The sequence below is a fragment of the Alterinioella sp. genome (genome assembly GCF_058343375.1).
Genome location: NZ_JBTUJH010000069.1, coordinates 1 through 54,944, shown reverse-complemented (window position 1 = coordinate 54,944; position 54,944 = coordinate 1). Strand labels below are relative to the sequence as shown.

Genomic DNA, 54,944 nt, shown 5'->3' with positions numbered 1-54,944 from the left:
GCCCGTGCAAGGTGAAGCCATAGCCCTGACCGGCATCGCATTGCGGCGATCCGCGCCCGTCGCCCTCGATCGCGCACCAGGTCGGTGTCCAGCTCAGCGACAACACGTAGTAATCAAACTCTCCGGCGCGTTCGCCTTCGGCCCAGGCGGGGCCCACGCTCAGCATCAATGCCAAAACGGCTCTTATCATTTGCCCTTTCCTCCCGGCTTTATCCTGCTTATATACGCCGCAACCTCCCTTACAATGAGGACGCGTCGCGGCCAGACCCGACGAGCCGTTTTCCGGCCCAAGGGGGATATGGGAATTTGAAGGAGCCTTCGAGATGAACAAACCGATCATGGCCAAAGCCACCGCTGTCTGGCTGGTGGATAACACCACCCTCAGCTTTCGCCAGATCGGCGATTTCTGCGGCTTGCACGAATTGGAGGTGCAGGGCATCGCCGACGGTGATGTTGCCACCGGCGTCAAGGGCTTTGACCCGATCACCAACAACCAGCTGACCCAGGAAGAAATCAGCGCCGCCGAGAAGGATCCGGGCCACAAGCTGAAACTGAAGTTCAACCCCGCCGCCGTGGGCGAAGAAAAACGCCGCGGCCCGCGCTACACGCCGTTGTCCAAGCGTCAGGATCGCCCCGCATCCATCCTGTGGCTGGTCAAATTCCACCCGGAACTGACCGATGGCCAGATCTCCAAGCTGGTCGGCACCACCAAGCCGACCATTCAGGCGATCCGCGAACGCACGCATTGGAACATCTCCAATATCCAGCCCATCGACCCGGTGGCACTTGGTCTGTGCAAACAAACCGAACTGGATGCCGTGGTGCAAAAGGCCGCCGCCAAGATCGCCACCGAAGGCGGTGGCATGACCGATGATGAACGGCGCAAGCTGGTTTCGACCGAGCAATCGCTTGGCATGGAAGCCGAGCCGCGCATTCCTTCGTCCATATCCGGGCTGGAGACTTTCTCGCTGTCCGAGACGGCCGATGACGAAGACCGCAAACCGGAGAAAGTGCTGGATGCAGAGAGCCTCTTCAACCTGCCCAAAGCAGATGAGGATGAGGACGAGGACGAACAACCCTGACCCAACCGCCACGGATCAGCCTGCATATCAGGCACCCCTTGCCGGCCCCCGTGCCGCGGGGGGGCTTTACGGCAGATTGCGTTTCATCCGGGCCGCATATGTCGAAACGCTTCAATGCGCCGCCGAGGTCACATTATCCAGCAACGTCCGCCCGCCATCGACGGTAATCAGCTCACCGGTTACAAACCCGGCCCCGTCCGAGCACAAAAACTGCACGGCGGCCGCAACTTCACGCGCTGATCCGATGCGACCCAGGGGCGTGCATTCCTTGATCTCGCTGCGCAATTCACGATTGTCTTTCAGGGTTTCTTTCAGGCTGTGGGACATCAGCGATCCGAACGCCACGCCATTGACGCGAATATGGTGCGGGGCCAGGGCCACCGCCAGGCTGCGGGTCACCTGATCCAGCGCCGCGGCGCTGACCGAATAGGCCAGCAGATCGGGGTGCGTGCGCCGCGCCGCGATGGAGGACAGGTTGACGATGGCCCCGATCGTGCCGTCCTCGACGCCATCTTCCTCGGCCTGGGCGATCATCCGCTTGGCGACGGCCTGGCTCAGCCGCAACGCCGTATACATATTCTGCTGCAACATCGTCTCGACCGTGTCATCGCTGGCATCCAGCGGGTCCGATACCATCAACTGACGCGACGCATTGATCAGGATATCGACCCGGTCAAAGGCGTCGATAGTGGCTGAAAGCAGGTTGGCAATCGTCAGCTTTTCGCGCAGGTCACCGGCAAAATACCGGGCGTGACCGCGTTCATCTTCGGCCTGCCCGACCTCATCGGCCAATCGCGCCTCATCGCGGTCGGCCAGCATCACATTGGCCCCCTGTTCGATGAAATGGCGGGCAATGGCCAGGCCCACACCATTGGCGGCCCCAGTGATGATGGCGGTTTTTCCAGCGACCGAAAGGGACATCCGAGATCTCCTGTTGTCAGGTGTAGCGGGCCGATTTCGGCTTGCCTGCCTGATAGAGTTTGTAGCCGCCATGCGCTGCCAGCAGCGTGCCGGTAGCGAAGTGCTCTTTCAGCGTGGCTTCATAGGGAAGATGGCGGTTGGACACCATGAAAAACTGGCCCGAGGGTTTCAGCATCCGCGCAGCCGACGCGATAAAGGCCTGGCCAAGGGCGGGTTGCGCGGCGCGGCCGGTGTGAAAGGGCGGGTTGGAAATGACGGCAGAATAGCGCCGCTCAGACTTGATCCGGGTCGCGTCCTGCCACAGAAACCGCGCGCGGGGGTCGGTGACGTTGATCTTTGCCGCCTCCAGCGCGCTCCATTCCGCCTCGATCAGGTCAAGCGTTTCAATCCTGGCCTGTTCCCTCAGCAGGGTTGCCGCCAGATATCCCCACCCGGCCCCCAGATCGGCCACATCCCCCTTGAGCTGCGGCACCAGCGCGGCCAGCAATTCCGACCCGGCATCGGGACCGGCGGGCGAAAACATGCCGGGGGCCGTCAGCCAGCCGCCATCGACCCGCGCAGGCATTGCGGCCCAGTCAGAGATATCTGCGGGAACCAGGTCGGGGCGGGTCAGCCAGAACAGTTTGCCATGTGCCTTCGACATCGTGCCCAGAAGCGGCAGCTGGTTTTTCACCGCCTTCAGCACTGATTCGATGCCTTCGGTCTTTTGCCCATCCACCGCGATCACGCCGCCGGGTTCGACATGCGCCATGGCAGCCGCGATCAGCGACAGCGTCTCGGCCTTGGATTTCACGATCTGCACCAGCGCGGCGGCGTATTGGCCCTCAGGTTCCACAACGGCATCAATCCCGCGCGCCTGCAATCTTGCGTGATCGGGCAGAAATCCCTGCACCGCCTGAACCCGGGTCACCCCCAAGGCATCCAGACCGGCATCGCCGCGCGCACGCATCACCAGAACGCGGCCCGTCTCGGGCCACGCCAGTTCACCGCTTTCCAGCGCAAGGGTCCAACGATCTGGAATCATTCGGGCGGTTGAGGCGGCGCAGGGGCGCTATTCCTCTTTCTCCATGGTGCATTGCAGGGGGTGTTGGTTACGACGGGCGAAATCCATCACCTGTGCAACCTTGGTTTCGGCAATTTCATAGGAAAACACGCCCACAACGGCCAGGCCCTTTTTATGCACGGTCAGCATGATCTCGACCGCCTGGCCATGGGTGATGCCAAAGAACCGCTCCAACACGTGAACGACAAATTCCATCGGCGTGTAATCGTCGTTCAGCAGCAGCACCTTGTAAAGCGGCGGGCGCTCTGTTTTCGGCTTGGTCTGAGTCAGCAGATCGGAATCAACCCCGGTGCGGGGTTTTATGGCCATGGCTGTCAACGGATACAGAATCATTACGCCTTCCAGGGGATCGCCGTTATGGTTTGGTGACGGCAAGTATATAGGCCCCAATGGGGTGCAGAAAAGGGGGCGATTGCGGGCACGACCCCGGAGGAACGGGATAAATGCGATCTGAAATCGAAACAATCGGCTTCGATGCGGATGATACGCTGTGGCAGAATGAGAGTTTTTTCCGCCTGACTCAGGACCGGTTTGCCGATCTGTTGGCCGATTTCACCGACCGCGCAACCCTGATGGACCGCCTGCTGGAGGCCGAGAAACGCAATATCGGTCAATATGGGTTCGGCATCAAAGGCTTCATGCTGTCGATGATCGAAACCGCCATAGACATTACCGATCAAACCGTCCCTGCATCGGTCATCGCCGAAATTCTTGCCGCCGGGCAGGAGATGCTCAGCCATCCCATCCACCTTCTGCCACATGCGCAACAGGCCATCGAGGCGCTGGCCGACAGGCATCGTATCGTGCTGATCACCAAGGGCGATCTGCTGGATCAGGAACGCAAACTGGCGCAATCGGGCCTGGGCGATCTGTTTGACGGGGTCGAGATCGTCTCGCACAAGACCCCGGCAACCTATGCCCGCGCCTTTGCCCATCACGGCACCGGGCCGGACCGGGCAATGATGATCGGAAATTCGCTGAAATCCGATGTGGTGCCCGCGCTTCAGGCCGGGGCCTGGGGGATCCATGTGCCACACGGGCTGACCTGGGAGCTGGAACATGCCGCCCGGCCCGACACCCATCCGCGGTTCCGCGAGATCGCGGATCTGGGGGCGGTGGTCGATCTGGTGGCCGAGATCGATGGCTGAAGCACGTCTCGCAATAGCCGGGACGGGGTGCATCGCCGGGCGCATTGAAATCTGCGCTTTCAGGCCGCGTCAGGTGATGCATGTTTTTTGAGAAATTCCCTAGCTGGCACAGAGCCACGCGAACGTGTCTTGCGCCCGCATCCATTGCCCCGCAGGTTGCGCACAGGATAGTTCCCGACCTTCGGACAAGCCCGCCCCATGATCGACGCCCGCCTTCTGCCGCTGCAACGCCGTCTGACCCATCCGCCAGCCGCGCTTCTGTATCGTCTTGGCGTGCCGCCTGATTTTATCACGCTGACAGGGTTTGCCCTGGGCGTTCTGGCCTTCATTGCCATTGCGCTGCAAGCCTACCTGCTGGGGCTTGCGCTGCTTGCACTCAACCGCATCGCCGACGGGCTGGACGGGGCCGTGGCCCGTCTGGGCACGCCCACCGACCGGGGGGCTTTTCTCGATATCGCGCTCGATTTCGTGTTCTACGCATTGGTGCCACTTGGCTTTGCGCTGGCCGATCCCGGTGCAAATTCGCTGCCGGCGGCGATCCTGATCTTCAGCTTCGTCGGCACCGGCTCGTCCTTTCTTGCCTTTTCGGTTCTGGCCGAAAAGCGCGGGCTGGATGCGCGGGATTTCCCGACCAAGGGCATCCATTACCTCGGTGGCCTGACCGAAGGCTTCGAGACCATCGTGTTTTTCATAGCCTTCTGCCTCTGGCCACAGGCCTTTCCGATCCTGGCCTATATCTTCGCCGGTGCTGCAATGATCACGACCGTCACCCGCTGGATGATTGGCTGGCAGGTGTTTGCGCCGAAGGCCAGACCCTGACCGCCACGGCCACCGCCGCTGCCGCGACCACCGCCAGCACCAGCAACGTCCCCGGCAACCCGATCGCCGGCCCCAGCCAACCCGCCATGGGATAGGCCAGCAGCCAACAGGCATGGCTCAGCGCGAAATGCGCGGTGAAAATGGCGGGCCGGTCCTCGGCGCTGGCCGATCGCTTCAACAACCGCCCCGATGGCGTCAGAACCGCGGCGTTCAGCGCGCCAAACCCGGCCCAGACAGCCAGCAGCACGGGCCACGGGCCGGTGCCCGACGCCATCACCAGCCCATAGGCCAGCCCGAGCACCGCCAGCCCCGCTCCGCCCGCCAGCATCACCACCCGGTCGGAAACGCGCCGCAAGACCCGTGGCAGAACCAGCGCCACCAGCATCGAGCCTGCCCCAAACGCGGCCAACGCAGCCGCCACATCGCTTTCATTGCCGCCAAACCCGGCGCGCACCAGCACCACGGTATCGACCAGAACAAAGGAAATCACCGCCGACACCGCCATGCTCAGCGCCAGAAGGCCCCGCAAACGCGGCACCGCCAGATAAAGCCGCACCCCGCGTGTCAACCGATCTGGAAACGACCGTGATCGGGCCACCCCCGGCTGCGGGATCCGGGTGCATAAAATCAACAGGGTCGACACCAGAAACCCCGCTACAGTTCCCAGAAACAGCGTGTTGTAGCCCATCACCAGCAACAGCAACCCGGCCAATGCCGGGCTCACCAATGTCTCGATATCCAAGGCCAGGCGGCTCAACGACAGCGCGCGGGTATAGTCTTCTTCATCGTGCAGAACATCCGGGATCACCGCCTGAAACGCCGGTGTAAACGTGGCCGAGGCGGTTTGCAGCGCAAATATCAGCACGTAGATCTGCCAGATCTCACTGATGAATGGCAGCATCAACGCCACGCCCGCCCGCACCAGATCAGCCCCGATCAACACCGCCTTGCGCGGCAACGCGGCAAACAGGGCCGCGGCCAGCGGTGCCACCCCGACATAGGCCAGCATCTTGATCATCAGCGCCGTGCCCAGCACCGCCCCCGCCCGGTCGCCGGCCAGATCATAAGCCAGCAGCGCCAGCGCCACGGTCAGCAATCCGGTGCCCGTCAACGCAACGATCTGCGCCGCGAATAGCCGCGCAAAAACACGGTTGCGCAACACCGTCAGCATTCATCGCACCCCATCTTCTTCTTTGTGAAAATACTCCCGCCGGAGGCGCCACCATCAACACCAGGCGCGAAAACCCGAAAAGGCAAGCTACCTCTCACCGAACCTTCAGCACGATCTTGCCGATATGTTCGCTGCTTTCCATCCGCGCATGTGCCTGGGCCGCATCCGCCAGCGCAAATTCCGAATCCATCACCGGCCCGATCTTGCCCGCCGACAGCAAGGGCCAGACCTGCGCCCTCAATTGATCCGCGATCGCCGCCTTGGCCTGGTCGCTTTGCGGGCGCAGGGTCGATCCCGTCATCGTCAATCGCTTGGTCATCAGCACGGCGAAATTGACCTCGGCCACCGGGGCCTGCAAAAACGCGATCTGCACCAGCCGCCCGTCCAGCGCCAGGGTTTTGAAATTGCGCGCAATATAGTCGCCGCCGACCATGTCGAGGATCAAATCCGCGCCGCCTTCGGCCCGCAGCACCTCAACAAAATCCTCCTCGCGGTAATTGATCGCACGCTCCGCGCCCAACTCCTCACAGGCAGCGCATTTTTCCGCCGATCCCGCGGTTGCAAAAACCCGCGCGCCCAGTTCGCGCGCCAGCTGAATGGCGGTGGTGCCGATGCCAGACGAACCGCCATGCACCAAGAACCGCTCGCCGCCCTGCAACCCGCCGCGCATCACCACATTCGACCAGACCGTGAAATATGTCTCACACAGCGCCGCAGCGCGCGCCATATCCATGCCGACGGGCACCGGCAGCGCGTGATCTTCATGGGTCAGCGCAAATTCGGCGTAGCCGCCGCCGGGCAACAAACCCGTCACAGCGTCGCCCACCGCCCAACGGCGCACCCCCGGCCCCACCGCCGCCACGATCCCGGCAGCCTCAAGCCCCGGCAGGGGCGAGGCCTCTGGCGGCGGCGCATATTTTCCCGCGCGTTGCAGCGCATCGGGCCGGTTCACGCCGGCATAACCCACCGCGATCAGAATCTGGCCGGCCCCCGGAACCGGGACCGGAACCCGGGTCTCGCGCAAAACATCCGGCCCGCCGGGCCCGGTTATCTCAACGGCGCGCATCTCTGCCGGTATCTGCATTGCTGCCCTCCTGGTTTCGGTCTGTTTCAGCTTTGATCGCGCCCGCCGCAATGGCCGGGCATATCCGGCGGCGGCGTTCGGGCCGGGGCCCTCACCCGGTCCAGCAACCAGTTCGGCCCGGCCAGAAAGGGGGCCAAAACCTTGCTTTCCCGCATTCGCGCCTTGAGCTTTTCCACCTGCATCACATCGTCGATGCGCCGGTCCAGAAACCCCCAGGTCGCATTGTGGCCTTCGCTGGTATCACCCAGCCAGAACAGCACGGTGGCCGAATAGACCCCCGACAGCGTCAAGCGTTTGGTATACCAGTTGTAATCCTCGCTGCTATCCCCGATCGCGTCCCAGATCGCATCGGCCGTTTCCCACAGCGCACGCGCGCCGTCAGCGGCATGGATGGGCAATGCAAACAGCGTCGTTCCGCGCCGCACCGCTTCCTTCTGATCTGCCATCAGCTCCAGCCGCAGCCGCACCGCATGGGTGATCTTTTCGCGGATTTTCATCCCCTCCAGATCGCCTGCGGTCAGTGCCGCCACCATGGCCGCGTCGCCACGCCGGTGAAAGGCCATCGCCAGATCGACCGCGCCGCGCGGAAAAAGCGCCCGCGCCGCGGCGATGTCCACGCCGATATCCTCGGCCGCCGCGACCAGCGTGGCGTCAGACCAGCCATCAAAACCCACATGCGCCAGCGCCGCATCCAGAATGTCGTCTTTCAGATCTGTCATAGCTGCCTCCGCTGCCCGCAATGCTAGACATATAGCGGGGCCTTTGCTATAGCGCCACTTCCTGCAAATTCTTGCAACTCAAACTTAGAAAGGTGGTGAAAACCACATGCAGGTTAGTGTTCGTGACAACAATGTCGATCAGGCGCTTCGTGCCCTGAAGAAAAAGCTGCAGCGTGAAGGTGTTTTTCGTGAAATGAAGCTCAAGCAGCATTACGAAAAGCCGTCCGAGAAGAAAGCGCGCGAAAAGGCCGAAGCAATTCGGCGTGCTCGTAAACTGGCTCGGAAAAAAGCGCAGCGCGAGGGGATGCTTTAAGACCCTCAGGCTTTGCGAACCGGTCGGGGGTAACCCCGCCCAAAAAGACTTCCCCCGCACCATCCGGTTCGGGGGTTTTCTTTTTTGTCGCCCGTTGCGACGGGTCATTTGCGGCTTTGCCCCCCTGAATGCAAAAAGCCCCCGGGCGGAACCGGGGGCCTTTCAGGCATGGCATTGGGCAATGGCTCAGCCGCCATCAGCCTCGATCTCGGCGGCGCGCAGCAGGCGCAGATCGGCTGCCGCCTGACGGCCCAGAATCTCGCGATTATTGTCGCTGTCATCGTCAAAGATGCGGCGGGTGCGCACGCCGGGCAGTTCGGCAAACATATCCATCGCGCGGCGCGGGAACCAGGAGGTGCTTATATTCTCAAAGCCCGGCACCTGCTGCAGGATGCGGGTGATGGAAATCGTGCATTGTGCCTTGGGCACGGCCCCGTATTCCTGCACCAACCGGCTCAGGCGTGCCGCAACCTCGGGCGTCACATCCAGTTCCTGCACCACGATATGATAGGTCTCGCGGGCATGGTAATCGGTGTAGAAATCCAGCAACTGCGGAGTCATCCCGTAGATCACATCATTGCGTTCGGGGGCCGCGGGATGGCGCCAGGTGCCGGCGGGGTCGAACAACAGCCGCTGCTCGCCGTCGATCATCAGCGCCAGATGCCCGCCAGCGCCCGATCTGTTCGAGATCATGGTATAGAGCGTGATCATCGGGCTGCCCGGCGGCTCGTAACGGGCCTGCGCGACCGCCTCATCGGGGGCCCAGACAACTTCTCCGGCGCAAGCGGAAAGAGCCAGAACCGACCCGAAGGCCAGGAATCTGCGCCGGTCCATCATTGGAAAAACAGCGCCAGAAAGACGATCACCCCGATGCAGAAGATAATCGCGTTGGTCAGGAACTTGACGAAACCGCTGAAGGTTTCCTCCTGCTCATGAATGTCCATTTCGCCGTGCTTATGTCCGTTATCAGCCATTTTTGTATCGCGTCCCGTTAGCGTTTTGTCATGTTGTCTTTCGGATAGCTGATTTCGCCGGGCCTGTCACGCGTCTGAAGGCCTCACATCGCTCGATTGTGATCGAATTACCGCCCTGGCGGCACCGGCTTCAGCATCAACGGGCAAGGGTCGGAAACCTCCGGGCGGCGCACCACCTCGAACCGAGCCACCGGCGCTGCGTCGCCCACAGCCATGTAATCGGCAAGTCGCCCGGATTTGGCATATAGACTGCTGCGGCTTCCGGCATGACCCCGGCCGGTGACAGGATCATTCAGGCCAATTTCAGCCAGGGCCCTGAAGGTGGCGCTGCCGGGCAGAGCTGGCCCATGCGATCAACACATCATGGATGTTTTTCGCCCCAGGCATTCAGGCACAGGAGCCGCATTATTCGGGCATGCTGCCCTCTAATTCAACGGCCAGCCGGAACCCGATTCGTTGTGGAGGTTGGTCCGGTTGTTGCTTGGGCAAGGCGCGCAGGGTTACGCTGAGCTGGCTGACATGCTGGATCAGCTGCGATTTGATGCCTTCGGGGTCGGATCCGTAATAGGTGATGATGTCGGGTGCGAAAAACCCCATGCCCTCGATCCGCATGACGCCCGCGTCGGACCCGGTAAAGCCCATCGCAACCTCATGTTCGGCGTCCAGCTGTTCCTCGAAATTGCTGATATAGAGGATGATGCGTTCATAGGCCCATTCGGCGGGCGATTTCTCCGCCACCGGTTTTCTGGCCAGTTCCCTGGGCAGCGGCACCTGTTCGGGCGTTTTCGGCGCGTCGGGGTCGCAATGAACCGCGCGGGCATCGGGCAGCACCGCGCCTTCCATGGCCTCGGCCGATGTCCGTATCTCGTCGCCCACATGCTCACTCCCGCAATTGCCAAAGCCACGCGCCGTCTGAGCGCCGGGTTCGGGTGACCTCCTGCAACACCAGAAGATGGTTCAGATGGGCCACGGTTTCAACCAGGGCCAGCCCATAGGTGCCCGCATCGATACTGCGCTTGAAAAGCGGCTGGAAGCAATCACTGGCCACACGCGGGGTCCGCAGATGCGCCCGCAGCCGGGCCAAGGCACCGTGATGATTTTCGATCAGCTGATGCAGCCGGTCGGGCAGGCCGGTAAAGGGCAGTTTGTGACCGGGCAGAACCAGCTGATCGGCCCGCGCGAACCGCGCCATATGGGTGCAGCTTTCGATCCAGTCGGTCACCGGGTCGGCCATCGGCTCAGTCGCATAGACCCCCAGATTGGGCGAGATCGAGGGCAACAGCTGATCGCCGCCAATCACCAGATCCCCCTCCCGACACCAGAGCGTGGCATGCTCCGGGGCATGGCCATGGCCGATCCGCACATCCCAATCGCGCCCGCCAAGATGCAGCACATCACCGGCGCGGATGCGGCTAAAGCCGAGCGGCAGCGGGGCCACCATATCGGCAAAGTTGAACGGGCGTTCGCCCGCCCGCTGCGCCAGAATATCCGGGTCCATGCCTGCCGCGCGCCAGAAATCCAGCGTTTCGGCCGTGGGCCGCTCCTGTTCATCCAGCACCAGCATCCGGGCCATCAGCCAGGCGGTGCGGGTGGTGATCAGCTCCGCGCCCTGCGCCATGAACCAGCCCGCCAGCCCGATATGATCAGGGTGGTGATGCGTGACAATCACCCTTGTCACCGGCAACCCCTGCATCGGACCGGCCAGCAGCCTGCCCCATATCGCGCGGCTGCGGCGGCTGTCGAACCCGGTATCGACCACGGCCCAGCCATCGCCGTCGCCGTCGCGCAAGGCGTAGACATTGACATGATCCAGCGCCATCGGCAGCGGCAGGCGCATCCACAAGATGCCCGGCGCGACCTCGATCGCGGCACCCTCGGCCGGCGGTTCCGAATACGGATAACGCAGGGTCATGTCATGATGCCCGTGACGCCAGTGCCCGTTGGCCTGCAAACCATTTTCATACGCTTCACGCCGACAACTCGTCTGCGCTCAAGGCATAGAGATCACCCGCCCCCAGAACCGCTTGCGCCAGCAACCCATCCACCTCAGGCAGCAGCCGCGCGATGAAAACCCGCGCCAGTTTCGCACGCGCGCCATCCGGCCCCTCGGCCAGCGCCGCGCGCAGGTGGTAATGCCCACCCAGAACCCGCGCCACCGCCATCAGATAAGGCACCGCACCCGCGAACCGGTCATTCAACCCAAGCGCCACCAGCTTTTCAGTCGCCGCGCGCAACGCGCCCGAGGCCGCAAACAGCGGCGCGCCCTCAGGCCCGGCCGCCGCTGCCGTGGCATCGACCTCATCGAGCAGCGCAAACAGTGCCGCGCCGCCATCCATCATCTTGCGCGCCACAAGGTCCATCGCCTGAATGCCATTGGTGCCCTCATAAATCGCCGTCACCCGCACATCGCGCAGAAATTGCGCCGCGCCGGTTTCCTCGATGAACCCCATGCCGCCATGCACCTGAATGCCCATCTGGCTGACGGCAATCCCGGTTTCGGTGCCATAGGCCTTGGTCACCGGCGTCAGCAAAGCGGCGCGCGCGGCCCAATTGTCCTCCCCCGTCGCCTTCGCCATATCGATCGCCACCGCATTGTCCAACGCAATGGCGCGCGCGGCAAAGGTCTCGGCCTTCATCAATACCAGCATCCGGCGCAGATCGGCATGATCCAGAATGGTGCCGGTGCCGTTCTCGATCGGGCTGCGCCCCTGCTTGCGTTCCAGCGCATAGGCCAGGGCCTGCTGATAGGCTGCTTCGGCCTGGCACAGCCCCTGCACCCCGACCCCAAGGCGGGCATTGTTCATCATCGTGAACATCGCCGCCATGCCGCCATTGGGCTTGCCGATCATCCAGCCGGTGGCCCCGTCAAACTGCATCACCGCCGTGGGCGATCCGTGCAATCCCAGCTTATGCTCCAGGCTGACCACATTCAGGCTGTTGCGCCGCCCGGGATTGCCCTGTTCATCGGGGATAAGTTTGGGCACCAGAAACAAGCTGATCCCCTTGGTGCCCGGCACCCCGTCAGGCAGACGGGCCAGCACCAGGTGGCAGACATTTTCGGTAAAATCATTATCCCCCCAGGAGATGAATATCTTCTGGCCCGAAATCGCAAAGCTGCCATCGCCATTATCCTCAGCCTTGCTGCGCAACGCGCCCACATCCGATCCCGCCTGCGGCTCGGTCAGGTTCATGGTGCCACACCATTCGCCCGAAATCAGCTTCGACAGATAAAGCGCCTTGATCTCGTCGCTGGCGTGATGCTCCAGCGCTTCGATCTGGCCCTGGGTCATCAACGGGTTCAACTGCAACGACAGGCAGGCCGACCCGATCATCTCATTGACCGCCGTGGTCAGCACCATCGGCAGGCCCAGCCCGCCATGATCAGGATCCGCCGACATGCCGATATAGCCGCCCTCGGCAATCGCGCGGTAGCCGTCGGCAAATCCGGGGCTGGTGCGCACCACGCCATTCTCAAGCCGCGCCGGATGCAGATCGCCGCCCCGGTTCAGCGGGGCCAGAACCTGCTCGGCCATGCGCCCGGCCTCGGTCAGGATCGCCTGCGTCATATCGGGCGTGGCCTCGGCAAACCGGTCGGTCGCGGCAACGCGGGACATGCCCACGACATGTTCCATCAAAAAGGCAAATTCCGTGACGGGCGCGGTATAAGGCATGCTCTCTCCTCCTTGGCAGGGCGACGTGGGCGCGCTATGGCCCTGTCCTGGCTGCCGTTATGACCGGCGCGCAGCTCCGATCAACAGAAACGTAGCGTCCATCATGGCCCTTCACCAGACCAAAACCCTGCTCCCTGACGCCGCGGGCATCGCCCAGGCCGCCGCCCTGCTGAGCGAGGGCCAGCTCGTCGCCTTGCCGACCGAGACCGTCTACGGCCTGGCCGGCGACGCCCGCAGCGATCTGGCCTGCGCCCGGATATTCGAGGCCAAGGGGCGGCCACGTTTCAACCCGCTCATCGTGCATCTGCCCTCTCTGGCCGCAGCCCAGGAGATTGCCGAGTTTCCCGGTGATGCGCAGGCATTGGCCGCCGCGTTCTGGCCCGGACCCCTGACCCTGGTGCTGCCGCTCAAACCCGGCCACGGCCTGTCAGCGCTGGTCACGGCAGGGCTCGACACCGTGGCGCTGCGGGTCCCCGACCATCCAGTGATGCAGGCGGTGCTCGAGGCCTTCGGCGGCCCTGTCGCGGCCCCGTCGGCCAACCCGTCAGGCCGGATCACCGCAACCACCGCCGCCCATGTCCATGCCGGGCTTGGCGGAAAAATCGCCGCCGTGCTCGATGCCGGGCCCTGCCCGGTCGGTCTCGAATCCACCATCGTTGCTCCCGGCCCAAATGGCACCCGCCTGCTGCGCGAAGGCGGCCTGCCGCCCGAAGCCTATGCAGGCCTCTGCGGTCCGGTCCAGACCGACACCACCCCCGGCAAGATCGCAGCCCCCGGCCAGCTCTCCAGCCATTACGCCCCCGCCGCCGCCCTGGTGATGAATTCCGACCTCAGCGACCCCACCGCGATCCGCATCGGCTTTGCCGGCCCCGGCCCCGATCTGACGCTGAGCCCAACTGGCGATCTGGTCGAAGCCGCCACCAACCTGTTTCGCATCCTGCATCAGGCCGACGCCATGGCCCGCGCCAGGGGGGTCACCGAAATCCATGTCGCCCCGGTGCCTGATACCGGCCTGGGCCGTGCCATCAATGACCGCCTGCGCCGCGCCGCCGCGCCGCGCGGCTGACCGCGCTCAAGCGCCACAATCGCCTCATTCATCTTGGAAAAATACCTCAGAGGGTTTGGGAGAGGATCTCCCAAGCGGTCGGGCGAAGGCTCCCGGCACGGGGGCCCGAGCCCGATCGCACAGCCGGTCGCCGCACAGCCGTTCACGCCCGCCCGGCATCGCCCGACAGCATCAGCGGCGACACCCCCAGCACACCCAGCGCCGCCTCCCATTTTGCATCCATGTCGCTGCCAAAAACAATCTCGGCCCGGGCCTCGCAGGTCAGCCAGCCATTCCTGCCGATCTCATCCTCCAACTGCCCGGCTCCCCATCCGGCATAGCCAAGCGCCATCATCGCGCGGGTCGGCCCGCCGCCATGTGCCAGATCCTCCAACACATCCAGCGTCGCGGTCATGGCAAAGCCACCCGGCACGACCAGCGTGGTTTCGGGGGAACCGTAATCGTCGCTGTGCAACACAAAGCCGCGCCCGGTCTCGACCGGCCCGCCAAACAGGACAGGTATCAAAGGCGGGCGCACGGCCTCGATCCCCAATTGCCCGATCATTTCGGCAAAGCTCAACTCGGTCACCGGCTTGTTGATGATCAGCCCCATCGTGCCGGTCTCGGAATGCTCGCACAAAAACACCACGGCTCCCGCAAAGCGCGGGTCGCCCATTCCCGGCATCGCGATCAGCAACTGGCCGGTGAAATTTGTGCTCATGGCCTCTCCGGTTCTCTGTCTTGCCACAAGGATGTGCGCAAATCCCGCGCCGCGCAAGGTAACTCCATCGCCACGCCCGGCAACAGTTCGCCAAAACGTGACTTTCCTTTGGCCGCGTCACCTCCTAATCCGGGATCATGATCCGATCCTACCTGTTGCTCCCGCTCATCGCTGCCATTCTGGCCCTGTCCCCGCTGCCCGCCGACGCCCAGACCGGCGGCCGCGATCTGTCCGACATCGTTCAGCTGGAGCTTCTGCCCGGCTGGCGGCGCGATGACGGCACCCATATGGCCGGGCTCCTGATCCGTCTGGCCCCCGGCTGGAAGACCTATTGGCGCTCGCCCGGCTCGGCCGGCATCCCGCCACAGCTGCAAATGCGCCCCCGGCGCGGCCTGCAGGGCGTGCAACTGTTCTGGCCGGTGCCCGACATCTTTTATACCAGCGGCTATCGCTCGATCGGCTATTACGACCAGGTGCTGCTGCCGCTGCAGGTCAATCTGGCACCCGGGCAGGGTGAATTGCGCATTCGCGGCACCATGTCGATCGGGGCCTGTCTGGATGTCTGCCTTCCTGTTTCACTCGATTTTCGCGGCACGCTGCAACCGGGCGGCAGCCCCGACCCGCGCATTACCGCGTCCCTCGCTGACCGGCCGCTGACAGCAGCCGAGGCCGGCGTCGGCACCGTGACCTGCCGTTTGACCCCGATCGCCGATGGCATGCGCGTCCTGGCCCGCATCCCGGTTGCGCGCCAGGGTGCCACCGAAGTCGTGGTGTTTGAACTGCCCGACGAAGGCACCTGGGTGTCCGAGGCCGAAGCCACCCGGTCCGGTGGCACATTGACCGCCACCGCCGATATCATCCCCGCCGATGCCGGGCCCTTTGCAATGAACCGCTCAACACTGCGCATGACCGTTATCGGCGACGGCACCGCCATCGACATCCTTGGCTGCCGGGGCTGATAATCCGAACGCGCAGATAATCCAGCCCGTCGCTATGACGGCTTGAAGGGCTGCCCACATAGTCCAAAACCAGCCCCCACTTTTCGGCTCGCGCTCTTATCTGCCGCGCAAGGCATTCCGAAAACCGGTCCCCACTTTTCGGCCTGCGCTTCAGACCCGCCGCAGATTGACCACGCCATGCAAGGCCAACCCGATCAGCCAGACCGCCAGACAGATCGCCGCAGCCCCGCCGGCAAAGGTCAGAAACGCGCCGCTCATCCCTTCCGGCATTGCAGGCAACATCCCCGCCAGGGGCGCATAGATCCCGCCGCTGACCAGAGCCGCCCCGATCGTCGCCACAAACAGCGCCGCGACAACCAGCCCCGCCAGCCCGACCCCCGCCAGCATCACCGGTGCCCGCGCCGCCGCGGCCATGGCGCGCCGAAAGGCCAGTATCTGGCGGCCAATATCCTGCTGCATCGCAATGATCGACGGCACCACCAGCAACACCACCACCAACCCGAAGCCCAGCCCGTAAACCAGCGTGATCACCGTGGGTTTCAGAAACTGCGCCTGGCTTGAGGATTCATAGAGCAGCGGCGACAGGCCCAGAACCGTGGTCAGCGTTGTCAGCAGAACCGGCCGCAACCTGTCGGTGGTGGCATCAATGATCGCCGGCACCAGCCCGCGATCGGTGGCATAGTCATCCACCGTCGTGACCAGCACGATGGAATCATTGATGATGATCCCGGTCATCCCGATCAGCCCCACCACTGTAAACATGCTCAACGGCACGCCCCAGGAATTATGCCCGTAAATGGTGCCGATCAGGCCAAAGGGAATGATCGCCATGACCACAAGCGGCCGGGTCCAGCTGGCAAAGATCCAGGCCAGCACCAGATAGATTCCGATCAGGGTAAGCGCAAAGCCGAGCAGCGCATCGCTCAGAAACTCATTCTCCTGCTCCGCCAGCCCGGCCAACCGGGTGCCGACCCCGAAATCGGCCTCCACCTGCGGCAGGATCACATCGCGCAGTTCGGTCATCACCGCCTCGGCCCGGGCCGGGTCATCTTCGGATATATCGCCCGTCACCGAGACCAGACGCAGCCCGTTTTCCCGCCGGATCGTCGAAAACCCCGATCGGGACGTGACCGAGACCAGATCGGCCAGCGGCACATATTCACCCGATTCCGCCCGCAGCAGCGTCCGGTCCATGAAATCGGCGGTCAGCTCGCCAGCCGGCAATTCCACCCGGATCGTGGCGGTGCGCACCCCCGACGGGAAGGTTGCGGCCTCGATCCCGTTCAGGCGGTTGCGCAGCACCCGCCCGAGTGACCCGATATCGAACCCGAGCGCCTGGCCCTGCGGTGTCAGCTCAAGGATCATCTCATCGCGGTCATAGGCCAGGCTGTCCTCCAGCGCCGAAACCTCGGGAAAGGCGCGCAGCGCGGCCTGAATCGCCATCGCGGCATCTTTCAGCACTTCCGCTTCGGCCCCGAAAAGCTGCACATCCAGCGAATCGCCACCGGGCCCGCCACGATGGCCGCGAAAACTGACGGCCTCGGCCAAGGGATGATTGACCACCTCATCCTGCAAATCGGCAACAAACTGAAAACTGGAATAGGGGCGCAGATCGGGGTCGATCAGCTCGATCGCGATAGAGCCCAGAAGATCGCCATCCTTGTTTTCGGCAACCGCCAGCCCGCGGCCGGTAGAGCCGCCGATCTCGGCCAGCACATATTCCAGCGGGTTCAGGCCGTATTCTTCCTCATAGCGCGCGGCAACAGCGGCCGTGGCGCGCTGCATCTCGCGCATCATCGCCAGACTGTCGGCCCGGTCTGCGCCCTCCAGCATCGCAAAATTGCCCGAGATGCTGCTTTGTTCGGGCGCGTTGAAGAACCGCCAGGTCACATCGCCGCGCACAAACACCGCAATCTGGCTGGCCAGCACCATGATGACAGCCGCCAGCACCGGGTAGCGGGCCCAGATCACCAGCTTGATAAAGCGCCGAAAGATCGTGTCGCGCAGCCAGGTGAACCCGATATTGACCACCCGCGACGGCCAGTCATACCAATGGTTGCGGCCCGAATGGGCCAGCGCATGGGCCATATGATTGGGCAGGATCAGAAAGCATTCCACAAGGCTCGCGATCAGCACGATGATCACGGTAAAGGGGATATCGGCAATCAGTTCACCAAACCGCCCGCCAATGGCAACAAGCCCGGCAAAGGCCAGCACCGTGGTGATGCTGGCCGCGAAAACCGGCGCGGCCATGCGGCGGGCGGCGTTTTCTGCCGCCTCGACCGGGCTTTCGCCCAATCGCCTGGCCCGAAAATCGGCATGTTCGCCGACCACGATGGCGTCATCGACGACAATACCAAGTGTGATGATCAGAGCAAAAAGCGAGACCATGTTGATCGTCAGCCCGGCCACATACATCAGCGAAATCGCCGCCAGCATCGCCACCGGAATGCCCGCCGCCACCCAAAAGGCAATGCGCGCATTGAGGAACAGGAACAGCAGCAACACCACCAGCCCAAGCCCCATCAACCCATTGTCCAACAGCAGGTCCAACCGCCCCTGGATAGATGCGGCGCGGGTGCGGATCAGATCGACCGAGACCCCTTCGGGCAAGGTCAGCTGCAACGCCGCCGCGACCTCCTCGACCGCATTCTGAATGCCGATGGCGTCGCCCCGGTCAGACCGGTCCACCCGGATCGAAATGGCGCTTTGCTCGCCCACGAAATAGGCCCGCCTGCGGTCGATTCCGGCCTCACGCACCACGGCCACATCGCCGATGGTCAACGCCGATCCGTCCTCATTGTTGCGCAGGGCGATGCCCGCGATATCAACTGCGCTGCGCCGCGCCACACCGGTGCGCACCCGCGCATTGGCCCCGGTGACATCGCCTGCGGGGGCGGTATCGACCTCGGCCGCGATCGCCTGCGCGATGCCGGCCATGGTGATGTCATGCTGGATCAGCGCCGCCGAGGGCACCTCGACCATAACCTCGGGGGCCGCGACGCCGCGTATCGTGGTCCGCGTCACACCGGCATCGAACAGGCGGGCGACAAATTCATCGGCGAACCGGCCCAGTTGATCGACACCCACCGGGCCGGTGATCACCACATCGGTGACCCGGTCACGCCAGACGCCGCGCCGCACCACGGGATCTTCGGCATCCTCGGGCAGGGTGGTGACGGCATCGACCGCCACCTGCACATCATCGGCGGCGCGGCCCATGTCCCAACCCGGCTCGAACTCCAGCCGGATCGAGGCCCGCCCCTCGCGCGATGTGGCGCTGCTCTCGGACACGCCTTCAACCGATAACAGCGCCGGCTCCAGCACCGCGACAATCGCCCGATCCACATCTTCGGCCCCGGCCCCGGTCCAGGCCACCGAGACGCTGATACTATCAACCACGACATCGGGGAAAAACTGCGCCCGCATCCGCGGGAAGGTCACCAGCCCGGCCACGATCAGCACAACCAGCAACAGGTTGGCTGCGGTCCGGTGCCGGGTGAAATAGGACAGCACGCCGCCCGCTTTGTCGGGCAGCCGCCTCATCCGCCCATCCGGCTTTCGATCCGGGTGACAATGCGCGACGGCACTTGATCCTCATTGAGTTGCCGCAGCATCCGTGCCCGGACATCTTCGGGGATGAAACTGTTGCCCTCGACAAAGGCAATCAGGCGGGCGCGGCGATCCGGGTCCAGCGCGATGGTTGCGGGGTCCTCGGCCCCAGGGTCTTCGGGCGCGGTGTCAGCGGTGTCAGCGGTGTCGGGACGCAAGGGATTGACCCGGATGCCCGCCCCCAGAACCGGTGACCGCACGGTCACAATCTCGCGCCCGTAAAGCGGTGGCGCGCGGATGATCACATTGTCGCCCTGACGGCGCAACAGCGTCACCTGCGCCTCCTCCAACCGGTCATCTTCGCCCAATACCAGCACCCGGTTTTCGGCATCCAGCGCGGTGGCGGGCAACAGGGCCACCGATTGCAGTTCGGGTTCCTGCAATTCAACAGTCACGAAATCGCCAACCCGAAAGCCGCGCGTTTCCAGCATCTCGGCATAGAGCAGCCGCCCCGATTGCCCCTCCCGCACCGCGCCGCTTTCGCGGGTCAGGCGGGCAGGCGCGGTCAGATCGAGGCCCAGCACATCCAGCACCACCGTGACATCGGCTTGCGGCAAGCTGCCATCCGCGGCCAGCAGCCGGGCATATTGCGCGGTCGAGACGCGGAATGAGACCTCCAGCGCGTCGGCATCAATCAGGCGCGCCACCTGTTCATTGCGGTTGACAAGGCGGCCCTGCACCACCGCGACATCGGCCAGAACGCCGGCAAATTCGGCGCGCAATTCGGTCTCCGCCAGCACCCGTTCAGCCTCGGCCAGGCTGATCTGGCGGCGCTCCACCATGGTGCCGGTCTGATCCAGCCGCGCCATGGCCTGCGCCAGGGCCTGACGGCGCGACAGCACCGCCTGATTGGCGCTGGCAGCGGCCAGTTCGGCGGTTTCCAGCGACGCCGCCGATCCCACGCCGCGTTCCAGCAGGTCGCGCTGACGCGCCATCGCGCGGGCCCGCAGATCGGCCTGCGCCCGGGCACCGGCGACATCCTCGCGCGCCAGGATGACCGCAGCCTCGGCCTCGCGCAGATTGCCCTCGGCCTCGCGCAGGTCGGCCGCCGCCACATCGCGGGCAGACATCGCCTCCGCCGGGTCAATGCGCAACAGCAATTGGCCCGCCGTCACCGCGCCGCCATCCTCAAACCCCTCGGCCAGTTCCAGAACCGTGCCCGCCGCGGGGGCGCGCAATTCCAGCGATCGGCGCGACCGGATCTCGCCAAAGGCGGTCAGGATGGGCACGGTATCGACCGGTTCCAGCCGCCGCAGTTCGGCCGTGAATACCCGTTCGCGCACCTGGCCCGGATGGCCCGCAGCATCCCAGCGCGATTGCAGCGCCGTCCACACGGAATTCCCGGCCACTGCCAGCAGCGCGACCGTCAGTGAGATAAGAAACAGCCCCGTAAGGGAACGACGGAAAAAACGCATAGGGCCACAGACCTTTGGCAACCGGTTCACGCTATAGATAGGGCCAAGCCGCAACCGGGCCAAGTAAAGCTTGCACGAGCGCGCTACTTGCGCCGCTTATGTTCATCCAGACGCGGAAAGATCTCGACAAAATTGCACGGCATGTGCCGATAATCGAGCTGCCATTGCAAAATCTCGTCCCAGGCATCCTTGCAGGCCCCGCTGCTGCCGGGCAGGGCAAACAGATAGGTGCCGTTGGCAACACCGCCGGTGGCGCGCGACTGCACCGCCGAAGTGCCGATTTTCTGGTAGGAAATCATGGTGAATACCGTGGCAAAGGCCTCGATTTCCTTTTCATAGACATCGCGATGCGCCTCGACCGTCACATCGCGGCCGGTCAGCCCGGTGCCGCCGGTGGTGATGATCACGTCAATCTCGGGGTCGGCGCACCAGACGCGCAGCTGATCGGCAATGTCAGTGCGTTCATCGCGCAGCATCATGCGACCGGCCAGAATATGGCCCGCGCCCTCGATCCGGGCCTGCAACAGGTCGCCCGATTTATCCTGCGCCAGGCTGCGCGTATCGGACACCGCCAGCACGGCAATGCGGACGGGGATGAAATCACGGTTCGGGTTCAGACGTGTCATGGCGGTGCGGTCTTTCTAGCGGTGCGCGTGGCCAAAGCGCCAAAATCAGGAACCTGCGGCGGCCCTATCTAAAAAACGCGGGGCAGCAACGGGCAGGCGCGGGGTGGCCAGCGTTCGGGTCAGCCAGCTGCGGCCGTCTTCGCTGTTTACGAAATTCAGCAGGAAACCGGCATCGGGGGAAAGGTCGCAGATGGCTTTGCACCCGCCGCTCATAGCCTGCCGCAACCTTCGTTTCCGCCACCCGATCGGGCAGGATGCCAGATCCGGATACGCGGCGATCACGGCAAGGGCCGGCAACGCCTTCACGCGGTCACCTCGAACCAGTGCACGGCAGGGCCCAGATTAAGGGCGCGCGTGGTCCCGATCCGGCCTTCCACGCCCCAACTGTCATGGATATGCCCGCAAAGCGCCAATTGGGGCTGGATGCGCAGAATGGCATCCCGGATGGCGGTCGAGCCGACCGAAAGACCCGCCGATGTCACATCGCCCACCCCTTTGGGCGGCGAATGGGTGATCAGGATGTCGGCGGCGGCGCAAGGGGCAAGCATCGCCGCCGCCATAGCCTCGTTCAGGTCGCATGACCACGCACCAAAGGGCGTTTCCGGCACGCCATAGCCCAGGCCGAACAGGGTGATCGCGTCAATTGTCACGCTCTGGCCGTGCAGCACGGTCACATCGCCCGACACCGCCGCGCGCAGCTCCTCGGCGCTTTCGGCATTGCCCGGCACCACGACCATCGGCGCGGTGATCCCGGCCAGCAGCGCCATCGCACCCGCCAGATCCTGCCGCATATTGCAGAAATCCCCCGCCCCGATGACCAGATCGGCATCGGCGCTTGCCGCCACGATATCGGCGGCGCGGGCGCGGGCGTGGTGCAGATCGGAAAAAGCCAGAATGCGCATCACCCCTCCAGCCGCGCCTTCAGCGCCAGCAGATCGGCCCAGGCCTCGCGCTTCATGATCGGATTGCGCAACAGCCCGGCGGGATGAACCATCGGCAGCGCCGGGCGGCCCTGCACCTCGGCCCAATTGCCGCGCAGCCGGGTGATGCCGCGCCGACCGATCAGCGCCTGACAGGCGATATTGCCCATCAGCACCACCAGTTCGGGCGCGGCCAGTTCGATATGGCGTTTCACGAAAGGCACCATCATGTTCATTTCCGCCTCGGTCGGGTCGCGGTTTTGCGGCGGGCGCCAGGGCAGGATATTGGTGATATAAAGCGCCCGCGCGGCGTCAGGATGGGCGCGGCCCATGCCGATGGCGTCAAACATCCGGTCCAGCAATTGCCCGGCCCGCCCCACAAAAGGCCGCCCTTCGCGATCTTCGTCCCGCCCCGGTGCCTCGCCGATGATCATCACGCGCGCGCCCGGGTTGCCGTCAGCGAAGACCAGGTTTCGGGCCCCCAGGCGCAGATCACAATGGCCGAACGCTTCCATCTCGTCCTGCAGGGCGGTCAGGTTGCCTGCCCGCGTCGCGGCCTGCCGGGCCGCCACCACCGGGTCGATCTCCGCCTTTTCCGCAGGTGCCCGCGCCGCCGCCACGGGGGCTGCAACCGGGGCTTTCTCGGGCAGATCATAGCGATTGACGGGTGCGTCCCCGATGGCCTCATCGGCACCAAGTTCGACCTGCCATTCCAGCAGGGCCTTCAGGTGATGAAAATCAAGCGCAGGGTCCATGCCGCCCAAGCTAGGCCCGGTTGCAGGCAAGGACAATGGGGGACATGCCAGAGCCATCTTGTCGGCCCCCCGCCTTGTTCCTATAAGCGCTGAAACCGGTTCGGAGTGCGGCCATGACATTTTCCCAACGTCACCTTCTGGGCATCGAGCCGCTGGACCCCGCCGAAATCACCACCATTCTGGACCTCGCCGACCGCTACGCCGAGATGGAACGCAGCGCCGCCAAAAGTTCCACCGCGCTGGCGGGGCTGACCCAGATCAACATGTTTTTCGAAAACTCGACCCGCACCCAGGCCAGTTTCGAGATCGCGGGCAAGCGGCTCGGGGCCGATGTGATGAACATGGGCATGCAGACCAGCAGCGTGAAAAAGGGCGAGACCCTGATTGATACCGCGCTGACGCTGAACGCGATGCATCCCGATCTGCTGGTCGTGCGCCACCCGCATTCCGGCGCGGTCAACCTGTTGGCGGAAAAGGTGACCTGCGCGGTGCTGAATGCCGGCGACGGGCGCCATGAACACCCCACCCAAGCGCTGCTCGATGCGCTGACCATCCGCCGCGCCAAGGGCCGGTTGCACCGCCTGAATATCGCCATTTGCGGCGACATCGCCCATAGCCGCGTGGCGCGCTCCAACATCCTGCTGCTCGGCAAGATGGAAAACCGGGTCAAGCTGATCGGCCCGCCGACGCTGATGCCCGCAGGCGTCGCCGATTGGGGGGTCGAGGTTTATGATGACATGCGCAAAGGGCTGCAAGGCTCTGACGTGGTGATGATGCTGCGCCTGCAACGCGAACGCATGGATGGCGGATTTATCCCGTCTGAACGCGAATATTACCACCGCTACGGGCTGGACGCGGAAAAGCTCGGCCATGCCAAGGATGATGCCATCGTGATGCATCCCGGTCCGATGAACCGCGGCGTCGAGATCGACGGCACCCTGGCCGATGACATCAACCGTTCGGTCATTCAGGAGCAGGTCGAGATGGGCGTCGCCGTGCGCATGGCGGCGATGGATCTGCTGGCGCAGAATTTGCGCGCTGAACGGGAGGCCGCGGCCCATGTCTGAACCCATCACCTTCCGCGCCGACCGCGCCACCTATTGGCGCGAACATGCCTGGATCGCCGCCTTCGCCATGGCGCTTGGCATGGGCGTGCTGTGGATCATGGACAACCCCGATATCTGGACCGGGGCCGTGGGCGGGCTCTTTGCCGTGGCGGTGCGCGGCTTTTATCTGGCCTCGGACGAGGCCAATGCCGAATGGGTGCTGACCGACACCGATATTTCCGGCCCCGCGAACCGCCATATAAGGCTGGCCGATATCGCCAAGCTGCGCAGCCTTGGCAGCGCGGTGCAGATCGTCACCCGCGGCGGCGACAAGCATCTGATGAAATACATGGCCGACCGCCCCCGTGTCATGGCCGAGATCGAGGCCGCCAGGCACCAGCTCGAGGAGCCTTATGGATGATCGCCACCCTGCTGGAAAACGCCCGCCTGATTGATCCCGATGCCGGCACGGACAGCCCCGGCTGGTGCCTGATCCGCGAGGGCCAGATCGCCGCTCTGGGCGCGGGCAGCCCGCCCGCGCCAGAGGGGGCCACCAGCCGCATTGATTGCGCCGGACAGGCGCTGGCCCCCGGTATCATCGACATCGGCGTCAAGACCTGTGAACCCGGCGAACGGCACAAGGAAAGCATCCGCACTGCCGGGCTGGCGGCGGCGGCGGGCGGTGTCACCACCATGGTCACCCGCCCCGATACCACGCCAGCGCTGGACACGCCCGAAGTGCTCGAATTCGTCAAACGCCGCGGGGCCGAGGTGGCGAAGGTGCACATGTTGCCGATGGCGGCGCTGACCAAGGCGCGCGCGGGGCGCGAAATGACCGAGATCGGGTTTCTGCTGGATGCCGGGGCCGCCGCCTTCACCGATTGCGACCATGTCCTGCGCGACCCAAAGGTGCTGGCCCGCGCCATGACCTATGCCCGCAGTTTCGGGGCCCTGATCATCGCCCATCCGCAAGACCCGGACCTGTCCGCCGGGGCCGCCGTCACATCCGGAAAATTCGCCTCGCTGCGGGGCCTGCCCGCCGTGTCCCCGATGGCCGAGCGGATGGGGTTGGAACGAGACCTTGCGCTGGTCGAGATGACGCAGGCGCGCTATCATGCCGATCAGATCACCACCGCCGCCGCCCTGCCCGCACTGGCCCGCGCCAAACAGGCCGGGCTTGATGTCACCGCCGGGATCTCGATCCATCACCTGACGCTGAACGAATTTGACGTCGGCGATTACCGCACCTTCTTCAAGGTCAAGCCGCCTTTGCGCGCCGAGGATGACCGCATGGCCATGGTCGAGGCGGTCCGCGATGGACTGATCGACATCATCTCCTCGATGCACACACCGCAGGATGAGGAAAGCAAACGCCTGCCCTATGAGGTTGCCGCATCGGGTGCCGTGGCGCTGGAAACGCTGCTGCCCGCCGCGCTACGCCTGTATCATGCCGGGCACCTGACCCTGCCACAGCTCTTTCGGGCCATGGCGCTCAACCCGGCCCGCAGGCTCGGCCTGCCCGCCGGTCGGCTGGCCGTGGGTGCCCCGGCCGATCTGGTGCTGTTCGATCCCGACGCGCCCTTCGTGATGGACCGTTCCACATTGCGCTCGAAATCCAAGAACACACCGTTTGACGGCATGCGGATGGAGGGTCGGGTATCGCTGACCATTGTCGGCGGCACCGTGGTTTTTGACAGGTCCGCCCCATGATCCCGGCGCTGGAGACCTCGACCGCTCTGATGGGCCTGACCGCGCTGGCCGCCTTTCTGCTCGGTTCGGTTCCGTTCGGGTTGATGATCGCGCGCGCCTTCGGGCTTGGCGATATCCGCCAGATCGGGTCGGGCAATATCGGGGCCACCAATGTGCTGCGCACCGGCAACCGGCCGGCGGCCTTCCTGACCCTGTTGCTGGATGCGGGCAAAGGCGGCATCGCAGTGCTGCTGGCGCGGGCGTTCCTGGCCGAGGACGCCGCCCAGATCGCGGCGCTTGCCGCGTTCCTGGGGCATTGCTTTCCGGTGTTTCTGGGGTTCAGGGGCGGCAAGGGCGTGGCCACATTCCTTGGCACATTGCTGGTGCTGTTCTGGCCCGCGGGAATTGCCGCCTGCCTGACCTGGGCGGTGACCGCCGCATTATCGCGCATCTCGTCGCTTTCGGCGCTGGTCGCGGCCGCCACGGCCCCGGTCTGGATCAATATATTGGGGATGCCGCAGGCGGGGCTGGTCACGGCGCTGCTGGCGGCACTGGTCTTTGTTCGCCATGACGCCAATATCAAACGGCTGATGCGTGGCGAGGAACCCCGGATCGGCGGCAAATCCTGAGCCGAAATCCAAACGGGCCGCGCGCCTGAAATTGCAACCGCATCGCCCGGGCGCAAACCCGTCATGGCTCACCCGCCCTGCGGCTTCTTCTTTGCAAAAATACTCATATCCAAACCCGGGCGTCCAATCGCACCGGCCCGTATCTACCGCCCCGCGCGATACCGGTGCAGCCGCTCCGCCAACGTGCCGGAATGCAATTCAATCAGATGCCCATCCGGCCCGTAGAAATAGACCGAATGCCCTTCACCGGCAACGCGGGGGCACCCCGGCAGCACCTCCAGCCCAAGCGCCGCGATCTCGGCCAGCCGGTCCTCCAGCTCCTCCTCATCGACCCGGAACGCGACGTGGTTATAGCTCCGCTCGGCCAATGCCGCGCCCTGCATCACCGCGACCCAGACACCGCCGATATCATAGAACCGTTCCGGCGCATGCGAAAACGCATCGGCCCCGCTGTCATAGATCTTGCGCGCCTTCAGCACCTTGATCAGAACCTCCTCCATCCGGTCCGGATCGGCGCTGATAAAGGTGATGTGGCTCAGGCTCATGGGTCAGTAACTGCAATCGGCAAAGATCCGGGTCAGATCGCCGTTCCAGTCGCCATAATACAGCTCCAGCAATTCATCGGCGGGGGTCTTGCCGGTGTCCAGGCTTTCGCGCAGCGCGTTCAGGAAATGCGTTTCATCGGGCACCAGGCCGCCGGCACCGGGGCGGGCGCGGGTGGCCAGGCCATGTTCGGCAATCTCGACCACCCGGGTGGCCAGATCCTGCATCTTGATGCCATGTGTCTCGGCCTGCAAACCATCCACCGAAGCCGCGACGCGCAGGGCTTCCCGCGTTTCAGCGTCCCAGCCCTTGACCAGATCCCAGGCCGCATCCAGCGCGCTTTGCTCATAGGTCAGCCCGACCCACAGGGCCGGCAAGGCACAAAGCCGCCGCCACGGGCCGCCATCGGCCCCACGCATCTCCATGTATTTCTTGATCCTTGCCTCGGGAAAGGCCGTGGTCAGGTGATCGGCCCAATCGCTCAGCGTTGCGATCTCGCCGGGCAGCGCAGGCAGCTTGCCATCCAGGAAATCGCGAAATGACATGCCCAGGGCGTCGATATATTTGCCGTCGCGATAAACGAAATACATCGGCACATCCAGCGCGTATTGCACATAGGCCTCGAACCCGAAGCCCTCCTCGAACACGAAGGGCAACATGCCGGTGCGGGCCGGATCCAGATCGCGCCAGACCCGGGACCGCCAGGATTTATGGCCATTCACCTTGCCCTCGAAGAAGGGGGAATTGGCGAAAAGGGCGGTGGCCACCGGTTGCAGCGCCAGCGCCACGCGCAGTTTCTGCACCATGTCCGCCTCGGAGGCGAAATCGATATTGACCTGCACCGTGCAGGTGCGCCGCATCATCACCCGCCCCATGGTTCCGACCTTGCCCATATAGCTATCCATCAGCTTGTAGCGGCCCTTGGGCATCAGCGGCATCTCATCATGGGTCCAGATCGGGGCCGCGCCCAGACCGATGAAGCCAACCCCGATCTCATCGGCGATGTCTTTCACTTCCCGCAGATGGGTGTTCACCTCGTCACAGGTCTCGTGGATGGTTTCCAGCGGGGCACCCGACAGCTCCAGCGCGCCGCCGGGTTCCAGCGACACATTTGCGCCGTCCTTTTCCAGCCCGATCAGTTGCCCGCCTTCGCGGATCTCGGCCCATCCATGGCGGTCGCGCAGCCCCGACAGCACCGCGACGATCGACCGTTTGCCCTCAAATGGCAGCGGCTTCAGCGTATCCTTGCAATAGCCGAACTTCTCATGCTCGGTGCCGATCCGCCAATCGGATTTCGGCTTGCAGCCATCGGCCAGATACTCGGCCAGTTGCTCGTGCCGTTCAACGGGGCCGCCGCCGGATTGGGGAATGGACATGGGGGAAGGCCTTTCGCGGCGCTAAAAACGAGGTTTTCGGAGCCAATCCCTGACCCCGCCAGACAGTCAAGTCAAGGCCGGGCGATCTTGGGTTGACCAAAGCGTGACCGTGCCCGGCCGGGCCGCATTCAGGTTGCGCAGCAGAAACTCCATGTTCAGGCCGGGCAAGGTGGTGAAGGCGTCAAACAGAACATCGGCCCCGACCGCATTGGCCGGGATCACCAGAACACCGTCGGGATGCGCCAGCACCCAGAAAACCCCGCCATCATCGCCCCGGCGCAAGGCCAGCCGGGTCAGATCCTGCACCGCCAGCGTGCCGCCATAATAGGGCCCGAGATAGGCAATGCGGCCTTCATCCAGCGTCACCACGCCCGGCCCCTCACCGGCACCCTTGCGCGCAAACCGGATGCGCCTGAGCGCCAGAAACAGAAGGATGCCGCCAAAACCCGCCAGCGCATAGCCGAACCCGGAAACGACAGGACCGGGGCGCAGCGCGATCCAAAGCCCCAAAGCGCCGACCGCCACCGCAATCAGCGCCTCGCGCCAGCGCCGGATGACCGCCATGGCCTCGGGGCGGAAGAACCCGCTCACCAGTCGCCCTGCGTGATCTGAAACAGGGTCAGCGCGGCAATTGCGGCGGTGTCGGGGCGCAGGATGCGGGGGCCCAGCGCGATGGCAACGGCCTGCGGCATGGCCCGCAACCGGGTGCGTTCCGCATCAGAAAACCCACCCTCCGGGCCGATCAGAATGGCCGCTTTTCGATCCGTGCTGCCCCCTTCGCCGCGCCCATCAGCACATAGCGACGCAAGCGGCGAGGGCCCGCCCGCCAATTCCTCATCGCAGAAAATCAGGGCGCGATTCTCGGGCCAGCCCGCCAGCAGCCTGTCCAGCTTTTGCAGCTCCTCAACCGGCGGCACATAGACCCCGCCGCATTGTTCTGCCGCCGCCACCGCATGGGCCTGCAACCGATCCTGCCTGATGTGGTCCGCATTGGTGAAATCGGTTTGCACCGGCAGCACCCGCGCCACCCCCATTTCGGCGGCCTTCTCCACGATGAATTCGGTGCGGGCCTTCTTGATCGGCGCGAAGATCAGCCACAGATCCGGCGGCATCGCCTGCGGCGCGCTTTGGTCGTGGCATTCCAGAACGCCGCCACGTTTTCCGGCCGCGACGATCTCGGCCTGCCATTCACCATCCGACCCGTTAAACAGCGCCACGCGCCCGCCGACGCCCTGCCGCATCACGGCAAAAAGATAATGCGCCTGACCCCGCGACAGAGGAACCCTTTGCGCCACCCCAAGCGGATGCTCTACGTAGAGTCGGGTTTTGGCTTTCGGTGACATGAGGCGGACCATATGACCGGGATTGATGAAATGCCAGAGGGCCAGGTGGCGGATGCCGCGCATGGCAATTGGGTGGACCAATACGCGCCCCGATGGTCGCGCCCCTATCTGCGCCTGTCGCGGGCCGACCGGCCGATCGGCAGCTGGCTGCTGACCCTGCCCTGCTGGTGGGGCGTGTTGCTGGCGGCCGCCGCGGGCAGCCTGCGCTGGTTCGATCTGTGGATCATCGCGGGCAGTGGTCTGGGCGCGGTTCTGATGCGCGGCGCGGGCTGCACCTGGAATGACATCACCGACCGCAAGATCGACGCCGCCGTGGCGCGCACAAGGTCGCGGCCGATTCCGTCGGGGCAGGTCAGCGTGGCACAGGCGCTGATCTGGCTGATCGTGCAATGCCTTGCGGCGCTGGCCATCCTGCTGACTTTCAACACCGCCGCCATCGCATTGGGCATCGCCGCGCTGATCCCGGTGGTTATCTACCCGTTCGCCAAGCGCTTTACCTGGTGGCCGCAGGTCTTTCTTGGCATCGCCTTTAACTGGGGCGCGCTGCTGGCCTGGGTGGCGCATACCGGCAGCCTCAGCCTGGCCCCGGTCCTGCTCTATCTGTCGGGCATTGCCTGGACGCTGTTTTACGACACGATCTATGCCCATCAGGATACCGAGGATGACGCCCTGATCGGCGTGAAATCCACCGCGCGGCTGTTTGGCGATAACAGCAAGGCCTGGCTGCGCGGCTTTCTGATTGCAAGCGTCCTGCTGATGGCCGGGGCCGTCATTACCGCATTGCCCGCCACCGCCGGCGTCCTTGCCATGGTGATCTCCATCGCCGGGGCCTGGGGCTTTGGCTGGCACATGGTCTGGCAACTTGGCCAGCTAGACACCGCCAATCCGGAAAACTGCTTGCGGCTTTTTCGCGCCAATCGCGACGCCGGGCTGATTGTTGCGCTGTTTTTCGCCCTCGCGGCGATGGTGTGATTGAACGTCGCGCGCCAAGCAGTTATCTGCCTGTGGCAACATGAAGTGAGGCATGGTCGAACGGATGCGTATCAGAACTACTCTCGCAGCCTTTGGGGCGTTCGTATTGGCGGCCCTCCTGAGCCTGGGTGTCGCCGTAATCGCCGCCGATAATATCGAACGCCAATCGGTCACGGATATGTCTTTTGCGATGCGCGAAGAGGGCCTGGATTGGGTCGGCGTCACAGCCGATGGCCTGCAGGTTTTTCTAAGCGGCGAAGCCCCGGACGAGGCGACCCGTTTCCGCGCCATGCGTCGCGCCGGTGCCGTGATCGACAGCGACCGCGTGGTTGACGAGATGTCGGTGCTGGACCCCGAAGGCATCATCGCGCCGGTGTTTTCGATCGAGATGCTGCGCAACGGCGACGGTGTGTCGCTGATCGGCCTGATACCGGGCGCGGAAGGATCCGACCAGCTGACCGATGGCATCTCGGAGATTACCGCCGGGCTGGATGTCGCCAATATGGTCGAAACTGCCGATTTCCCGGTGCCGCAGGGATGGGACGCCGCCGTGCGGTTCGGCCTGCTGGCGCTGACCGAACTGCCACGCTCCAAAGTCTCGGTCTTTGCCGGGAGGGTCGTGGTCGAGGCGGTCGCGACCACGACCGATGAGCGCACCGAGTGGCGGGCCTTTCTGGAAGATAGCCGACCCGATGACATCGAACTGATGATGGATATCTCGGCCCCGCGCCCGGTGATCACACCCTTTACCCTGCGCTATGTCGTGGCCGATGGCCGGCACCGGTTCGAGGCCTGCTCTGCCGGCACGGTCGAGGACCGCGCCCGCATTCTGGCGGCGGCCCGCACCGCCGGGCTGAGCGATGAGGCGACCTGCGTGATCGGCCTGGGCGTGCCGTCACCGCGATGGGCCGATGCGGTCGAACTGGCGCTGGATGCGATGGGGCGGCTTGACGGCGGCACCCTGACCTTTTCCGATGCCGATGTGACGCTGGTGGCCGCCGAGGGCACATCGGCCTCGCTTTTTGACACGGTGATCGGTGAACTTGACGCCGCCCTGCCCGCGGTTTTTTCGTTGCATGCCGTCCTGCCCGAAGCCGCCGACGCCAACGCGACCTCGGAAGGGCCACCCAGTTTTACCGCGACGCGCAGCCCCGAAGGATACGTGCAGTTGCGCGGCCGCCTGCCCGATGATCGCGTATCGGCCGCCGTGCTGGCCTATGCCAATGCGTTGTTTGGGCGCCAGAACACCTATCTTGCCACCCGCACCGACCCGGACCTGCCCGAAGGCTGGCCGCTGCGGGTGCTGGCCGGGTTGGAGGGGCTGTCATATATCCACCACGGATCACTGATCGTGGAGCCCGACAGCCTGATTCTGCGCGGCAATTCCGGCAGTGAAGACACCACCTCCGAGCTGTCGCGGCTCTTGGCCCGGCAACTGGGCGTGGATGCCAGTTTCGAGATCGACGTGACCTATATGGCCAGCCTCGACCCGGTCACCGGAGAGCTGTCGCCGCAGCAATGCCTGGAGCAGATCAACGCGGTGCAGGAACAGCGCAAGATCACCTTTGATGCGGGCTCGGTCGAGATCAACGCGGCGGCGGGCGAAATTCTTGATGAACTGGCTGAAATCCTGCGCGAATGTCCCAGTGTCGAATTTGAGATCGGCGGCCATACCGACGCACAGGGGCGCGAGGACATGAACCTGAACCTGAGCCAGTCCCGCGCCGATGCGGTGCTGAACGGCCTTTTGGCGCGGCGTGTTCTGACAACGAACCTGACCGCAGAGGGCTATGGCGAGACCCGGCCCATCGCGGATAACGAAACCGAGGCGGGGCGCGAAGCAAACCGGCGCATCGAGTTCATGCTGCTGACCGATGTCCGCCAGCGCGACCTGGTCGAAGCCGCAGCCGAACGCGCCGCCATGCTGGCCAATGCCCGCCGCCCGGCCATGCGTCCCGACGGGCTGGCCCCGGCGCAACAAGAGGAAGACAGCGAATGAACCGGACCGAATTCATCGTGGTGATTGCGATCATCCTCTTTGTGGCCTTTGCGCTTGGCTGGTTCGCCAATTGGCTGGTTCACAAGCTGACCCGGGTCACCGGCGTCGATCTGAACGAGCTGGAGGAGATGGCCAAATCCCTGCATGACGCGGAAGAAACCCGCGATCAGGCGATCACCTATCTGCAACATCGCGAGGCTGAACTGACCAACCAGATCACCCAGACCGAGGCCGAATTGCGCGCCGCGATGGATGGCCTGCGCGAGGCCCGGCGCGAGGCCGAGGAATTGCGCATCTATGTCGAGCAGGCCAATCAGGGATAGGGTTTCGAATTGCTTCGCAATCCGATCCGTGGGGGGCCAGCCCCCCATTGCCCCCCGGGATATTTTCCGCGCAAAGAAGATGTGGTGGCGGGCTGGGTTCCGAAGGGTTTTTGCGTTTTTGTTAAGCCCGGCTTTACCCTGATGCTGTAGATCCGGACGCAGGTGCCTAGAGCGCATCGCGCCAAATCGAAATCACCGGCCGACCCGAACGCATTCGATTGCGCGAACGCTGCCTCGGTCCGGGTGATGAATGCTCGAATCCGATCAGGCGCGACGCGCTATAAATGGAAATCAGGTTTTTGCTTGCTGCTGAAGACAGCCCCCAAAGGGCCAAGGCAGATCGGCCAGACCGCGACGCGTCAGGGGTTTAACGCCCCTGGTGCGGGACAGACCGCTTTTTCGCTTTTGCGGGCCCGCAATTTTCCATGTCGTCGGTATGAGATCGTCAGTCCGGTTCGGACCAGCGGTTGAGGGCGTCTTCATCGGCCTCTCTGGCCTGCACCCAGGCCGCGCCACCGGCGGTGATTTCCTTTTTCCAGAACGGCGCGCGCGATTTCAGGTAGTCCATCAGATACTCTGCCGCCGCAAAGGCATCATTGCGGTGACGTGCCGCCGTCGCCACCATCATGATCGGATCCTCCGGGACAAGCCGGCCATGGCGATGGATGATCAGACAGCCCGCAAGCGACCAGCGGTCTTTAGCCTTTGCCGCGATGTCGGCCAGCGCCTTTTCGGTCATGCCGGGATAGTGCTCGATCTGCATCGCATCCAGATCACCGCAGGCCAGATCGCGCACGATGCCGGTGAAGCTGACCACTGCGCCCGCACCGTTCTGCGCGGCTGCGAAAGCGTTCAGCTCGGCCCCCATATCGAACCGGTTTTCCTGCACCCGGATGGTCATGTCAGCCCCCCGTCATCGGCGGAAAGAACGCCACTTCGCGGGCCCCGGCCAAGGGCGCGTCCATATCGACCAGTTCCTGATCGATCGCGGCGCGGATGGCCTTGGGATCGGAAAAGGCCAGCGCATAGCCGGCGTCGCGCAGGCTGAGCTCGGCCATCAGATCGGCCACCGTCGCGGCCCCGGTTTCGACCTGTTCATGGCCGGTGCCGACGCGTTCCCGCAGCCAGGCGAAATAGCGCACGTCAATCATTCGGATCATCCTTGAGATACGGCATCGCCTTTGACAGGTAATCCGCACCCGTCACCAATGTCAAAGCCGCAGCAAGCCATAACAGGGCCGTGCCGCTGTAATAGGAAATCGCCGCCCCGTTGCTGAGCCAGATCAGGTTGAACTCATCCTCGATCTCGCCCGCGAAGATACCAACGACGATATCGTTATCCATCCCGATGATGGCGACACCGAAATGATGCTCGAATATCCCGTAGGAAAACAGCACCGCGATTGCCACCATCTGCAGCGTGGTTTTCCATTTCGCCAGCCTGGTCACGGTCAGCGTGCCTGCCGTATCGCCAAGAAATTCGCGCAGACCGGACACGAAAACTTCGCGAAACAAGATCGCCGCGACCGGGATGATCAGCCAGGTGTTGAAACCGAAAAGCCCCATCAGCGTGGCCAGCGCGATAACGACCATCGCCTTGTCGGCGATCGGGTCCAGCATCGCGCCAAACCGGCTGTGCTGTTGCCAAAGCCGCGCCAGATAACCATCCAGCCAATCGGTCAGGGCGGCCCCCACAAACAGGGTCAGCGCCACCCAGTCGGAAAACGGCCGCGGCAGAATCAGAAAGATCAACGCCACGCCGGGGGCCGCGATCAGGCGAAACAGGGTCAGTATGTTTGGCAAGGTCAAACGCATCTGAAAACATCTAGCCGGGAATGGCGGGACGCGCCAGACTTTGGGTGTTGATTTCAGTCCGGCCAAGGCCCCGCCCTGCCCGGCGGCGGTATTCAGCCACCGCAGGCCAAACCGCGCGGTCAGCCTTTCTCGTGGAAATAGCCATAGATGGTTTCGGCCAGCGTGCCGGAAATTCCCTCGACCGCCTTCAGATCGGCCAGATCCGCACGCGATACCGCCTTGGCCGAACCGAAATGCGCCAGCAGCGCGCGTTTGCGGGTGGCCCCGACGCCCGGCACATCGTCCAGAGGCGTGGCGCGGAAGGATTTGGCGCGCTTGGCGCGGTGCGTGCCGATGGCAAACCGATGCGCCTCATCGCGCAGGCGTTGCACGAAATAGAGCACCGGGTCGTTGTGTTTCAGCGCAAAGGGCCGCGCCCCGGGGCGGTGAAATTCCTCTTTGCCGGCGTCGCGGTCGATGCCTTTGGCCACGCCGATGAAGGGCACGCCCTCGACCCCCAGATCGGCCATGATCGCGGCCACAGCGCTGACCTGCCCGGCCCCGCCATCAATCAGCAGCAGATCGGGCCAGGTGCCGCTCTGGCGATCCGGGTCTTCTTTCAGCAGGCGTTTGAATCGGCGGCCGAGCACCTCTTTCATCATGCCGAAATCATCGCCCGGAGTCAGATCGTCACCCTTGATGTTGAACTTGCGATACTGGCTTTTCAGAAACCCTTCGGGCCCGGCCACGATCATGCCGCCAACGGCGTTGGTGCCTTGAATATGGCTGTTGTCATAGACCTCGATCCGGGTCGGCGGCCCCTCCAGGCCAAAGGCCTCGGCCAGCCCTTTCAGCAGCTTCCCCTGCGTCGCCGTTTCGCTCATCTTGCGGGCCAGGCTTTCGCGGGCATTGCGCGCGGCCCCGGATACCAGTTCGGCCTTTTCACCGCGCAGGGGCACAAGGATCTCGACCTTGCGGCCCAGCTTGTCGCTCAGCGCCTGCGCCATCAGATCGTCATTTTCAATCGCGTGGGACAAGATCACCTGACGCGGCGGCGGCTTGGTATCGTAGAACTGACCCAGAAACGCCTCCAGCACCTCCGGCTCCTCCGCGCCCGACCCGGTGCGCGGATAGAAATCGCGGTTGCCCCAATTCTGATTGGCGCGGATGAAAAACACCTGCACGCAGGCCTGCCCACCCTCCATATGCAGCGCGATCACATCGGCCTCGGCCACGCCGCGCGGGTTGATGCCCTGCACGCCCTGCACATTGGTCAGCGCCTTGATCCGGTCGCGCAGGGCGGCGGCGCGTTCAAATTCCATCGCATCCGACGCGATCTGCATCTCGGCCGCCAGCCCTTCCTGAATCCTGGCACCATTGCCGGACAGGAACCGTTCGGCATCACGCACCGTCGCCACATAATCTTCGCGGCTGATCAGGCCCACGCAAGGCCCCGAACAGCGCTTGATCTGATACAGCAGGCAGGGCCGGGTGCGGCTGTCGAATGTGGCATCGGAACAGTTGCGCAGCAAAAACACCCTTTGCAACTGGTTCAGCGTGCGGTTGACCGCGTCGGCGCTGGCGAAGGGGCCGAAATAGGTGCCCTTTTCCTTGCGCGCGCCGCGATGTTTCTTGATCTGCGGATAATCATGCGCCCGGCTGACCAGGATATTGGGAAAGCTTTTATCGTCGCGCAACAGCACGTTATAGCGCGGTTTCAACTGCTTGATCAGGTTCTGTTCCAGCAGCAGCGCCTCGGTTTCGGTGCGCGTGGTCAGAAACATCATCTCGGTGGTCTCAGCGATCATGCGGGCGATGCGCGCCGAATGGCCGGTGGCTTTGGCGTAGTTCGACACGCGCTTTTTCAAGGCCCGCGCCTTGCCGACATAAAGCACCCGCGCCTCTGCATCCAGCATGCGATACACACCCGGAGAATTATCCAGCAACTTGAGGTATCCGGCGATGACCTCATGACCCTTCGGGGGCGATTTTGTCTCGTTTTCCGCCATTGCGCCCCAGTTGAATCGATTCCCCCCCCCGCTGCAACGCCAAGGGGGGCGGATCAAGGAAAATGATATTAACGATTTCTGTGGATAACCTTTAGGATAAAACCCGCAGAGGCCGGATTCTTCGTTGTATTCGGCTGCTTTCCGCTATTTGCCTCTTTTTTAGGCAGTTTTGCAAGTAACTGAAACCAAAGGATATTTTATTTCTTCTCACCATGCAGGGCGGCGCATTCATGAAACAGTCACACCTGCGTTACAATACGATTACCAGTGGACAAGTGCGCGGCGGGGGCAAGGAAAGGCCGCTGGCATACCTATTTGGCGACATCGCGATCAGTGCAGAACGCCCACGATATAGATGACGTAAAGCCCCGTCAGGCCGATGCCCACGGCGCGGCCAAATATCCAACGCCTATAGACAAACGGGATCAGCAGAAGCGACGCGGCCAGCATCACCCAGAGATCGAATTTCAGGATGCCGGGATCGACCGGAATCGGCCCCACCATCGAGGCGACGCCGATGATGGCCAGCAGGTTGAAGATGTTCGATCCGATGACATTTCCAAGCGCCACTTCGGCATGGCGCCTGAGCGCGGCCATCACGGTGGTGGCCAGTTCCGGCAAGGATGTTCCGGCCGCCACCAGGGTCAGCCCGATGGCGGTCTCGCTGACACCGTAGCTGCGCGCGATGATGACCGAGCTTTCGACCAGAAGATCCGCGCCAAGCGGCAGCCCGACCAGGCCAAGCGCCAGATAAAGCCCGATCTTCCACCAGGGCATGTCGGGATCTGCGCCCTCGACATCCGCCAGGCCCGCTTCTGCCGCCGCATCCGCCGCAAAACGGGCCCCGTTTCGTTTGTGGTTGCGGGCCGACATGAAAGCCTCGCCCAGCATCAGGCCCAGACCCGTCAACAGGATCAGACCGTGCCACCAGGTAATTGGCCCCAAAAAGGCCAGCACGATGAACAGCAGCGTCGAGGCGATCATGATCTGGAAATTGCGCCGCGTGTTGCATTCGCTGGTATCGAGCCCCGCAATCAGCGCCGGAACCCCAAGCACCAGCAGGATGTTGGCCGTGTTCGACCCCACCACATTGCCCAGCGCCAACCCCGGCACGCCATCCAATATGGCCTTGATGGCAATCAGCAGCTCGGGTGCCGAGGTGCCAAAGGCCACGATGGTCAGGCTGACGATCAGCGCCGGAATGCCCAGACGCAGGCTGAGATTGACCGCGCCGCGCACCAGCGTGTCACCCGCAAGCAACAGGATCACAAGGCCAAGGCCCACCAGCAGAAACTCGGTGATCAGCACCTAGCCACGCCCTTCGTTACAGCGACGGCAGCGGCCGCCGGTCAGGTTCACCCGGCCGCAACTGGCGCAGGTCGAGGGCTTTGGCAGGCCCCGCCGCCGCGCACCACCGGGCCAGCGCAACCGCCCGAACATGGCCAGAACTGCCATGCCGATAAGGAAGAATGTGGCGATTTTGACCAGCATGATTTTATAGTCCGAACTGCGCCCAAAGCGCTCTGTCTTCGATCTGGCCGATGGCATCGCCAAGTATCTGCGCGCCGAACCGCGACAACAACCCCTTGCGCGGTCCATAGACGGCAAACCGGGTCTTGTCGCCGAAGATTTCTTTCATCTTGGGTTGCACATGCGCGATGCCATCCGCCAGCCCGACATCAACCGCGCCCTGACCGACCCAGATTTCCCCGGTAAACAGGTCCTGATCGGCCAGCCGCCCGCCGCGCCGTGCGGTCACATGGGCGATGAAACTGTCATGGATCTGCGCCTGCAGCGCCTGCAGGCGGATCACGTCGTCTTTGCGTTCCGGGCGGAACGGGTCGAGCATGGATTTATCCTTGCCGGCCGTGTACACTCGCCGGTCGATGCCGTGATGGGCCATCAGCTTGTCAAAGCCGAAACTGGCCGAAATCACCCCGATCGAGCCGGTGATGGAACTTGCATCCAGCCAGATATGATCGGCAGCGGCAGCCAGCCAATAGCCGCCCGAGGCCGCGACATCCTCGACAAAGGCATGCACCGGGATCTCATGTTCATCGGCCAGCCGTCGGATGCGCGCCGCAATCAGCGACGATTGCACCGGCGAGCCGCCCGGCGAATTGATCACCAGCGCCACCGCTTTCGGCTTGCCCTTGCGAAATGCCTTTTCGATCACCGGGGCCAGGGCGGCGTCATTCAGGGCGCTGGGTTTGTTGCCCGCGGCGATCACGCCGGACAGGCGGATGACGGCGACACGGGGGGGCGATGCCATGAAGGGGATGAAACGTCTCATGATTTTCGATGTAGAGTGCCGGGCGGGGGCGAACAAGGCGGCACCCAAGGAAAACGGCACTTGTGGCCCGGTTGCACGCGGCGGGCTTGCGCGCGCCGCCCGCCTCATGGAATGTGCGGGCCATGGACCTGACCCGCCGCATTGCCCTTGGCCTTCTGGCCGCACCGTTTCTCGCCCGCCCTGGCGCGGCGTCGGCGGACGGTATCCTTGTCTTTGCGGCGGCCAGCCTGCGCCAGGGGCTGGATGCGGCGCTGGCGGCCTGGCCGGGCGCGCCGGTGACCGTGTCCTATGCCGGCACCGCGACGCTGGCCCGCCAGATCGAGGCCGGTGCCCCGGCGGATCTTTTCTTTGCCGCCAATGCGGACTGGGCCGCCTATCTGGGCGCGCGCGGGTTCTTTGCCGCGCCGCCGGTGCCGATCCTGGGCAACACTCTGGTGCTGGCAGGCCGGGCCCGGGAGATCACACCGCGCGCCATCGCGGATGCGCTGGCCGCCCTGGCCGCAGATGCCCGCATCGCCACCGGCTTTACCGAGGCCGTGCCGGTCGGCATCTACGCAAGGCAAACATTGCAGGCTTTGGGCCTGTGGCAAGCCTTCGCGCCGCGTCTGGTGCAGGTTGAGAACACCCGCATCGCGGCCGCGCTGACCACACGCGGCGAGGTGGCGCGCGCCCTGATCTATGCCAGCGATGTGGCCGCAGACCGCGCCTTGGCCGTCGAGGCCACCGTGCCGCCACGTTTGCATGATGCCATCATCTACCCGCTGGCCGTCATCGCCGCCGGGCCACATCCCGACGGCGCCGCCCTGGCCGAATTTCTGGCAAGCCCCGCCGCCCTGGCACGGTTCCGCGTGCATGGCTTTACCGGGGCGGGCGCATGATTTTCGGGTTGGGAGAGGCCGAATGGGGCGCGGTGGCGCTGTCGCTCAAGGTCTCGCTCTGGGCCACCTTGGTCAGTCTGCCGGTGGCGATCCTGACCGCCTACGCGCTGGCGCGCGGGCGCTTCATCGGGCATCAGACGCTGAATATTGCCGTGCATCTGCCGCTGTTGATGCCGCCCGTGGTCACCGGCTATCTGCTGTTGATCCTGTTCGGCACGCAGGGGCCGTTGGGGCGTTTCTTTGCCATCTTCGGGGTCGAGTTCGCCTTTCGCTGGACCGGCGCGGCGCTGGCTGGTGCCATCATGGGCTTTCCCCTGATGGTGCGCGCCATCAGGCTGGCGCTGGAGGCCGTGGACCCGAAACTGGAACAGGCCGCCGCCACGCTTGGGGCCGGCCGGGCGCGGGTGTTCCTGACCATCACCTTGCCGCTTATCGCGCCGGGCATCGCCGCCGGGGCGATATTGGGCTTTGCCAAGGCGATGGGCGAATTTGGTGCGACAATCACCTTTGTCTCAAACATTCCGGGCCAGACCCAGACCGTGCCCACCGCCATCTACACTTTCCTGCAAGTGCCGGGCCAGGAAGGCGCGGCACTGCGGCTGATCATCGTGTCGGTGCTGCTATCGGCAGGCGCGTTGATCGCCTCCGAAATCCTGGCCGCGCGAATGCGGCGGAGGATCGGGCGATGAGCGTCGAGATTTCCATCACGCATGGTTTTGACGGGCTGACACTGAATGTCGAGGCCCGGCTGGAGGGCGGTCTGACCGCCATTTTCGGGCCGTCCGGGGCCGGCAAGACCACGGTTCTGAATATCGTTGCCGGGCTGATCCGGCCGGACCGGGCGCGCGTCGTGGTCAAGGGCCGCGTGCTGGTCGATACCACCACCGGCACGTTTCTGCCGCCCGCCAAACGCAAGGTCGCCATGGTGTTTCAGGAGGCGCGGCTGTTTCCCCATCTCAGCGTCGAACGGAACCTGACCTACGGGGCCGCATCGCGCGACGGGCTGGCCGAAATGGTCGATCTTCTGGGTCTGGGGGCGCTGATGGCGCGTGCGCCCGGCACGCTCTCGGGTGGTGAGGCGCAGCGGGTGGCGCTTGGCCGGGCGCTTTTATCCGACCCGGATCTGCTGTTGATGGATGAACCGCTTTCGGCGCTGGACCGATCCCGCAAAGCGGAACTGCTGCCCTATTTCGAGCGACTGCGCGACCAGCATCGCCTGCCCATTCTTTATGTCAGCCATGATCTGGATGAGGTCGCGCGGCTGGCCGATCAGGTGATCCTGCTCGACAAGGGCCGCGTGGCCACTATCGGGCCGGTGGCGCAGGTTTTCGCCGGCGAAGGCCTGGCCCCCGAGATCAGCCGTGATATGGCGGCGGCTGTGCTGGAGGTGGATGTCGCGGGCTTTGACGCCGCCGACGGGCTGACCGAGCTGCGCCTGGGCGACACCGCGCTGTGGCTGCCGGGCAATGCCGGGGCAGTGGGCGCGCGGCTGCGTCTCAGGATCGACGCGCGCGACATCATGCTGTCCGAGACCGCGCCGCAGGGCATCAGCGCGCTGAACGTGCTGCCGGTCACGGTGGTGACAGTGCGCGAAGGCCCGTCATCGGGGGCGCTGGTGGGCCTCGATCATCACGGCCATCGGTTGATGGCCCGGATCACCAAACGCTCGCTGCGCAGGCTTGCCATCACACCGGGCAAACGCATGTTCGCGGTGCTGAAAACCATGGCCGTGGCGGCGCATCGCTGAAGATCTCTTACTGCGCGGTCCAGCCACCATCGACCGGAATCGCGGTGCCGGTCAGATTATGGGCAATGGGATCGCAGAGCCAGAGCGCCAGCGCAGCAATCTCGGCCGGGTCCGATATGCGTTGCGAGGGCTGCTTTTCCGCCAGCAGATCGGCAATGCCCTTGTCGCGGTCACCGTCAAAGGCTTCGGCGCGGGCCTCGATCTGCGGTGCGATCAGCGCGGTTTCGGTCCAGCCCGGGCAGATGCAATTGACCGTGACGCCGCCCTTGGCCCGTGACCCCGCCGTGGCATATTCCAGCGCCGCAACCTTGGACAGGCCCACCAGCCCGTGTTTTGCCGCCACATAGGGTGCCTTGTGGATCGAGCCGATCAACCCCTGCACCGAAGCGATATTGATCACCCGGCCATAGCCGCGATCGGCCATGCCGGGCAGCGCCGCCTGCATGGTGTCAAACGCAGCGGACAGGTTCACCGCCAGGATCATGTCCCAGGCCTCGCGGGGCATCTCGGCCAGCGCGCCGGTATGCTGCACGCCGGCATTATTGACCAGAATATCAACCCCGCCCCAGGCCGCCACCGCCGCCATCAGATCGCGGGTCCGATCCGGGTCGCGCAGATCGCCCGCAAAGAATTCCGCCTGCGGGCTGCCGGCCTGGCGCAGGCCCGCGCAAACCTCGTGGATCTGCGCATCGCCGCCAATGCCATGCACCGCAATGCGCGCCCCCGCACCCGCCAGCGCGGTGGCAATTGCCAGCCCAATGCCTTGCAGCGACCCGGTGACAAGGGCGGTTTTTCCGGTCAGATCGGTCATTCCATTTCCTCCAGCATCCGGCGCAGATCAGTTTTCAGAACCTTGCCGTAATTGTTTTTCGGCAATGCGGCGAGATAGTGATACTGCTTTGGCCGCTTGAACCGCGCGATATGATCAAGGCAGAGCCGGTCCAGCGCCGCCGCGCTCGCGCTGCCGACGATAAAACCCACCACCTCCTCGCCCCAATCGGGGTGCGGCGCGCCGATCACGGCGGCCTCGGTGACACCCGGGTGGCTCAGCAGAACCTCCTCAACCTCGCGCGGGTAGATGTTTGAGCCGCCCGAAATGATCATGTCCTTGGACCGGTCGCGCAATGTGACATAGCCATCATCATCGATGAACCCGATATCACCGGTCATCAGCCAGCCGTTTTGCAGGGCCTGCGCCGTCGCTTGCGCGTTCTGCCAATAGCCGGGCATCACGGGGGCACCGCGCACCATGATTTCGCCGCTCTCGCCCGGCGGCAGCGGGTTGCCCCGGTCATCACCGATCCGAACCTCCACCAGTGATTGCGCCCGCCCGACCGAGGCAAGGCGTTCGCGCCAACGCGGATGGCTGCGATCAGCCACATCATGGCGCGACAGGACCGTTATCGCCATCGGGCATTCGCCCTGGCCATAGATCTGCACGAAGATAGCGCCGAAATGATCCACCGCCGCGATGATATCGGCCAGATACATCGGCCCGCCGGCATAGATCACGCTGCGCAGGCCCTGCCCGATCTCGCCACTGGCCTTCGCCACCTCAGTCAGGCGTTTGACCATGGTCGGGGCGGCGAACATGTGGATATTGCCGTGATGGCGGGCCAGGTCCAGGATTTCGGCCGCATCAAAACCGCCCGAGGCCGGAAAGACATGCCGCGCACCGGCGCGCACATGCATCATGTTGTAAAGCCCGGCGCCATGGCTGAGCGGGGCCGCGTAAAGTGCTGCATCCTGGCCGCGCACGAGGTCGACATCGCGCTGATAGGCGTCGCTCATGGCGGTTAGCATGTGATGTGTGATCATCACCCCCTTGGGCCGCCCGGTGGTGCCAGAGGTGTAGAACAGCCAGGCCAGATCCTGCGCGTCGCGCGGGGCGGGGGTGGCAAGGGCGAGGTGATCCAGCGGTAAGGTGTCGATGACCTCCACACCCGGGGCAGCCGCACGCAGACCCGCGGCCAAATCGGGCGTGGCAAAGCAGATCGTGGCCTCGGCATCGGCGATGATCCAGGCCGCCTCACGGCCATGCAGCTTGGCATTGATCGGAACCACCGCAGCACCTGCATACCACGCGCCATATTGCGCAATCAGATAGTCGGGCGTGTTTTTCATGAACAGCGCCACCCGGTCGCCCTGGGCGATGCCCCGCGCCAGCAGCGCGGCGGCAACCTGCGCCGATTTACGATGAAAGCCGCCATAATCTTCGGCAAGATCATGGCCCAGATAGAGAGCGGGCCGCGTCGGGTCAGCCTGCGCCATGCTGTGAAGCCAGAGGGAGATATTCATCGACCGGACCGCCCGCTATGTTCCGCATACCATAGCAGGCATAATCGCCGCGTCAGCCCGGCTTGCGCGCATCGATATTCCAGTGCGCCATCACCTCATAGGGTTTTTGCGACTGGATGATGGTCTCGCTATGGCTCAGGCTGACAATCTCGAACGGCGCGAACCCTGCTTCGATATCGGTTTTCGACCACAGCGCCATCTGGCCAACCCCGGCATAGGGGCCTGCCTCGTTGATCTGCATGCCGCCGGGGATTTGCGGGCCGCGCGCGGTGGCGCGATCCGAATAGATCTCGGAATGGATCATCCCGCCGGGTTTCAGCACGCGGGCGGCCTCGATCAGCGCCTGGCGCGCCGCGGCTTTCGGGGCCTGGGTGATGGCGGCGCGTTCCAGAACCATGTCGAAACTGTTGTCGGCGAAGGGCAGATCGGTGAAATCGGCGACCTGAAATGTGCCGTTCAGCCCGTCCTCGGCAAAGCGGTTTTCGGCGAAGGCGATGGCCGGCGCAGAGGCGTCGATGCCGGTCACATCAAACCCTTCGCGGGCGCAGAACCACAGGTTGTTGCCGGCACCGCAGCCGATCTCCAATATCCGCACATCACTGCGCGCCTGGTCGCGGGGGCGGTGGCGGAAAACAAAGGTGACGATCGAGTCAAAGGGATAGCGGTTGAGCTGCTGGCCCGCGTCGTATATCTCGTCCCAGATCGGATCGAAGGTTTTTACGTCGCTCATCTGGCCAATTCCCTTTCGCAAAAGCGGCTTGCAGGTATCTGGAAATGTCCCTCAAAGCAAACGATTTCTATGTGCCGGGCCTGATGGACCTGTCGAAATACCGGTTCCAGCGCGCGCCCGCCGATGATGCCTGGGATGCGTTCGTGGAGCGCTCGGCGCAGGGCACGATTTTCGCCTCATCGGCGTTTTTGAATGCGGTGCCGTTCACGCCGGGGCTGTGGCTATGCCTGAAAAAGGATCAGATCGTCGGCGCTGTCGCGGTGATCGAGGAGGGCGACAATGCCGTGCTGGCCCCGCATGTCATCCATGGCGGCATCATGTTTGCGCCCGCGCCCCCCGAACAAAACCGCGCGCAGGTGATATCGGAACAATTCCGCATCACCTCGGCCATCATCCGGCATCTGGCGGACACCTACCACAATATCGCCTTTGCCAACGCGCCGGGGGTGACCGACCTGCGGCCGGTGCAGTGGCACAATTATGGCGAGGACGGCCCGCATTTCGAGATCGCGCTGCGCTATACCTCGTTCCTGCCGCTGGCCGTTGGCGGGGAAAATCTGGAGACCTGCCCGATCTATCTGGGCTGCAACAAGTCGCGGCGCCAGGAAATCCGCTATGGCACCGAGCACGGAATCACGGTTGCGCGCGGCACCGACACGGCCCCATTTCTGGACCTCTACCAACAAACATTTGAACGCCAGGGGCTGGCAGTGGACGCCGCAGAACAGGCGCTGTTGCAATCGGTGGCCGCTGGCCTTTTGGCGGCTGACCGGCTGGAGATATACGAGGCGCGCGAGGCCGATGGCACCCTTGGCAGCGTGGTGCTGATCGGGCGTGACACCAAGCGCGCCTATTATCTTTACGGGGCCAATAACCCGGCCTTGCGCAGCGGGCATTGCGGCACCATGGCGCTCTATCATGCCTTCACCGATCTGGCGGCGCGGGGCGTGGCGGAGGTCGATCTTGAGGGTGTGAATTCGCCCAAACGCGGCTATTTCAAGCTCAGCTTTGGCGGTGACGTGCGGCCCTACACGCGTGTGAGCCTGACCCGATGAAAACGCTTGGCGTGTTCCTCAATGGCGTGGCGGAATTCGAGACGCTGTTTCATATCCTCACCCGGTTGCATTCCCGTGACAGGATAAAGCTGAAAATCTACATGCCGGGCGGGTTGCCGCGCCGGGTGCCGCGCGTGGCCCGCGCCATAGCCGAGGCCGGTCTGCCGGTCGAGACCCGCCCCAATTTCGCGCTGAAACGGGCGCATGGGCGATGGTTCAGGGGCATGGACGCAGTGCTGGACCTGTCCGATCCCGATTATGACGCAACCGCCTACGCGGCCCGCACCAACGCGCTGCGCGATCTCGGCGTGCCGCTGATCTTTGTCCAGCATGGCGGCAATCAGGGGTTCCTGACCTGCCTGATGACGCGGGTTTTCAACTATTACGCCGGGCTGATGCTGCTGTTCAATCCGGTCCCCGAACGGTTCCGCGAAAATTTCCCGCCAAGCGCCTGGGAGGCGATGCGCGTTGTCGGGTTTCTGAAAAAGAACGTCTATGATGCCCCCGCGCCGCCGCCGGATTTGCAGGCCCGGCTGGCGGCTGCCGCGCAGGTCGTGCTGATCTGCCATTCGTTTCGCTGGCAGGGGCGGTTTTCCGATCATCTGGTCGATGATTTCTATGCCATGGTGGCGGATTTCTGCGCCGCCCATCCCGACAGGTTGGTCATCGTCCGATCCCATCGCGGCAAGATCCGGGGCGTGAACCGTGACAATGACCGGCGCCTGGCCGGCATCGCCAATCTGGTCTTTTCCTATTCGCATTCCGGCCCGATGAAGGGCTGGCCGATCAATCAGGTGCTGGCGATCAGTGATATCTGTGTCACCCACAGCTCCACCGTGGTGCTGGATGCGGTCTATGCCGACACCCCCGTCGCCTTGCTGCCCGAAGATGACCCGGAGAGGTATTTCTACACCGGCGTGCCGGTTGTCGGCGATCTGGAGGCGCTGGAGCGGTTCTGCGCAGATCCCGGCATCAGCGCCCCCGCACAGGCCGCGATCCGGGCCGAATATGGCGATCTCGACAGCAATATCGACCACGCCTGCGACCAGATCGAGACCTTCATGGCGGCCCTACCAGCCAAGCCCCAGCCGTAGCGCATCATAAATCGCGGCATGGGTGTTGCGCGACGAAACCGCATCACCGATCCGATAAAGTGCAAATTCCCCATCCGGGTTGCGATCCGGAAACAGCCCGCCCGCGCCCTGCAACAGCGCGCCCTGATCAACCTGCCCCAGATTCCGCGAGAGCGGCTTGAGCTCGAAATAAAGCTCATCCAGCGGCAGCGTGCCCTGATTGACGATCACCTGATCATAGTCCCGCATATCCTCATGATCGGAATAATCGGTGCCGATGCGGGCGCTGAGCAGATTTCCGGCCCGGCTCAGCCCCTTCAGGGTGCGGGTGACGGTGAACAGGGTATCGCGGGCCTGCAGGCTGCGCATATAGGGCACCAGATTCATGCCCATGACCTCGGGTGCGAAACTGCGGTCGCGGGTCATGATCTCGACCCGGCCACCGGCGGCGGCGATGATCTCGGCGGCCTGCAGCGCGACATGATCGCCGGCATCATCATAGATCAGCACATTCTCGCCCGCGCGCGCATCGCCCGACAGGATATCCCAGCCGGTGATGGCCAGATCATTGCCATGTTCCAACACGGTGACCTGCGGCAGGCCGCCGGTGGCGATCACCACCATATCGGGGGCCAGCGCGATGACATCTTCGGCCTCGGCATATGTATTGAACCGGAACGCCACATCGCGGGCGGCGCATTGCGCCATGCGCCAGTCGATGATGCCGATCATCTCGGCCCGGCGCGGCGATTGCACGGTCAGCCGGATCTGCCCGCCGGGATCGCCTGCCGCCTCGAACACCGTCACGTCATGGCCGCGTTCAGCCGCCACCCGCGCCGCCTCCAGCCCGCCCGGGCCGGCCCCGACAATAACCGCCCTTTTGCGGGTTTCAGCCGCCGCGATGACATGCGGAACGGACAGCTCGCGCCCGGTGGCGGGGTTGTGGATGCACAGCGCCTCGCCGCCCTGATAGATCCGGTCCAGGCAATAGGTCGCCCCAACGCAGGGCCGGATATCCGCCTCGCGCCCTTCGACAATCTTTTTCACGATATGCGGATCGGCCATATGGGCGCGGGTCATGCCGACCATATCCAGCAGGCCCGAGGCCACCGCATGGCGCGCCGTCGCCACATCGGGGATTCGCGCGGCGTGAAAGGTGGGCATGCCGGTTTCGGCCCGCACCCGGCCCGCGAAATCCAGATGCGGGGCCGCGGCCATGCCCTGCACCGGGATCATATCGGTCATCGCGGCATCGGTGTGGATCCGGCAACGGTTGACGTTGAGAAAATCGACCAGGCCCGAAGCCTTGAACCGTTTGCCGATCTCGATGCCCTCGACCGGGTCAATGCCACCTTTCTGCATTTCATCGGCCCCATAGCGGACGCCCAGAATGAACCGGTCGCCAACCCGGTCGCGGATGGCCCCGAGAACCGCCATCGAAAACCGCAGGCGATTGTCCAGATCGCCGCCCCAGGGCGGGGCCATGGCATTGGTCAGGGGCGACATGAACTGATCGCCCAGATGACCATGCAGGATGACCTCCACCCCATCGAGCCCCGCCGCCTTCATGCGCTCGGCGGCATCGGCGAAATCTCCGATGATCCGGGCTATGTCCCAATCCTCGATCATTTTGGGAGCCGCCCGATGCGCCGGTTCGCGGTCATGCGTCGGGGCCAGCGAGGGCAGCCAGTCGCCCTTGTTCCACCCCGTGCGGCGGCCCAGATGGGTCAGCTGGATCATCACCGCGCAGCCATGGTCGTGGCATTCATCGGCAAGCCTGGCCATCCAGTCGACGACCTCATCCTTATAGGCCAGGATATTGTTGAAAGCTGGCGGGCTGTCGCGGGAAACGGTCGCCGAACCGGCCGTCAGCGCCAGGGCCACCCCGGCGCGGGCGCGTTCCACGTGATAGGCGCGGTAGCGGTCCTTGGGCATGCCATCTTCGGGATAGGCCGGTTCATGCGCCGTGGTCATGATCCGGTTCTTCAGGGTCAGATGCTTCAACTGATAGGGCTGCAAAAGCGGGTCGCGGCGCATGCTTTTTCCTTTTCTGCCTGCGAGGCCGGCGCGGCAAACGCGGTCAGCGCCGAAATGTCACCCGGATCGGGCCGCCGCCCGATGAACCCGTGCAGATAGTCCGGGTCCGGGCCAGATGGTCCGATAACGGCTCGGACAGTTCCAGCGAATAATGCCCGATCTGCATATGATACAGGATACAGTCCCGTGAAACGGCCATGGGCGACCGGCCCGCAGACCAGATGGGGCCTTGTCCAGGAGGGTCGCAAAGGCTGCGCTGGTCTCAACAATGGCAAAACTGCGATGCCACTTCCTGCGGCGCGACCGAGGGGCCGAGCACGGATGCCCCCTTACCGCCGCCGCCAATCACCACGACCCGGTCATATCAATTCATCTGGACCCCTCCCCTCATGTATTGATTCTGTCGGGCATGAGACATGAATGCCCCGCTAAGGCATTTCTGGGAATAGCCGCGACAGGATGCATCGCCTGGCGCGTTGAAATCCTTGATTTCAGGCAGCGTCAGGTGATTGAGGGTTTTTCTGACGTGCCACAACCCCTGCCCAAATCTTGAACGATACGGGCCATCATCCGGTCGCAGGCGGCGATCTGGTCGAGGGTGATATATTCATCGGGTTTGTGGCCCTGCCCGGCCATCGACCCCGGCCCGCAGATCACGGTGGGGATGCCAAGCCCGGCAAACACGCCCGCCTCGGTTCCGAAGGCCATCTTGGTGGTGCGGTTGGTTTCGGCCAGCGCCAATGCCGCCGCAATCACCGGCGCGTCCGGCGCGATATCGAGGCCGGGATAGGCGTTGATCTGATCGATCTCGATGGCCGCGCCGTCCCAGAGCTGGCGATAGCGGCCCGTGACGACATCAGCGGCGGCGTCGATGCGCGCCTGCATATCTGCGGGCCGATCCCCCGCAAGATGGCGATATTCAAAGCTCAGATCGGCCCGGTCGGGCACGATATTGAGCGCCGTGCCGCCAGAAAGCGTGCCGATATGAACGGTGCTGTAGGGAATGTCATAGGCCGGATCACGGGCCCCGCCCTGGCGCAAATCATCCTGCACGCCGCGCAGCGCGGTCACGAAATCCGCCGCCAGATGCAGCGCGTTGACAAAATCAGGGGCCAGCGAGGAATGCCCGGCCTGGCCCCGGCAAATGGCCGTAAATGCGGCCTTGCCCTTATGGCCGATGGCCACCTGCATTTCGGTCGGTTCGCCCACAAAGGCGACGCGCGGAGTGCCCAATAGCGGGGCCAGCCGGTCGATCATCTGCTGAATGCCGACGCAGCCGATCTCTTCATCATAGGAAAAGACCAGCTTCAGCGGTTCGGCCAACGGGCTGCGCGCGGCCATATCGGCGGCCGAAAGCATACAGGCCAGATAGCCCTTCATATCGGTGGTGCCCCGGCCATATAACCGGTCGCCCGCCCGCGTCAGGGCGAAGGGCGCGCGGGTCCAGTCCTGCCCGTCAACCGGGACCACATCGGTATGGCCCGACAGCAAGATCCCCGGCCCCGGCGGCCCGATCTCAGCATATAGCCCCGCCTTGTCGCCATGCTCGATCCGGGTGATGCGGGCCCCAAGATCGCGCAGACTGGTCTCGATATAGGCGATGATACCGGCATTCGGGCGGGCGCTGACGGAGTTGAGCCCGACCAGATGTTCCAGCATGTCCAGCGTCCGGGTCATGTCGGGTGTGATCGCGGTTTCGCTCATTGGGCATCCTCCGGCCCCGGCAGGCTGCCGGTCTCTTTCAACCCTTTGCAATAGTCCACAAAGACGCGCACCACATTGGCGCGATCGGCATCCGACGACATCTGCAATCCCATATGTATCGGGCGCATATCGCCGGTGATCGGAATGAATTTCAGCGCTTTGCCATCGGGTGACTGCGCAATCAGGGGCCGCATATTGGCAATCGAATAGCCAAAGCCATTGGCCACAAGGCTGCGCATCACCGCCATGTCGCGGGTGCGTTCGGCGATGATCGGCCTGGCTCCGATCCGGTGGAAGAAGGACAGGAAATAGTCTGAACTGAACGGCAGGTCGAGCAGCACCATCGGATGATCCACCAAAGCCTCGACCGTCACGGCGGGCAGATCCGCCAGTGGGTGGCTTTCGGCGACAATCACATAGGGCGGCAATTCGGTGATCGGCACGAACCGCAGATCACGCGGCAGATCCAGATCATAGGTCAGCGCCACGTCAACCTCGGCCCGTCTGAGATAGCTGAAGATCTCGGCCTGGTTCAGCTCATGCTGGCGCACGCGCACATCGGGAAATGCGGTCTCGAACCCGCGTCTGAGCCCCGGCAGCACAACCTGCGCAAAACTGAGCAGGCAGCCAATCGCCAGCGGCCCGCGCACCGTGCCCGCGATATTGCCGGCAAGATCGGTCAGCGCGTCGGCCTCTCGCAACACCACGCGGGCCTGTTCCATCATCTGACGCCCCGCCAGGGTCAGCGACAGGCCCTGCGCATGTTGGCGCACGAAAAGCGGCAGGCCGAATTCCTGTTCCAACTGGGTGATCGCCGCCGAAATCGAGGGCGACGACACATTCACCATATCCGCCGCCCGCGAAATGCTGCCCGCCTGACCGACGGCCACGAAATATTCCAACTGTCTGAAACTGTATCGCAGCATGTCAGCGGCGCGGCCTTTCGCCTTGGGGTGCAGTCGCCGAAGCCTACCCCATTCGGGCCGCGGCGAAAGCGATATTCGCGCCACTGCCCCCGTCAGCCTGCCGCGTCCATCCGCGCCTGCCATTTCAGGAAATCATGCACCGTGCCCTCGTAATCGGGGCCTGCCAGCGGGCCGCCGGTGGCGTGGCGCGAGGAGAGCGCGACCTGCATCTCCTCCAGCTTTTCGCGGTCCTCGCGGTTCACATCCTGCCACAGACGGATGCGGTCATTGACCGTCGCGGCGTCCAGATCATCGCCATGAACCGACATCGTCCAGCGTATTTCGGTGGCATCCACCGCGACCGGGTGCAACGACAGCGACACCAAAAGCGAGGCCGCCTGGCTGACCACCTGGCAGGGAAACACCGCATAGAGCGTCGAGCGCTGTTGCGCCGCCGGGTCCAACCCCGGCGCGCCAGAGCCGCGCAACGGAATACCTTGCGGGTAATTGGCGAAATAGCTGGTGAACCCGGGGCCAGACACGGCCTTTTTGCTCAGGCCCGTGGGCGTGTAGCCATGCAACGTTTGTGGGTGGACCACCGACAGGTGATAGCCTTCCATGAAGTTCTCGATCAGGCACTTCCAGTTCGTGCGCCAGACCTCCTGGGCGGCATGGACGATGCGGAATTCTTCTGGCCGGTAGGGACCGATCAGCGCGCCAAGCCCGGCCAGTTCGGCGTCCAGATCGACCGGGCTGTCGCTGAGGCTGGCATAGATGAACCCGAACCGTTCGGCGCAGGCAAACCCCGGCAGGGCGCAGGTTTTAGGGTCGAAATCGGCATTCACCATGCGCGCGGCGCGCAACAATGTGCCGTCAGTGCCATAGGTCCAGGCGTGATAGGGGCAGACAAAGCGTTTGGTATTGCCCTGGCCTTTTGCCACCGGCATCCCGCGATGCCGACAGACATTCGACAAAACCCGAACCTGACCATCATGACGGGTGACGATCAGCGGCTCATCCAGCAGGTTTGTGGCGAAGAAATCGCCATCCTGCGGCAGCTCATCGGCGCGGCCAAGACAATGCCAGCCCGCCCGCAGAAATGTGGCCCGTTCATGCGCGAAAAGACCGGCATCGGTGTAGAATCGCCCGCCCATTGCCCAAGGCGCATCATCGGGCCGGCTGGCCAGCACCTGAAGCCGTTCGCGCAGGTCGTCATTCATCGCCGGGAACCCCATAAGATGGCGCTTCGCGCGGGTCCAGCGCGCGTTGCACATAGGCCTCAAGCTGCGGTTTGTAGATATTCCAGGCCATGGCGATGGCCTCAACCGGGCAGCCTTCGGTCCAGTCGCAGCGCAGATCGGCCACCGGCCAGGGCACCTTGTCGACGATCATCATGCCCGCCGAATGCACCGGCCCGGCCTCACCGCCTGCCGCAAGCCCGGCGCGAAGGGCACCAATCAGCCGGTCGCCAAGATGCCCGCTGGCAGATTGAAACCCCGCGACAATCGCCCCGGGCACATCGCCATTGGCCAGCAGATTACCACCCGAGGCCACATCGACCCCTTCGGCCTGGGTCCAGATACCCAGTGAATTGGGCCCGGAGTGAATTGCCGTTCGCCCCTGCACATCGACCGCCAACACCTGCCGGTAGTCGATAAAGCGCCCTTTCTCCTGCATACCCGCAATGGCCTCGGGGGCACCAAGCCCTCCCGCCATCAGGTTCAGCACCAGCGGCCCCAAGCTCGGGTCGGTCACGTTTTGCGAAGCCACCGCCCCCACCCCCGCCCTTGCATAGGAACAGCGGGCCGCCACAGCCGGAGAGGAAGACGATATCGCCACCCCGAACATGCCGGTCTCAGCACAACGCGCGACAAGCGAAAAGGTCATGGAATCACCGCCGTGGCATCAATTTCAACCAGCCATTCGGGCCGGGCCAGCGCCTGCACCACCAAGCCGGTCGAAACCGGATGCACGCCTTTGATATATTCGCCCATGGTGCGGTAAACGGCTTCGCGGTGGCGGATATCGGTGATGTAGACCACCAGTTTGACCAGATGCTGCATGCTCCCGCCCGCCTCTTCGATCAACTGGCCGATATTCTGCATCACCTTATGGGTCTGCTCAATCGGGTCATGGCTGTCGATACTGGCGGCGTCCTCCAGGTTTTGCGGACATTGACCGCGCATCCAGACGATCCGGCCGCCCGTGGTCACCACCGCCTGGGCCAGGTCATTGTCCAAGGCCTGTTCGGGATAGGTATCCTTGGTGTTGAACGGGCGGATGCGGGTATGGGCCATTGCGGTCTCCGTCGGGTCAGGGGTCTATTTGGGGGCAGGGCGCGATCACGCGGGCACCGCGTCTATCCGCGCCATCAGATACTGCGCGAAATCGTAATTGGGGCGTTCCAGATGGCTGAGATGGCCGGGTGTCGAGACCTCGGACAAGAGGCCCTGATAGACCTTTTCGGTGCAGCCGCGATCCTCGACATTCACATCATCGAGCAGCGCCTTGAGCGCTTTGAAATGATCCGCCACATCGGCGTCACCGGCATAATCATCCGACATGCCGCCGCCAAACCGGATATGGACCTGGCCGGGGCCTTTCGGATGCAGGCTGAGATACCAGAAATAGCCCGGCGTCAGCGTGATCAACAGCGAAGGATACAGCGCCAGCAGAAAGGTGGTGCGCCGTTCCTCGCCCTGCAACCGGTCATTGCTGGCATGTGCCATGGCGATGCCAAGCGTCTCATCCTTCAGGATGGTGTGGAAATTGAAGGCCGGGCGGCCGGGCGGGCAGATCATCTCTTCCAGCTTGCTGAGCCCGCCAATGGTGCCGGCATGGCAGACCGGCAGGTGATAGCTTTCCATGAAATTTTCGGCCAGAACCTTCCAGTTGGTGTCCCAGACATGTTCCTCATAGAAGGTTTCGGTATAGTTGGTCATGTCATAGCCCGCGGTCATCTCTGCGACTTCGGCCAGCTTTTCGGCCACCGGCGGCTCATCCGGGTTGAGCGTGACAAAGACCCAGCCCAGCCATTCCTCACAGCGGATTTGCGGCAGGGTGTAATCGGTTTTGCAGAAGCCCTTGTTCAGCGTCATCGCGGGCGCGCCGCGCAGCGAGCCGTCCAGATTGTAGATCCAGGCGTGATAGGGGCAGACAATGGACCGCGCGTTGCCACGCCCCTGCAACAGTGTCGACATCCGGTGCAGGCAGACATTGCTGAGCGCGCGCAGCGCGCCATCACGGTCACGCAGCACCATGATGGGCTGGCCCGCCAGATCGCAGGTGGCGTAATCGCCGGGATTGGCAAGCGCGCTGGCGCGACCGATGCAATACCAATCCTTGCGGAAGATCCGGTCCAGCTCGGCGCGTGCGAACGCATCGGACGTATAGACCTCGGGCGGCATGGCGCGGGCGCGTTCAAACGGCCGGGCGGTGCTTTCGCGCAACGCCGCGACCGGGTCGATATGGTCTTTTGCCATG

General features: G+C 63.9%; 58 protein-coding genes (1 of these 58 running past the window's edge). 18 read left to right on the top strand and 40 right to left on the bottom strand.

The features are described from left to right. Nucleotides 1–190: the 5' portion of a ribonuclease T2 family protein gene (locus ACW8PS_RS10150; protein WP_491527272.1), read on the bottom strand. It extends 443 nt beyond the left edge of the window; the window shows 190 of its 633 coding nt (coding positions 1–190); the start codon lies at nt 188–190; its stop codon lies off the left edge, out of view. Nucleotides 191–323: 133 nt separating this feature from the next. Here ACW8PS_RS10150 and ACW8PS_RS10145 point away from each other — a divergent pair, with 133 nt between their 5' ends. After that, nucleotides 324–1,082 carry a DUF1013 domain-containing protein gene (locus ACW8PS_RS10145; protein ID WP_491527271.1) on the top strand — a complete coding sequence of 253 codons (759 nt, stop codon included), beginning with the start codon at nt 324–326 and terminating at the stop codon, nt 1,080–1,082. A 111-nt stretch (nt 1,083–1,193) separates the two neighbouring features. Here ACW8PS_RS10145 and ACW8PS_RS10140 read toward each other — a convergent pair whose 3' ends face one another. The 3 genes from ACW8PS_RS10140 to clpS are packed head-to-tail and all read right to left on the bottom strand — an operon-like array spanning nt 1,194 to nt 3,399. After that, the gene (locus tag ACW8PS_RS10140; protein WP_491527270.1) at nt 1,194–2,003 is read right to left on the bottom strand and encodes an SDR family NAD(P)-dependent oxidoreductase; all 810 of its coding nucleotides are present in this window, start codon (nt 2,001–2,003) and stop codon (nt 1,194–1,196) included. Between the two features lie 16 nt (nt 2,004–2,019). After that, complete coding sequence (locus ACW8PS_RS10135; protein ID WP_491527269.1) at nt 2,020–3,027, bottom strand: class I SAM-dependent methyltransferase; 1,008 nt, start codon at nt 3,025–3,027, stop codon at nt 2,020–2,022. A gap of 27 nt (nt 3,028–3,054) precedes the next feature. Next, nucleotides 3,055–3,399, bottom strand: coding sequence for an ATP-dependent Clp protease adapter ClpS (gene clpS, locus ACW8PS_RS10130; RefSeq protein WP_491527268.1), 345 nt, complete (start codon nt 3,397–3,399; stop codon nt 3,055–3,057). Nucleotides 3,400–3,509: 110 nt separating this feature from the next. Between clpS and ACW8PS_RS10125 the strand changes: the two genes are divergently transcribed. Continuing rightward, nucleotides 3,510–4,214, top strand: a complete 705-nt coding sequence (locus tag ACW8PS_RS10125) for an HAD family hydrolase (RefSeq protein WP_491527267.1) — start codon at nt 3,510–3,512, stop codon at nt 4,212–4,214. A 198-nt stretch (nt 4,215–4,412) separates the two neighbouring features. Then, nucleotides 4,413–5,033 (top strand): CDP-alcohol phosphatidyltransferase family protein, encoded by a 621-nt coding sequence (locus tag ACW8PS_RS10120; RefSeq protein WP_491527265.1) that lies wholly within the window; start codon nt 4,413–4,415, stop codon nt 5,031–5,033. On the opposite strand, the gene ACW8PS_RS10115 is transcribed toward ACW8PS_RS10120, so the two are convergent. The 3 genes from ACW8PS_RS10115 to ACW8PS_RS10105 form a co-directional block, all read right to left on the bottom strand. After that, nucleotides 4,981–6,204 (bottom strand): MFS transporter, encoded by a 1,224-nt coding sequence (locus ACW8PS_RS10115; protein ID WP_491527264.1) that lies wholly within the window; start codon nt 6,202–6,204, stop codon nt 4,981–4,983. The genes ACW8PS_RS10120 and ACW8PS_RS10115 overlap by 53 nt on opposite strands. A gap of 94 nt (nt 6,205–6,298) precedes the next feature. Further along, nucleotides 6,299–7,288: an NAD(P)H-quinone oxidoreductase gene (locus ACW8PS_RS10110; protein ID WP_491527263.1), complete on the bottom strand. Its 990-nt coding sequence runs from the start codon at nt 7,286–7,288 to the stop codon at nt 6,299–6,301. A 26-nt stretch (nt 7,289–7,314) separates the two neighbouring features. Next, complete coding sequence (locus ACW8PS_RS10105) at nt 7,315–8,007, bottom strand: COQ9 family protein (RefSeq protein WP_491527262.1); 693 nt, start codon at nt 8,005–8,007, stop codon at nt 7,315–7,317. A gap of 106 nt (nt 8,008–8,113) precedes the next feature. On the opposite strand from ACW8PS_RS10105, the gene rpsU reads away from it, so the two are divergent. Next, a complete protein-coding gene (gene rpsU, locus ACW8PS_RS10100) occupies nt 8,114–8,320 on the top strand; it encodes a 30S ribosomal protein S21 (protein WP_071673777.1) in 207 nt (68 codons plus the stop codon). A gap of 186 nt (nt 8,321–8,506) precedes the next feature. Here rpsU and ACW8PS_RS10095 read toward each other — a convergent pair whose 3' ends face one another. The 5 genes from ACW8PS_RS10095 to ACW8PS_RS10075 form a co-directional block, all read right to left on the bottom strand. Next, complete coding sequence (locus tag ACW8PS_RS10095; protein WP_491527261.1) at nt 8,507–9,157, bottom strand: hypothetical protein; 651 nt, start codon at nt 9,155–9,157, stop codon at nt 8,507–8,509. Beyond that, nucleotides 9,154–9,294: an aa3-type cytochrome c oxidase subunit IV gene (locus ACW8PS_RS10090; protein WP_491527260.1), complete on the bottom strand. Its 141-nt coding sequence runs from the start codon at nt 9,292–9,294 to the stop codon at nt 9,154–9,156. The genes ACW8PS_RS10095 and ACW8PS_RS10090 overlap by 4 nt, the downstream gene beginning before the upstream one ends. 405 nt (nt 9,295–9,699) lie before the next feature. Then, nucleotides 9,700–10,170 (bottom strand): DUF6173 family protein, encoded by a 471-nt coding sequence (locus ACW8PS_RS10085; RefSeq protein WP_491527258.1) that lies wholly within the window; start codon nt 10,168–10,170, stop codon nt 9,700–9,702. A 4-nt stretch (nt 10,171–10,174) separates the two neighbouring features. Further along, entirely contained in the window at nt 10,175–11,206 is a 1,032-nt protein-coding gene (locus ACW8PS_RS10080) for an MBL fold metallo-hydrolase (protein WP_491527257.1), read from the bottom strand. 55 nt (nt 11,207–11,261) lie between these two features. Continuing rightward, on the bottom strand, nt 11,262–12,965 hold the full coding sequence (locus ACW8PS_RS10075; protein WP_491527256.1) for an acyl-CoA dehydrogenase: 1,704 nt from the start codon (nt 12,963–12,965) through the stop codon (nt 11,262–11,264). 103 nt (nt 12,966–13,068) lie between these two features. Between ACW8PS_RS10075 and ACW8PS_RS10070 the strand changes: the two genes are divergently transcribed. Next, nucleotides 13,069–14,031, top strand: a complete 963-nt coding sequence (locus tag ACW8PS_RS10070; protein WP_491527255.1) for an L-threonylcarbamoyladenylate synthase — start codon at nt 13,069–13,071, stop codon at nt 14,029–14,031. A gap of 142 nt (nt 14,032–14,173) precedes the next feature. On the opposite strand, the gene ACW8PS_RS10065 is transcribed toward ACW8PS_RS10070, so the two are convergent. Beyond that, nucleotides 14,174–14,731, bottom strand: coding sequence for a YqgE/AlgH family protein (locus tag ACW8PS_RS10065; protein WP_491527254.1), 558 nt, complete (start codon nt 14,729–14,731; stop codon nt 14,174–14,176). A gap of 137 nt (nt 14,732–14,868) precedes the next feature. Here ACW8PS_RS10065 and ACW8PS_RS10060 point away from each other — a divergent pair, with 137 nt between their 5' ends. Beyond that, nucleotides 14,869–15,690, top strand: coding sequence for a protein-disulfide reductase DsbD domain-containing protein (locus ACW8PS_RS10060; RefSeq protein ID WP_491527253.1), 822 nt, complete (start codon nt 14,869–14,871; stop codon nt 15,688–15,690). Nucleotides 15,691–15,840: 150 nt separating this feature from the next. Here the strand turns inward: ACW8PS_RS10060 and ACW8PS_RS10055 are convergent, their stop codons facing one another. The 5 genes from ACW8PS_RS10055 to ACW8PS_RS10035 all read right to left on the bottom strand — a co-directional run bounded on the left by ACW8PS_RS10055 (nt 15,841) and on the right by ACW8PS_RS10035 (nt 23,018). Continuing rightward, nucleotides 15,841–19,236 (bottom strand): efflux RND transporter permease subunit, encoded by a 3,396-nt coding sequence (locus ACW8PS_RS10055; RefSeq protein WP_491527252.1) that lies wholly within the window; start codon nt 19,234–19,236, stop codon nt 15,841–15,843. Next, the gene (locus ACW8PS_RS10050; protein ID WP_491527251.1) at nt 19,233–20,717 is read right to left on the bottom strand and encodes an efflux RND transporter periplasmic adaptor subunit; all 1,485 of its coding nucleotides are present in this window, start codon (nt 20,715–20,717) and stop codon (nt 19,233–19,235) included. The genes ACW8PS_RS10055 and ACW8PS_RS10050 overlap by 4 nt, the downstream gene beginning before the upstream one ends. 83 nt (nt 20,718–20,800) lie before the next feature. Then, nucleotides 20,801–21,343 (bottom strand): molybdenum cofactor biosynthesis protein B, encoded by a 543-nt coding sequence (moaB, locus tag ACW8PS_RS10045; protein WP_491527250.1) that lies wholly within the window; start codon nt 21,341–21,343, stop codon nt 20,801–20,803. 302 nt (nt 21,344–21,645) lie between these two features. Continuing rightward, on the bottom strand, nt 21,646–22,245 hold the full coding sequence (locus ACW8PS_RS10040) for a metallophosphoesterase family protein (RefSeq protein WP_491527249.1): 600 nt from the start codon (nt 22,243–22,245) through the stop codon (nt 21,646–21,648). Beyond that, nucleotides 22,245–23,018 (bottom strand): uracil-DNA glycosylase, encoded by a 774-nt coding sequence (locus ACW8PS_RS10035; protein WP_491527248.1) that lies wholly within the window; start codon nt 23,016–23,018, stop codon nt 22,245–22,247. The genes ACW8PS_RS10040 and ACW8PS_RS10035 overlap by 1 nt, the downstream gene beginning before the upstream one ends. 113 nt (nt 23,019–23,131) lie before the next feature. Between ACW8PS_RS10035 and ACW8PS_RS10030 the strand changes: the two genes are divergently transcribed. The 4 genes from ACW8PS_RS10030 to plsY are packed head-to-tail and all read left to right on the top strand — an operon-like array spanning nt 23,132 to nt 26,382. Next, a complete protein-coding gene (locus ACW8PS_RS10030; RefSeq protein WP_491527247.1) occupies nt 23,132–24,085 on the top strand; it encodes an aspartate carbamoyltransferase catalytic subunit in 954 nt (317 codons plus the stop codon). Further along, nucleotides 24,078–24,485, top strand: a complete 408-nt coding sequence (locus ACW8PS_RS10025) for a hypothetical protein (RefSeq protein WP_491527246.1) — start codon at nt 24,078–24,080, stop codon at nt 24,483–24,485. The genes ACW8PS_RS10030 and ACW8PS_RS10025 overlap by 8 nt, the downstream gene beginning before the upstream one ends. After that, entirely contained in the window at nt 24,482–25,774 is a 1,293-nt protein-coding gene (pyrC, locus tag ACW8PS_RS10020; RefSeq protein ID WP_491527245.1) for a dihydroorotase, read from the top strand. The genes ACW8PS_RS10025 and pyrC overlap by 4 nt, the downstream gene beginning before the upstream one ends. Further along, the gene (gene plsY / locus ACW8PS_RS10015; RefSeq protein ID WP_491527310.1) at nt 25,774–26,382 is read left to right on the top strand and encodes a glycerol-3-phosphate 1-O-acyltransferase PlsY; all 609 of its coding nucleotides are present in this window, start codon (nt 25,774–25,776) and stop codon (nt 26,380–26,382) included. Before pyrC ends, plsY begins: the two co-directional genes overlap by 1 nt. A gap of 143 nt (nt 26,383–26,525) precedes the next feature. Here plsY and fosX read toward each other — a convergent pair whose 3' ends face one another. The 4 genes from fosX to ACW8PS_RS09995 form a co-directional block, all read right to left on the bottom strand. Then, nucleotides 26,526–26,927: a FosX/FosE/FosI family fosfomycin resistance hydrolase gene (gene fosX / locus ACW8PS_RS10010; protein WP_491527244.1), complete on the bottom strand. Its 402-nt coding sequence runs from the start codon at nt 26,925–26,927 to the stop codon at nt 26,526–26,528. A 3-nt stretch (nt 26,928–26,930) separates the two neighbouring features. After that, nucleotides 26,931–28,301, bottom strand: a complete 1,371-nt coding sequence (locus ACW8PS_RS10005; RefSeq protein WP_491527243.1) for a glutamate--cysteine ligase — start codon at nt 28,299–28,301, stop codon at nt 26,931–26,933. Between the two features lie 66 nt (nt 28,302–28,367). Next, nucleotides 28,368–28,892, bottom strand: a complete 525-nt coding sequence (locus tag ACW8PS_RS10000; protein WP_491527242.1) for a hypothetical protein — start codon at nt 28,890–28,892, stop codon at nt 28,368–28,370. Continuing rightward, the gene (locus ACW8PS_RS09995; protein ID WP_491527241.1) at nt 28,889–29,644 is read right to left on the bottom strand and encodes a 16S rRNA (uracil(1498)-N(3))-methyltransferase; all 756 of its coding nucleotides are present in this window, start codon (nt 29,642–29,644) and stop codon (nt 28,889–28,891) included. The genes ACW8PS_RS10000 and ACW8PS_RS09995 overlap by 4 nt, the downstream gene beginning before the upstream one ends. 12 nt (nt 29,645–29,656) lie before the next feature. Here ACW8PS_RS09995 and ubiA point away from each other — a divergent pair, with 12 nt between their 5' ends. From ubiA to ACW8PS_RS09980, 3 genes are read left to right on the top strand one after another with little or no spacing between them, the layout of a single operon-like run. Beyond that, nucleotides 29,657–30,616 carry a 4-hydroxybenzoate octaprenyltransferase gene (gene ubiA, locus ACW8PS_RS09990; RefSeq protein WP_491527240.1) on the top strand — a complete coding sequence of 320 codons (960 nt, stop codon included), beginning with the start codon at nt 29,657–29,659 and terminating at the stop codon, nt 30,614–30,616. Nucleotides 30,617–30,668: 52 nt separating this feature from the next. Then, on the top strand, nt 30,669–32,615 hold the full coding sequence (locus ACW8PS_RS09985) for an OmpA family protein (protein WP_491527239.1): 1,947 nt from the start codon (nt 30,669–30,671) through the stop codon (nt 32,613–32,615). Then, nucleotides 32,612–32,938 (top strand): hypothetical protein, encoded by a 327-nt coding sequence (locus tag ACW8PS_RS09980; RefSeq protein ID WP_491527238.1) that lies wholly within the window; start codon nt 32,612–32,614, stop codon nt 32,936–32,938. Before ACW8PS_RS09985 ends, ACW8PS_RS09980 begins: the two co-directional genes overlap by 4 nt. A gap of 445 nt (nt 32,939–33,383) precedes the next feature. Here ACW8PS_RS09980 and ACW8PS_RS09975 read toward each other — a convergent pair whose 3' ends face one another. From ACW8PS_RS09975 to ACW8PS_RS09945, 7 genes are all read right to left on the bottom strand, one after another. Next, nucleotides 33,384–33,839, bottom strand: a complete 456-nt coding sequence (locus ACW8PS_RS09975) for a molybdenum cofactor biosynthesis protein MoaE (protein WP_491527237.1) — start codon at nt 33,837–33,839, stop codon at nt 33,384–33,386. Nucleotide 33,840: 1 nt separating this feature from the next. Beyond that, on the bottom strand, nt 33,841–34,086 hold the full coding sequence (gene moaD, locus ACW8PS_RS09970) for a molybdopterin converting factor subunit 1 (protein WP_491527309.1): 246 nt from the start codon (nt 34,084–34,086) through the stop codon (nt 33,841–33,843). Further along, the gene (pgsA, locus tag ACW8PS_RS09965; RefSeq protein WP_491527236.1) at nt 34,082–34,753 is read right to left on the bottom strand and encodes a CDP-diacylglycerol--glycerol-3-phosphate 3-phosphatidyltransferase; all 672 of its coding nucleotides are present in this window, start codon (nt 34,751–34,753) and stop codon (nt 34,082–34,084) included. The genes moaD and pgsA overlap by 5 nt, the downstream gene beginning before the upstream one ends. 119 nt (nt 34,754–34,872) lie before the next feature. Continuing rightward, on the bottom strand, nt 34,873–36,741 hold the full coding sequence (gene uvrC / locus ACW8PS_RS09960) for an excinuclease ABC subunit UvrC (RefSeq protein ID WP_491527235.1): 1,869 nt from the start codon (nt 36,739–36,741) through the stop codon (nt 34,873–34,875). A gap of 330 nt (nt 36,742–37,071) precedes the next feature. After that, nucleotides 37,072–38,043: a calcium/sodium antiporter gene (locus ACW8PS_RS09955; RefSeq protein ID WP_491527308.1), complete on the bottom strand. Its 972-nt coding sequence runs from the start codon at nt 38,041–38,043 to the stop codon at nt 37,072–37,074. 6 nt (nt 38,044–38,049) lie between these two features. Further along, on the bottom strand, nt 38,050–38,232 hold the full coding sequence (locus tag ACW8PS_RS09950) for a hypothetical protein (RefSeq protein ID WP_491527234.1): 183 nt from the start codon (nt 38,230–38,232) through the stop codon (nt 38,050–38,052). Between the two features lie 4 nt (nt 38,233–38,236). Further along, on the bottom strand, nt 38,237–39,034 hold the full coding sequence (locus tag ACW8PS_RS09945; RefSeq protein ID WP_491527233.1) for a S49 family peptidase: 798 nt from the start codon (nt 39,032–39,034) through the stop codon (nt 38,237–38,239). Nucleotides 39,035–39,156: 122 nt separating this feature from the next. On the opposite strand from ACW8PS_RS09945, the gene modA reads away from it, so the two are divergent. The 3 genes from modA to modC are packed head-to-tail and all read left to right on the top strand — an operon-like array spanning nt 39,157 to nt 41,659. After that, nucleotides 39,157–39,912 (top strand): molybdate ABC transporter substrate-binding protein, encoded by a 756-nt coding sequence (modA, locus tag ACW8PS_RS09940; RefSeq protein ID WP_491527232.1) that lies wholly within the window; start codon nt 39,157–39,159, stop codon nt 39,910–39,912. Then, nucleotides 39,909–40,601, top strand: a complete 693-nt coding sequence (gene modB / locus ACW8PS_RS09935; RefSeq protein WP_491527231.1) for a molybdate ABC transporter permease subunit — start codon at nt 39,909–39,911, stop codon at nt 40,599–40,601. The genes modA and modB overlap by 4 nt, the downstream gene beginning before the upstream one ends. Next, nucleotides 40,598–41,659 (top strand): molybdenum ABC transporter ATP-binding protein, encoded by a 1,062-nt coding sequence (gene modC / locus ACW8PS_RS09930; RefSeq protein WP_491527230.1) that lies wholly within the window; start codon nt 40,598–40,600, stop codon nt 41,657–41,659. The genes modB and modC overlap by 4 nt, the downstream gene beginning before the upstream one ends. Nucleotides 41,660–41,666: 7 nt before the next feature. Here modC and ACW8PS_RS09925 read toward each other — a convergent pair whose 3' ends face one another. Genes ACW8PS_RS09925 through ACW8PS_RS09915 form a run of 3 tightly spaced genes read right to left on the bottom strand, consistent with a single transcriptional unit; the run spans nt 41,667 to nt 44,687 of the window. Next, complete coding sequence (locus ACW8PS_RS09925) at nt 41,667–42,470, bottom strand: 3-hydroxybutyrate dehydrogenase (protein WP_491527229.1); 804 nt, start codon at nt 42,468–42,470, stop codon at nt 41,667–41,669. Continuing rightward, nucleotides 42,467–43,957: a class I adenylate-forming enzyme family protein gene (locus tag ACW8PS_RS09920; protein ID WP_491527228.1), complete on the bottom strand. Its 1,491-nt coding sequence runs from the start codon at nt 43,955–43,957 to the stop codon at nt 42,467–42,469. Before ACW8PS_RS09920 ends, ACW8PS_RS09925 begins: the two co-directional genes overlap by 4 nt. Nucleotides 43,958–44,009: 52 nt before the next feature. Next, the gene (locus ACW8PS_RS09915; protein ID WP_491527227.1) at nt 44,010–44,687 is read right to left on the bottom strand and encodes a class I SAM-dependent methyltransferase; all 678 of its coding nucleotides are present in this window, start codon (nt 44,685–44,687) and stop codon (nt 44,010–44,012) included. A 44-nt stretch (nt 44,688–44,731) separates the two neighbouring features. Between ACW8PS_RS09915 and ACW8PS_RS09910 the strand changes: the two genes are divergently transcribed. Both ACW8PS_RS09910 and ACW8PS_RS09905 read left to right on the top strand, forming a co-directional pair. Next, nucleotides 44,732–45,742, top strand: coding sequence for a GNAT family N-acetyltransferase (locus ACW8PS_RS09910; RefSeq protein WP_491527225.1), 1,011 nt, complete (start codon nt 44,732–44,734; stop codon nt 45,740–45,742). Beyond that, nucleotides 45,739–46,836: a hypothetical protein gene (locus ACW8PS_RS09905; protein WP_491527224.1), complete on the top strand. Its 1,098-nt coding sequence runs from the start codon at nt 45,739–45,741 to the stop codon at nt 46,834–46,836. Before ACW8PS_RS09910 ends, ACW8PS_RS09905 begins: the two co-directional genes overlap by 4 nt. Here the strand turns inward: ACW8PS_RS09905 and ACW8PS_RS09900 are convergent. The 8 genes from ACW8PS_RS09900 to ACW8PS_RS09865 form a co-directional block, all read right to left on the bottom strand. Further along, nucleotides 46,813–48,852 carry an oxidoreductase gene (locus ACW8PS_RS09900; RefSeq protein ID WP_491527223.1) on the bottom strand — a complete coding sequence of 680 codons (2,040 nt, stop codon included), beginning with the start codon at nt 48,850–48,852 and terminating at the stop codon, nt 46,813–46,815. The two genes, ACW8PS_RS09905 and ACW8PS_RS09900, sit on opposite strands and share 24 nt — an antisense overlap. 43 nt (nt 48,853–48,895) lie before the next feature. Further along, entirely contained in the window at nt 48,896–49,051 is a 156-nt protein-coding gene (locus tag ACW8PS_RS09895) for a hypothetical protein (RefSeq protein ID WP_491527222.1), read from the bottom strand. 302 nt (nt 49,052–49,353) lie between these two features. After that, entirely contained in the window at nt 49,354–50,556 is a 1,203-nt protein-coding gene (argE, locus tag ACW8PS_RS09890; RefSeq protein WP_491527221.1) for an acetylornithine deacetylase, read from the bottom strand. Continuing rightward, nucleotides 50,553–51,482 (bottom strand): LysR family transcriptional regulator, encoded by a 930-nt coding sequence (locus ACW8PS_RS09885; RefSeq protein WP_491527220.1) that lies wholly within the window; start codon nt 51,480–51,482, stop codon nt 50,553–50,555. Before ACW8PS_RS09885 ends, argE begins: the two co-directional genes overlap by 4 nt. 92 nt (nt 51,483–51,574) lie before the next feature. Beyond that, nucleotides 51,575–52,681 carry an aromatic ring-hydroxylating oxygenase subunit alpha gene (locus ACW8PS_RS09880; RefSeq protein ID WP_491527219.1) on the bottom strand — a complete coding sequence of 369 codons (1,107 nt, stop codon included), beginning with the start codon at nt 52,679–52,681 and terminating at the stop codon, nt 51,575–51,577. Next, on the bottom strand, nt 52,674–53,348 hold the full coding sequence (locus ACW8PS_RS09875) for a DUF1028 domain-containing protein (protein WP_491527218.1): 675 nt from the start codon (nt 53,346–53,348) through the stop codon (nt 52,674–52,676). The genes ACW8PS_RS09880 and ACW8PS_RS09875 overlap by 8 nt, the downstream gene beginning before the upstream one ends. Then, nucleotides 53,345–53,758: a RidA family protein gene (locus tag ACW8PS_RS09870; RefSeq protein WP_491527217.1), complete on the bottom strand. Its 414-nt coding sequence runs from the start codon at nt 53,756–53,758 to the stop codon at nt 53,345–53,347. Before ACW8PS_RS09870 ends, ACW8PS_RS09875 begins: the two co-directional genes overlap by 4 nt. Before the next feature lie 45 nt (nt 53,759–53,803). Beyond that, nucleotides 53,804–54,943, bottom strand: coding sequence for an aromatic ring-hydroxylating oxygenase subunit alpha (locus ACW8PS_RS09865; RefSeq protein WP_491527216.1), 1,140 nt, complete (start codon nt 54,941–54,943; stop codon nt 53,804–53,806). Between the last annotated feature and the right edge of the window lies 1 nt (nt 54,944).

Excerpts from the sequence above, each read along its gene's own strand:
- ACW8PS_RS10145 (WP_491527271.1), top strand. The coding sequence starts at position 324 with ATGAACAAACCGATCATGGCCAAAGCCACCGCTGTCTGGCTGGTGGAT.
- ACW8PS_RS10140 (WP_491527270.1), bottom strand. The coding sequence starts at position 2,003 with ATGTCCCTTTCGGTCGCTGGAAAAACCGCCATCATCACTGGGGCCGCC.
- ACW8PS_RS10135 (WP_491527269.1), bottom strand. The coding sequence starts at position 3,027 with ATGATTCCAGATCGTTGGACCCTTGCGCTGGAAAGCGGTGAACTGGCG.
- clpS (WP_491527268.1), bottom strand. The coding sequence starts at position 3,399 with ATGATTCTGTATCCGTTGACAGCCATGGCCATAAAACCCCGCACCGGG.
- ACW8PS_RS10125 (WP_491527267.1), top strand. The coding sequence starts at position 3,510 with ATGCGATCTGAAATCGAAACAATCGGCTTCGATGCGGATGATACGCTG.
- ACW8PS_RS10120 (WP_491527265.1), top strand. The coding sequence starts at position 4,413 with ATGATCGACGCCCGCCTTCTGCCGCTGCAACGCCGTCTGACCCATCCG.
- ACW8PS_RS10115 (WP_491527264.1), bottom strand. The coding sequence starts at position 6,204 with ATGCTGACGGTGTTGCGCAACCGTGTTTTTGCGCGGCTATTCGCGGCG.
- ACW8PS_RS10110 (WP_491527263.1), bottom strand. The coding sequence starts at position 7,288 with ATGCAGATACCGGCAGAGATGCGCGCCGTTGAGATAACCGGGCCCGGC.
- ACW8PS_RS10105 (WP_491527262.1), bottom strand. The coding sequence starts at position 8,007 with ATGACAGATCTGAAAGACGACATTCTGGATGCGGCGCTGGCGCATGTG.
- rpsU (WP_071673777.1), top strand. The coding sequence starts at position 8,114 with ATGCAGGTTAGTGTTCGTGACAACAATGTCGATCAGGCGCTTCGTGCC.
- ACW8PS_RS10095 (WP_491527261.1), bottom strand. The coding sequence starts at position 9,157 with ATGATGGACCGGCGCAGATTCCTGGCCTTCGGGTCGGTTCTGGCTCTT.
- ACW8PS_RS10090 (WP_491527260.1), bottom strand. The coding sequence starts at position 9,294 with ATGGCTGATAACGGACATAAGCACGGCGAAATGGACATTCATGAGCAG.
- ACW8PS_RS10080 (WP_491527257.1), bottom strand. The coding sequence starts at position 11,206 with ATGACCCTGCGTTATCCGTATTCGGAACCGCCGGCCGAGGGTGCCGCG.
- ACW8PS_RS10075 (WP_491527256.1), bottom strand. The coding sequence starts at position 12,965 with ATGCCTTATACCGCGCCCGTCACGGAATTTGCCTTTTTGATGGAACAT.
- ACW8PS_RS10070 (WP_491527255.1), top strand. The coding sequence starts at position 13,069 with ATGGCCCTTCACCAGACCAAAACCCTGCTCCCTGACGCCGCGGGCATC.
- ACW8PS_RS10065 (WP_491527254.1), bottom strand. The coding sequence starts at position 14,731 with ATGAGCACAAATTTCACCGGCCAGTTGCTGATCGCGATGCCGGGAATG.
- ACW8PS_RS10060 (WP_491527253.1), top strand. The coding sequence starts at position 14,869 with ATGATCCGATCCTACCTGTTGCTCCCGCTCATCGCTGCCATTCTGGCC.
- ACW8PS_RS10055 (WP_491527252.1), bottom strand. The coding sequence starts at position 19,236 with ATGAGGCGGCTGCCCGACAAAGCGGGCGGCGTGCTGTCCTATTTCACC.
- ACW8PS_RS10050 (WP_491527251.1), bottom strand. The coding sequence starts at position 20,717 with ATGCGTTTTTTCCGTCGTTCCCTTACGGGGCTGTTTCTTATCTCACTG.
- moaB (WP_491527250.1), bottom strand. The coding sequence starts at position 21,343 with ATGACACGTCTGAACCCGAACCGTGATTTCATCCCCGTCCGCATTGCC.
- ACW8PS_RS10040 (WP_491527249.1), bottom strand. The coding sequence starts at position 22,245 with ATGCGCATTCTGGCTTTTTCCGATCTGCACCACGCCCGCGCCCGCGCC.
- ACW8PS_RS10035 (WP_491527248.1), bottom strand. The coding sequence starts at position 23,018 with ATGGACCCTGCGCTTGATTTTCATCACCTGAAGGCCCTGCTGGAATGG.
- ACW8PS_RS10030 (WP_491527247.1), top strand. The coding sequence starts at position 23,132 with ATGACATTTTCCCAACGTCACCTTCTGGGCATCGAGCCGCTGGACCCC.
- ACW8PS_RS10025 (WP_491527246.1), top strand. The coding sequence starts at position 24,078 with ATGTCTGAACCCATCACCTTCCGCGCCGACCGCGCCACCTATTGGCGC.
- pyrC (WP_491527245.1), top strand. The coding sequence starts at position 24,482 with ATGATCGCCACCCTGCTGGAAAACGCCCGCCTGATTGATCCCGATGCC.
- fosX (WP_491527244.1), bottom strand. The coding sequence starts at position 26,927 with ATGAGCCTGAGCCACATCACCTTTATCAGCGCCGATCCGGACCGGATG.
- ACW8PS_RS10005 (WP_491527243.1), bottom strand. The coding sequence starts at position 28,301 with ATGTCCATTCCCCAATCCGGCGGCGGCCCCGTTGAACGGCACGAGCAA.
- ACW8PS_RS09995 (WP_491527241.1), bottom strand. The coding sequence starts at position 29,644 with ATGTCACCGAAAGCCAAAACCCGACTCTACGTAGAGCATCCGCTTGGG.
- ubiA (WP_491527240.1), top strand. The coding sequence starts at position 29,657 with ATGACCGGGATTGATGAAATGCCAGAGGGCCAGGTGGCGGATGCCGCG.
- ACW8PS_RS09985 (WP_491527239.1), top strand. The coding sequence starts at position 30,669 with ATGGTCGAACGGATGCGTATCAGAACTACTCTCGCAGCCTTTGGGGCG.
- ACW8PS_RS09980 (WP_491527238.1), top strand. The coding sequence starts at position 32,612 with ATGAACCGGACCGAATTCATCGTGGTGATTGCGATCATCCTCTTTGTG.
- ACW8PS_RS09975 (WP_491527237.1), bottom strand. The coding sequence starts at position 33,839 with ATGACCATCCGGGTGCAGGAAAACCGGTTCGATATGGGGGCCGAGCTG.
- pgsA (WP_491527236.1), bottom strand. The coding sequence starts at position 34,753 with ATGCGTTTGACCTTGCCAAACATACTGACCCTGTTTCGCCTGATCGCG.
- uvrC (WP_491527235.1), bottom strand. The coding sequence starts at position 36,741 with ATGGCGGAAAACGAGACAAAATCGCCCCCGAAGGGTCATGAGGTCATC.
- ACW8PS_RS09950 (WP_491527234.1), bottom strand. The coding sequence starts at position 38,232 with ATGCTGGTCAAAATCGCCACATTCTTCCTTATCGGCATGGCAGTTCTG.
- ACW8PS_RS09945 (WP_491527233.1), bottom strand. The coding sequence starts at position 39,034 with ATGAGACGTTTCATCCCCTTCATGGCATCGCCCCCCCGTGTCGCCGTC.
- modA (WP_491527232.1), top strand. The coding sequence starts at position 39,157 with ATGGACCTGACCCGCCGCATTGCCCTTGGCCTTCTGGCCGCACCGTTT.
- modB (WP_491527231.1), top strand. The coding sequence starts at position 39,909 with ATGATTTTCGGGTTGGGAGAGGCCGAATGGGGCGCGGTGGCGCTGTCG.
- modC (WP_491527230.1), top strand. The coding sequence starts at position 40,598 with ATGAGCGTCGAGATTTCCATCACGCATGGTTTTGACGGGCTGACACTG.
- ACW8PS_RS09925 (WP_491527229.1), bottom strand. The coding sequence starts at position 42,470 with ATGACCGATCTGACCGGAAAAACCGCCCTTGTCACCGGGTCGCTGCAA.
- ACW8PS_RS09920 (WP_491527228.1), bottom strand. The coding sequence starts at position 43,957 with ATGAATATCTCCCTCTGGCTTCACAGCATGGCGCAGGCTGACCCGACG.
- ACW8PS_RS09915 (WP_491527227.1), bottom strand. The coding sequence starts at position 44,687 with ATGAGCGACGTAAAAACCTTCGATCCGATCTGGGACGAGATATACGAC.
- ACW8PS_RS09910 (WP_491527225.1), top strand. The coding sequence starts at position 44,732 with ATGTCCCTCAAAGCAAACGATTTCTATGTGCCGGGCCTGATGGACCTG.
- ACW8PS_RS09905 (WP_491527224.1), top strand. The coding sequence starts at position 45,739 with ATGAAAACGCTTGGCGTGTTCCTCAATGGCGTGGCGGAATTCGAGACG.
- ACW8PS_RS09900 (WP_491527223.1), bottom strand. The coding sequence starts at position 48,852 with ATGCGCCGCGACCCGCTTTTGCAGCCCTATCAGTTGAAGCATCTGACC.
- ACW8PS_RS09895 (WP_491527222.1), bottom strand. The coding sequence starts at position 49,051 with ATGGCCGTTTCACGGGACTGTATCCTGTATCATATGCAGATCGGGCAT.
- argE (WP_491527221.1), bottom strand. The coding sequence starts at position 50,556 with ATGAGCGAAACCGCGATCACACCCGACATGACCCGGACGCTGGACATG.
- ACW8PS_RS09885 (WP_491527220.1), bottom strand. The coding sequence starts at position 51,482 with ATGCTGCGATACAGTTTCAGACAGTTGGAATATTTCGTGGCCGTCGGT.
- ACW8PS_RS09880 (WP_491527219.1), bottom strand. The coding sequence starts at position 52,681 with ATGAATGACGACCTGCGCGAACGGCTTCAGGTGCTGGCCAGCCGGCCC.
- ACW8PS_RS09875 (WP_491527218.1), bottom strand. The coding sequence starts at position 53,348 with ATGACCTTTTCGCTTGTCGCGCGTTGTGCTGAGACCGGCATGTTCGGG.
- ACW8PS_RS09870 (WP_491527217.1), bottom strand. The coding sequence starts at position 53,758 with ATGGCCCATACCCGCATCCGCCCGTTCAACACCAAGGATACCTATCCC.
- ACW8PS_RS09865 (WP_491527216.1), bottom strand. The coding sequence starts at position 54,943 with ATGGCAAAAGACCATATCGACCCGGTCGCGGCGTTGCGCGAAAGCACC.